Source organism: Propionibacterium cyclohexanicum, assembly GCF_900111365.1.
In the GTDB taxonomy this organism is placed as follows: domain Bacteria; phylum Actinomycetota; class Actinomycetes; order Propionibacteriales; family Propionibacteriaceae; genus Propionibacterium; species Propionibacterium cyclohexanicum.
This window is the reverse complement of record NZ_FOGZ01000017.1, coordinates 1-57,671: the sequence shown is the minus strand read 5'-3', so window position 1 is coordinate 57,671 and position 57,671 is coordinate 1. Positions and strand designations below refer to the sequence as shown.

At 67.7% G+C, this 57,671-nt stretch carries 50 protein-coding genes and 4 tRNA genes (1 of these 54 running past the window's edge); 31 read left to right on the top strand and 23 right to left on the bottom strand.

Features of this window, described 5'->3' with window-relative positions; all coding sequences use genetic code 11:
- Window positions 1–1,070 carry the 3' portion of a glycoside hydrolase family 13 protein gene (locus BMX93_RS08860; RefSeq protein WP_091970194.1) on the top strand. It extends 616 nt beyond the left edge of the window, so 1,070 of the gene's 1,686 nt are visible here — the last part of the coding sequence; its start codon lies beyond the left edge, outside the window; it ends in the stop codon at window positions 1,068–1,070.
- Between the two features lie 47 nt (window positions 1,071–1,117).
- Entirely contained in the window at window positions 1,118–2,047 is a 930-nt protein-coding gene (gene mmuM / locus BMX93_RS08855) for a homocysteine S-methyltransferase (protein ID WP_091970213.1), read from the top strand.
- An 11-nt stretch (window positions 2,048–2,058) separates the two neighbouring features.
- Here mmuM and BMX93_RS08850 read toward each other — a convergent pair whose 3' ends face one another.
- On the bottom strand, window positions 2,059–2,922 hold the full coding sequence (locus BMX93_RS08850) for an EamA family transporter (RefSeq protein ID WP_091970192.1): 864 nt from the start codon (window positions 2,920–2,922) through the stop codon (window positions 2,059–2,061).
- A 46-nt stretch (window positions 2,923–2,968) separates the two neighbouring features.
- On the bottom strand, window positions 2,969–3,616 hold the full coding sequence (locus BMX93_RS08845; protein ID WP_177170151.1) for a LysE family translocator: 648 nt from the start codon (window positions 3,614–3,616) through the stop codon (window positions 2,969–2,971).
- Between the two features lie 141 nt (window positions 3,617–3,757).
- Between BMX93_RS08845 and BMX93_RS08840 the strand changes: the two genes are divergently transcribed.
- Together BMX93_RS08840 and BMX93_RS08835 are read left to right on the top strand one after the other, a co-directional pair.
- Window positions 3,758–4,528, top strand: coding sequence for a glycoside hydrolase family 2 protein (locus BMX93_RS08840; RefSeq protein ID WP_091970188.1), 771 nt, complete (start codon window positions 3,758–3,760; stop codon window positions 4,526–4,528).
- Entirely contained in the window at window positions 4,434–5,666 is a 1,233-nt protein-coding gene (locus BMX93_RS08835) for a glycoside hydrolase family 2 TIM barrel-domain containing protein (protein WP_091970186.1), read from the top strand. The genes BMX93_RS08840 and BMX93_RS08835 overlap by 95 nt, the downstream gene beginning before the upstream one ends.
- Here BMX93_RS08835 and BMX93_RS08830 read toward each other — a convergent pair.
- Window positions 5,628–7,475, bottom strand: coding sequence for a potassium transporter Kup (locus BMX93_RS08830; protein WP_342735891.1), 1,848 nt, complete (start codon window positions 7,473–7,475; stop codon window positions 5,628–5,630). The two genes, BMX93_RS08835 and BMX93_RS08830, sit on opposite strands and share 39 nt — an antisense overlap.
- Window positions 7,476–7,770: 295 nt before the next feature.
- Here BMX93_RS08830 and BMX93_RS08825 point away from each other — a divergent pair, with 295 nt between their 5' ends.
- From BMX93_RS08825 to BMX93_RS08785, 9 genes are all read left to right on the top strand, one after another.
- The gene (locus BMX93_RS08825) at window positions 7,771–8,094 is read left to right on the top strand and encodes a thioredoxin family protein (protein WP_091970184.1); all 324 of its coding nucleotides are present in this window, start codon (window positions 7,771–7,773) and stop codon (window positions 8,092–8,094) included.
- A 117-nt stretch (window positions 8,095–8,211) separates the two neighbouring features.
- Complete coding sequence (locus BMX93_RS08820; RefSeq protein ID WP_091970183.1) at window positions 8,212–8,928, top strand: FHA domain-containing protein; 717 nt, start codon at window positions 8,212–8,214, stop codon at window positions 8,926–8,928.
- A 1-nt stretch (window position 8,929) separates the two neighbouring features.
- Entirely contained in the window at window positions 8,930–9,403 is a 474-nt protein-coding gene (locus tag BMX93_RS08815) for an FHA domain-containing protein FhaB/FipA (protein ID WP_177170150.1), read from the top strand.
- A 2-nt stretch (window positions 9,404–9,405) separates the two neighbouring features.
- Window positions 9,406–10,932, top strand: a complete 1,527-nt coding sequence (locus BMX93_RS08810; RefSeq protein WP_091970179.1) for a PP2C family protein-serine/threonine phosphatase — start codon at window positions 9,406–9,408, stop codon at window positions 10,930–10,932.
- The gene (locus BMX93_RS08805) at window positions 10,929–12,320 is read left to right on the top strand and encodes an FtsW/RodA/SpoVE family cell cycle protein (protein ID WP_218139283.1); all 1,392 of its coding nucleotides are present in this window, start codon (window positions 10,929–10,931) and stop codon (window positions 12,318–12,320) included. Before BMX93_RS08810 ends, BMX93_RS08805 begins: the two co-directional genes overlap by 4 nt.
- A complete protein-coding gene (locus BMX93_RS08800; RefSeq protein ID WP_091970175.1) occupies window positions 12,317–13,744 on the top strand; it encodes a peptidoglycan D,D-transpeptidase FtsI family protein in 1,428 nt (475 codons plus the stop codon). The genes BMX93_RS08805 and BMX93_RS08800 overlap by 4 nt, the downstream gene beginning before the upstream one ends.
- 28 nt (window positions 13,745–13,772) lie before the next feature.
- Window positions 13,773–15,581, top strand: a complete 1,809-nt coding sequence (gene pknB / locus BMX93_RS08795; RefSeq protein ID WP_091970173.1) for a Stk1 family PASTA domain-containing Ser/Thr kinase — start codon at window positions 13,773–13,775, stop codon at window positions 15,579–15,581.
- A gap of 119 nt (window positions 15,582–15,700) precedes the next feature.
- The gene (locus tag BMX93_RS08790) at window positions 15,701–17,386 is read left to right on the top strand and encodes a serine/threonine-protein kinase (protein ID WP_177170149.1); all 1,686 of its coding nucleotides are present in this window, start codon (window positions 15,701–15,703) and stop codon (window positions 17,384–17,386) included.
- 126 nt (window positions 17,387–17,512) lie between these two features.
- Window positions 17,513–18,922 carry a DUF2079 domain-containing protein gene (locus BMX93_RS08785; protein ID WP_177170148.1) on the top strand — a complete coding sequence of 470 codons (1,410 nt, stop codon included), beginning with the start codon at window positions 17,513–17,515 and terminating at the stop codon, window positions 18,920–18,922.
- 19 nt (window positions 18,923–18,941) lie between these two features.
- On the opposite strand, the gene galK is transcribed toward BMX93_RS08785, so the two are convergent.
- The 5 genes from galK to BMX93_RS08760 form a co-directional block, all read right to left on the bottom strand.
- Window positions 18,942–20,105 (bottom strand): galactokinase, encoded by a 1,164-nt coding sequence (galK, locus tag BMX93_RS08780; protein WP_091970166.1) that lies wholly within the window; start codon window positions 20,103–20,105, stop codon window positions 18,942–18,944.
- A 184-nt stretch (window positions 20,106–20,289) separates the two neighbouring features.
- Window positions 20,290–20,835 (bottom strand): NifU family protein, encoded by a 546-nt coding sequence (locus BMX93_RS08775; RefSeq protein WP_091970164.1) that lies wholly within the window; start codon window positions 20,833–20,835, stop codon window positions 20,290–20,292.
- A complete protein-coding gene (gene feoB / locus BMX93_RS08770; protein WP_177170152.1) occupies window positions 20,832–22,718 on the bottom strand; it encodes a ferrous iron transporter B in 1,887 nt (628 codons plus the stop codon). Before feoB ends, BMX93_RS08775 begins: the two co-directional genes overlap by 4 nt.
- A gap of 101 nt (window positions 22,719–22,819) precedes the next feature.
- Window positions 22,820–23,107, bottom strand: a complete 288-nt coding sequence (locus BMX93_RS08765; protein ID WP_091970160.1) for a FeoA family protein — start codon at window positions 23,105–23,107, stop codon at window positions 22,820–22,822.
- Between the two features lie 198 nt (window positions 23,108–23,305).
- Complete coding sequence (locus BMX93_RS08760; protein WP_091970158.1) at window positions 23,306–24,235, bottom strand: cation diffusion facilitator family transporter; 930 nt, start codon at window positions 24,233–24,235, stop codon at window positions 23,306–23,308.
- 215 nt (window positions 24,236–24,450) lie between these two features.
- Between BMX93_RS08760 and BMX93_RS08755 the strand changes: the two genes are divergently transcribed.
- Window positions 24,451–24,945: a LytR C-terminal domain-containing protein gene (locus tag BMX93_RS08755; protein WP_177170147.1), complete on the top strand. Its 495-nt coding sequence runs from the start codon at window positions 24,451–24,453 to the stop codon at window positions 24,943–24,945.
- 10 nt (window positions 24,946–24,955) lie between these two features.
- On the opposite strand, the gene BMX93_RS08750 is transcribed toward BMX93_RS08755, so the two are convergent.
- Together BMX93_RS08750 and BMX93_RS08745 are read right to left on the bottom strand one after the other, a co-directional pair.
- Entirely contained in the window at window positions 24,956–26,497 is a 1,542-nt protein-coding gene (locus tag BMX93_RS08750) for a potassium/proton antiporter (protein ID WP_091970154.1), read from the bottom strand.
- A 207-nt stretch (window positions 26,498–26,704) separates the two neighbouring features.
- A complete protein-coding gene (locus BMX93_RS08745; RefSeq protein ID WP_091970152.1) occupies window positions 26,705–27,517 on the bottom strand; it encodes a hypothetical protein in 813 nt (270 codons plus the stop codon).
- Window positions 27,518–28,156: 639 nt separating this feature from the next.
- Here BMX93_RS08745 and hcp point away from each other — a divergent pair.
- From hcp to BMX93_RS08720, 5 genes are all read left to right on the top strand, one after another.
- A complete protein-coding gene (gene hcp, locus BMX93_RS08740; RefSeq protein WP_091970150.1) occupies window positions 28,157–29,731 on the top strand; it encodes a hydroxylamine reductase in 1,575 nt (524 codons plus the stop codon).
- A 204-nt stretch (window positions 29,732–29,935) separates the two neighbouring features.
- Window positions 29,936–31,579 (top strand): peptide ABC transporter substrate-binding protein, encoded by a 1,644-nt coding sequence (locus tag BMX93_RS08735; RefSeq protein ID WP_245725805.1) that lies wholly within the window; start codon window positions 29,936–29,938, stop codon window positions 31,577–31,579.
- Between the two features lie 132 nt (window positions 31,580–31,711).
- Window positions 31,712–32,638: an ABC transporter permease gene (locus tag BMX93_RS08730; RefSeq protein ID WP_091970143.1), complete on the top strand. Its 927-nt coding sequence runs from the start codon at window positions 31,712–31,714 to the stop codon at window positions 32,636–32,638.
- Window positions 32,631–33,590: an ABC transporter permease gene (locus BMX93_RS08725; protein ID WP_091970141.1), complete on the top strand. Its 960-nt coding sequence runs from the start codon at window positions 32,631–32,633 to the stop codon at window positions 33,588–33,590. The genes BMX93_RS08730 and BMX93_RS08725 overlap by 8 nt, the downstream gene beginning before the upstream one ends.
- Window positions 33,587–35,656, top strand: coding sequence for a dipeptide ABC transporter ATP-binding protein (locus BMX93_RS08720; protein WP_091970139.1), 2,070 nt, complete (start codon window positions 33,587–33,589; stop codon window positions 35,654–35,656). The genes BMX93_RS08725 and BMX93_RS08720 overlap by 4 nt, the downstream gene beginning before the upstream one ends.
- A 50-nt stretch (window positions 35,657–35,706) precedes the next feature.
- Here the strand turns inward: BMX93_RS08720 and BMX93_RS08715 are convergent, their stop codons facing one another.
- Entirely contained in the window at window positions 35,707–36,117 is a 411-nt protein-coding gene (locus tag BMX93_RS08715; RefSeq protein ID WP_091970138.1) for a cupin domain-containing protein, read from the bottom strand.
- A 373-nt stretch (window positions 36,118–36,490) separates the two neighbouring features.
- Between BMX93_RS08715 and BMX93_RS08710 the strand changes: the two genes are divergently transcribed.
- Both BMX93_RS08710 and BMX93_RS08705 read left to right on the top strand, forming a co-directional pair.
- Entirely contained in the window at window positions 36,491–36,868 is a 378-nt protein-coding gene (locus BMX93_RS08710; RefSeq protein ID WP_245725804.1) for a hypothetical protein, read from the top strand.
- A 208-nt stretch (window positions 36,869–37,076) separates the two neighbouring features.
- A complete protein-coding gene (locus BMX93_RS08705; protein WP_177170144.1) occupies window positions 37,077–37,259 on the top strand; it encodes a hypothetical protein in 183 nt (60 codons plus the stop codon).
- Window positions 37,260–37,358: 99 nt separating this feature from the next.
- Here BMX93_RS08705 and BMX93_RS08700 read toward each other — a convergent pair.
- From BMX93_RS08700 to BMX93_RS08690, 3 genes are all read right to left on the bottom strand, one after another.
- Window positions 37,359–37,446: transfer RNA gene (locus BMX93_RS08700), tRNA-Ser, on the bottom strand.
- A gap of 87 nt (window positions 37,447–37,533) precedes the next feature.
- Window positions 37,534–37,965 carry a nucleoside deaminase gene (locus tag BMX93_RS08695; protein ID WP_091970132.1) on the bottom strand — a complete coding sequence of 144 codons (432 nt, stop codon included), beginning with the start codon at window positions 37,963–37,965 and terminating at the stop codon, window positions 37,534–37,536.
- Between the two features lie 17 nt (window positions 37,966–37,982).
- Window positions 37,983–38,645 (bottom strand): tRNA adenosine deaminase-associated protein, encoded by a 663-nt coding sequence (locus BMX93_RS08690; protein WP_091970130.1) that lies wholly within the window; start codon window positions 38,643–38,645, stop codon window positions 37,983–37,985.
- Window positions 38,646–38,752: 107 nt separating this feature from the next.
- Between BMX93_RS08690 and upp the strand changes: the two genes are divergently transcribed.
- The 5 genes from upp (at window position 38,753) to BMX93_RS08665 (ending at window position 44,744) form a co-directional block, all read left to right on the top strand.
- Window positions 38,753–39,394, top strand: coding sequence for a uracil phosphoribosyltransferase (gene upp, locus BMX93_RS08685; RefSeq protein WP_091970128.1), 642 nt, complete (start codon window positions 38,753–38,755; stop codon window positions 39,392–39,394).
- A gap of 106 nt (window positions 39,395–39,500) precedes the next feature.
- Entirely contained in the window at window positions 39,501–40,751 is a 1,251-nt protein-coding gene (locus BMX93_RS08680) for a sensor histidine kinase (RefSeq protein WP_091970126.1), read from the top strand.
- On the top strand, window positions 40,748–41,431 hold the full coding sequence (locus BMX93_RS08675) for a response regulator (protein ID WP_091970124.1): 684 nt from the start codon (window positions 40,748–40,750) through the stop codon (window positions 41,429–41,431). The genes BMX93_RS08680 and BMX93_RS08675 overlap by 4 nt, the downstream gene beginning before the upstream one ends.
- 125 nt (window positions 41,432–41,556) lie before the next feature.
- Complete coding sequence (locus tag BMX93_RS08670; RefSeq protein ID WP_425438777.1) at window positions 41,557–42,309, top strand: ABC transporter ATP-binding protein; 753 nt, start codon at window positions 41,557–41,559, stop codon at window positions 42,307–42,309.
- Window positions 42,309–44,744, top strand: a complete 2,436-nt coding sequence (locus BMX93_RS08665) for an ABC transporter permease (RefSeq protein ID WP_091970120.1) — start codon at window positions 42,309–42,311, stop codon at window positions 44,742–44,744. The genes BMX93_RS08670 and BMX93_RS08665 overlap by 1 nt, the downstream gene beginning before the upstream one ends.
- 127 nt (window positions 44,745–44,871) lie before the next feature.
- Here the strand turns inward: BMX93_RS08665 and BMX93_RS08660 are convergent, their stop codons facing one another.
- Complete coding sequence (locus tag BMX93_RS08660; RefSeq protein WP_091970118.1) at window positions 44,872–45,921, bottom strand: lactonase family protein; 1,050 nt, start codon at window positions 45,919–45,921, stop codon at window positions 44,872–44,874.
- An 86-nt stretch (window positions 45,922–46,007) separates the two neighbouring features.
- Here BMX93_RS08660 and BMX93_RS08655 point away from each other — a divergent pair, with 86 nt between their 5' ends.
- Complete coding sequence (locus tag BMX93_RS08655; RefSeq protein ID WP_091970115.1) at window positions 46,008–46,829, top strand: shikimate dehydrogenase; 822 nt, start codon at window positions 46,008–46,010, stop codon at window positions 46,827–46,829.
- A 95-nt stretch (window positions 46,830–46,924) separates the two neighbouring features.
- Here the strand turns inward: BMX93_RS08655 and BMX93_RS08650 are convergent, their stop codons facing one another.
- The 4 genes from BMX93_RS08650 to BMX93_RS08635 form a co-directional block, all read right to left on the bottom strand.
- Window positions 46,925–47,641: a glycerophosphodiester phosphodiesterase gene (locus BMX93_RS08650; RefSeq protein ID WP_091970114.1), complete on the bottom strand. Its 717-nt coding sequence runs from the start codon at window positions 47,639–47,641 to the stop codon at window positions 46,925–46,927.
- On the bottom strand, window positions 47,638–48,321 hold the full coding sequence (locus BMX93_RS08645) for an SDR family oxidoreductase (RefSeq protein WP_091970112.1): 684 nt from the start codon (window positions 48,319–48,321) through the stop codon (window positions 47,638–47,640). The genes BMX93_RS08650 and BMX93_RS08645 overlap by 4 nt, the downstream gene beginning before the upstream one ends.
- Before the next feature lie 179 nt (window positions 48,322–48,500).
- Window positions 48,501–48,576: transfer RNA gene (locus BMX93_RS08640), tRNA-Arg, on the bottom strand.
- 230 nt (window positions 48,577–48,806) lie between these two features.
- A tRNA-Ser gene (locus BMX93_RS08635) sits at window positions 48,807–48,900 on the bottom strand.
- A gap of 242 nt (window positions 48,901–49,142) precedes the next feature.
- Between BMX93_RS08635 and BMX93_RS08630 the strand changes: the two genes are divergently transcribed.
- Window positions 49,143–51,041 (top strand): LCP family protein, encoded by a 1,899-nt coding sequence (locus BMX93_RS08630; RefSeq protein WP_177170145.1) that lies wholly within the window; start codon window positions 49,143–49,145, stop codon window positions 51,039–51,041.
- A gap of 85 nt (window positions 51,042–51,126) precedes the next feature.
- Here the strand turns inward: BMX93_RS08630 and BMX93_RS08625 are convergent, their stop codons facing one another.
- Together BMX93_RS08625 and BMX93_RS08620 are read right to left on the bottom strand one after the other, a co-directional pair.
- Window positions 51,127–51,561 (bottom strand): hypothetical protein, encoded by a 435-nt coding sequence (locus tag BMX93_RS08625; protein WP_091970108.1) that lies wholly within the window; start codon window positions 51,559–51,561, stop codon window positions 51,127–51,129.
- A gap of 22 nt (window positions 51,562–51,583) precedes the next feature.
- Window positions 51,584–51,666, bottom strand: a tRNA-Ser gene (locus BMX93_RS08620).
- A gap of 152 nt (window positions 51,667–51,818) precedes the next feature.
- Between BMX93_RS08620 and BMX93_RS08615 the strand changes: the two genes are divergently transcribed.
- The gene (locus tag BMX93_RS08615) at window positions 51,819–52,793 is read left to right on the top strand and encodes an NAD(P)H-quinone oxidoreductase (protein WP_091970105.1); all 975 of its coding nucleotides are present in this window, start codon (window positions 51,819–51,821) and stop codon (window positions 52,791–52,793) included.
- A gap of 134 nt (window positions 52,794–52,927) precedes the next feature.
- Entirely contained in the window at window positions 52,928–54,361 is a 1,434-nt protein-coding gene (gene argG / locus BMX93_RS08610; RefSeq protein ID WP_218139284.1) for an argininosuccinate synthase, read from the top strand.
- Window positions 54,362–54,505: 144 nt separating this feature from the next.
- On the opposite strand, the gene BMX93_RS08605 is transcribed toward argG, so the two are convergent.
- Window positions 54,506–56,146 (bottom strand): LCP family protein, encoded by a 1,641-nt coding sequence (locus BMX93_RS08605; protein ID WP_091970103.1) that lies wholly within the window; start codon window positions 56,144–56,146, stop codon window positions 54,506–54,508.
- A gap of 112 nt (window positions 56,147–56,258) precedes the next feature.
- Between BMX93_RS08605 and BMX93_RS08600 the strand changes: the two genes are divergently transcribed.
- Window positions 56,259–57,005 carry an NAD-dependent protein deacylase gene (locus tag BMX93_RS08600; RefSeq protein WP_091970100.1) on the top strand — a complete coding sequence of 249 codons (747 nt, stop codon included), beginning with the start codon at window positions 56,259–56,261 and terminating at the stop codon, window positions 57,003–57,005.
- Window positions 57,006–57,095: 90 nt separating this feature from the next.
- Here the strand turns inward: BMX93_RS08600 and tpx are convergent, their stop codons facing one another.
- Window positions 57,096–57,590: a thiol peroxidase gene (gene tpx / locus BMX93_RS08595; RefSeq protein WP_091970208.1), complete on the bottom strand. Its 495-nt coding sequence runs from the start codon at window positions 57,588–57,590 to the stop codon at window positions 57,096–57,098.
- Between the last annotated feature and the right edge of the window lie 81 nt (window positions 57,591–57,671).

Here is a 57,671-nt window from a genome sequence, read left to right as displayed (position 1 = left end):
TCGAGGCATTCCGGGAGGTCTTGCGCTTCTGGCTCGGCCGCGGCGTCGACGGCTTCCGCGTCGACGTGGCCCACGGCCTCATGAAGCAGGACGGGCTGCCCGACAATCCTCCCGAATATGTCGAGGACAGCACCCGTCCCCGCGGCCCGATGTGGGACCAGCCGAGTGTGCACGGCATCTACCGGGACTGGCACAAGGTGCTCCAGGAGTTCGGCGACGAGCGCATTCTCGTGGCCGAGGCATGGGTCTCCGATGCCGAACGCCGCGCCCACTATGTGCGCCGCGACGAGATGCAGCAGGCCTTCAACTTCGGCTTCCTCGTGGCCGGCTGGGACGCGGACGCGATGCGAGCCCAGATCGATGAGGCCCGCGCCGCGAACGGCGCAGTGGGTGCCACCACCACATGGGTGCTGTCCAACCACGACGTGGTCCGTCATGCCACGCGGCTTGCGGCGCCCAGCCCAAGGGCGTGGGCCCACGGCCTGGGACCCGAGGATGTCGCGCCCGACCCGGTGCTCGGGCTGTCCAGGGCCCGGGCTGCCACGCTGTTCATGCTGGCGCTGCCCGGCGGCGCGTACCTCTATCAGGGCGAGGAGCTGGGGCTGCCTGAATACATCGAGCTGCCGGCCGCCGCCCGTCAGGACCCCACCTTCTTCCGCACCGGGGGCGCGCGGCTGGGACGCGACGGCTGCCGCGTTCCGCTGCCCTGGGACTCCACCCTGCCAGGCCTGGGCTTCGGGCCGGGGCCGCACACCTGGCTTCCCCAGCCCGAGTCCTTCGCCGAGCTGGCCGTGAATCGTCAGACCGGGGTTCCCGATTCCACCCTGGAGTTCTACCGGCAGGCTCTGCACCTGAGGCGAGAACGCCATCTGGGGGCCGGCGAGCTGGCGTGGAACACGTCGGCGCCGGGAGTGCTGGACTTCACGAACGGCGTGACGCGAGCAGTCATCAATGCATCGACGCGGCCTGTCGCGTTGCCCGGCGCCCGGTTGCTCATCGCCAGCGACCCGGACGCCCTCACCGAGGGTGCACTGTTGCCGGACAAGGCGGTATGGCTCGGCGTGGGGTGAGTGCCCGGGCGAGCGGACAGTCTCCCCTTCAGGCGATCGTGAAGAAGATGGCGAGCACCAATGATCCGCTCCCCGGCGGGGCGACCGTGCTGGACGGTTCGATGGCTGGCGAACTGGAGCGGCGCGGCGTCGACATGTCGACGCCGCTGTGGTCGGCGATCGCCTTGCGCTGCGCGCCGGATGCCATTGAAGCGGTGCACACCAGCTATCTGCGAGCCGGCGCGGCGATCCTCACGACGAACAGCTACCAGGCCACTGCCCCCGGCTTCGCCTCCCTCGGCCTGTCCGAGCAGGAGGCGAGCGAGCTCATCGCGACGAGCGCCACCCTCGCCCGGCGGGCCATCTGCCTGTGGCGCGCGGCCCACCCGGGACCGCGGCTGTGGGTGGCTGGCAGTATCGGCCCCTACGGCGCCTACCTCGCCGACGGCTCGGAGTACCGCGGCGACTACGCTCTAAGCCCCGCCGACTATCGGGACTTCCATCGTCCCCGGATTGCCGCACTCGCCGGCGGCGGGGTCGACCTGTTCGCCGTGGAAACGCAGCCGAAGCTCGACGAGGCCGGCGCCATCGTCGAGCTCATGGCACGAGAGTTCCCGGGCATCTGGGCGTGGGTCAGCTTCTCGCTGCGCGACGGACGCACGCTCGCCGACGGCACGCCGCTGGCCGCCGCCGCCCAGTGGGCCCGCCAGCAGCCGAACCTCCTGGCGGTGGGGATCAACTGTGTGCCACCCCGGATCGTCGAGCAGGCGCTCGGCGTGCTGGCGGCCGGCACGGACCTCCCGCTCATCTGCTATCCCAATTCCGGGGAAAGCTATGACCCTTCGACCAAGTCCTGGCACACCGGGGGTGAGCATCCCGGCATTGCCGAATTCGTGCCGTCCTGGCGCCGTGCCGGTGCCCGAATCATCGGGGGTTGCTGCCGCACCACGCCGCACGACATCGCCGAGATCGCCCACCGGCTGCGCGCCGAGGGCTGACCACGGGCCCATCAGACTGCCCGATTCGTGCGCAGCGCCCCGGCACTCGCGACGACCACGAGCCCGATGGCGACGCCGGTCCACAGATTGATGGGCTGGCCAAGGATGAGCGCACCCGACAATGCCGCCATGACGGGCTCCAGGCTCATGAGCACCGCGAAGGCGCTGCCCGGCATCCAGTGCAGCACGATCGCCTCGAATGCGTAGGGCAGCGTCGAGCTGAGCAGCGCGACGATCAGCCCGATGAGCAGCACGTGCGCCTCCATCAGCCGCGAGCCACCCGAGATGATCGCATAGGGCGCGGCGGCTAGCGCCCCGACAGCCATTGCAGTGCTCAGCCCGTCGAGGCCGCGCATCGTCGTGGACGCACGCCTGGCCGCAAGGATGTAGCAGGCCCACAGCGCCCCGGCGAGCAGCGCGAAGAACACGCCCTCGGGATTCATCCGCCCGAAGCCGCCACGGTCGAGGATCACGACCCCGGACCCGGCAAGCAGCGCCCACAGCCAGGCCGAAGCGCGCCGCGACAAGGCGACCGACAGGACGAGGGGCCCGAGGAGCTCCAGACAGACCACAGCGCCCAGCGGGATGCGCGCCACCGCCTCGTAGTAGCTGGTGTTCATGGCGGCCAGTGACAGCCCGTACCCGACGACGAGCAGCCACTGCCGGGTGGTGAAGGCGCGCAGCGGGGGCCGGACGGCGATCATGAGGATCAGTGCCGCGAAGAACAACCTCAGCCCCACGGCCCCGGCAGGACCGATGTGGTCAAACAATCCCGCAGCGATCGCCGCGCCGATCTGGGTGGTGGCTTCGCCCAGCACGATGAGCCCGACCCCGGCCCTGCGCAATGCCGAGTGACCGAGGGGCAGGGGATTCACCCGATTCACCCTAGACACCACGGGCCCGGGACCCGCAGCTGCGAGCTCACAGCCACACCAGCGCCAGCCCCAGCAGGACGAAGACCACACCGAGCACGGTGTCGATCCAGCGCCGGGCACGCCGGTAGCCGGTCACCACCGACGATGAGCCCGCCGCCGTGGCGCACAGCGTGAACCAGCAGACCGTGATCGCGACCAGCACACCGGCCGCCAGCAGCTTCGTCCAGGCGCTCGCCCCGGCGGGAAAGACCGTGACGAACAGCGCGCCGAAGAAGACCAGTGCCTTGGGGTTCGAGAGGTTCGTGAGAAGGCCGAGCCGGTAGGCGGACCAGACGGATCGGGAGGCTCCCGCTCTCGGTGCAGGTCCCCAGGCTCCGGTGCCTGGCGTCGCCGATTCGCCCTGGTCGCGGTGCATCGACCACAACACGCTCACGCCGTAGACCACCAGGAAGCCGGCCCCCAGATATCTCATCACCGCATAGATCCCCGGGTGCACGCGCAACATGGCGTCCAGCCCAGCGAGCGTCAGGACGAGCCAGCAGGTCACGCCCGAGCTGACGCCCAACGCCACCCACCGGGCGTCCCGGCGCCCGAAGATGGCTCCCGAGCGCAGCACCGCCAGAAAGTCCGGGCCGGGCGAGATCATCGACAAGGTCCATGTGACGAGCAGGCCCGTCCATGCAGTGAGATCCATCGGGCCTCCCGGAATGCCCCACCGGTCAGCCCGGCGCGAATGCCCCAAGCTTCCCATCCTTGCCGTGCCCGGCGAAGTCACCACCGAGCACGGCAGGGTTCTGGCTAGAGTCGGGAGCACGCGAGCGCAGGGACGGTGGTCATGACGTCGATGGGAACCCCGCAGGGGCGGCTCGCACACGCCTCGCTGCACGACGACGGCTATCCGCGCCCGATACTGCGCCGGGCAGACTGGATGTCTCTCGACGGTCTGGCCGGCTTCGCCTACGATGACGCGAATCTGGGGATCGCCCAGCAGTGGTGGCTCGACCAGGAGCCCTTCGAACGCACCATCGTGCTGCCCTTTCCCCCCGAGTCGCCGGCCTCGGGCATCGGCGAGGACTCGGTGCATCCGCTTGTCTGGTACCGCATCGAGGTGAGCGACTGCCAGCTCGCCGCCTGCGGGCACCGTCCGGGCCGGCGGCTGCTGCTCCACTTCGGGGCCGTGGACCATCGGGCCACGGTGTGGGTCGACGGTGTGCGGGTGGGCGACCACGAGGGAGGCCAGAGCGCCTTCAGCTTCGACATCACCGATGCGCTGGCTCCCCCCAGCCGAGAGTCATCCTCCGGTCCGGCAGCCTCGCAGGGCGGCTCGCACCCCCCGGCGGCGAGCCATGTCATCGTGGTGCGGGCCTTCGACGACCCCTACGACCGCTCACAGCCCCGCGGCAAGCAGACCTGGCGCGACCAGCCGGAGTCCATCTGGTACGAGCGCTGCACCGGGATCTGGCGGCCGGTGTGGCTGGAGTCGGTCCCCCCCGCTGTATGTGACCCGGCTCGTGTGGACAGCGAGCGCCCGCGAGGCCACCGCGAGAGCCGGTATCGAGCTGTCCGGGGCCCCCGGACGGCCGGTGCCCGTCCATGTGAGGATTGACCTCGACGGGCAGACGCTCGCCGAGGTGCACACGAGCACCACCTCGCAGAGCCTGGACCTCGAGGTCCGCCTCCCCGCCGGGCGCGAGATCACCTGGGCGCCCGGCAAGCCCACCCTCCTCGACGCCCGGATCGATGTCGGGCAGGACGCGCTGGGCAGCTATCTGGGGGTGCGCGACATCGACGTGGGCCCCTCGGGGCTGTTCCTCAACGGCGCGCCGCTGCGGCTCCGCCAGGTGCTCGAGCAGTGCTACTGGCCCGACAGTCTCTACGCCGCCCCCAGCGACTCCGCCCTGCATGCCGAGGCGGAACTGGTGAGGGCGCTCGGCTTCAATGGCATGCGCATCCACCAGCTGACCCCTGATCCGCGGCTGCTGTACTGGGCCGACCGGCTGGGCCTGCTGGTCTTCGCGGAGATCGGCGCCACCCACGAGTTCACGCCGCAGGCGTGCAGCTGGCTGCGCCAGGAGTGGGGTGCGTCGGTGCGCGCGAACGCCTCGCATCCGAGCATCATCTGCTGGGTGCCGATCAACGAGTCATGGGGCCTGCCCGAGCTGGCGCGCAGCGGCGAGCAGGTGGACTTCGCAGCCGAGCTGGCCGCGTGGACCCGCCGTATCGACCCGACCCGCCCGGTGCTGTCCAACGACGGGTGGGAGCACGCCGACTCCGACCTCATCACCATCCACGACTACACAGAACGCGCTGAGCAGCTGTCCCGACGCTATCGTCCGGGCCCGCTGAGAGATCTGCTGGGCGCACGCCGGCTCACCGCGGCCCACCGCCCGCTCGTGGTCGGCCCCGGGCAGCGCACCACCGTGCCGGTGCTGCTCGACGAATTCGGCGGGATCCGCCTCGACCTCGGCACCGACCGGCCGGGCAGCTGGGGCTACTCCCGCGCACGCACCGCTTCGGACTTCCGGCGCTCGGTGACGGCGCTGGTGCGTGCGGCAGACCAGTCGGTGACACTGAGCGGGTGGTGCTGGACCCAGCTCACCGATGTGCGCCAGGAGACCAACGGGCTGTGCGACGAGCGGCGCCATCCCAAGCTGCCCCTCGCTGTGCTGCGCGCGATCTTCGCCGGGCAGGCTGCCGGTGCCGGTTCAGATGCTCACGGAGCCGCCCATGACGACGGTGCGTGAGGGCGGGAGCCTCATGAAGCTCACGCGTCCGGTGGCATTGCGCACCAGCCAGCAGTAGAGCCTCTTGTAGGTCCCGCGCACAGTGTGGTCATCGGTGTTGACCGTGAGTATCGAGACGAAGTACATCGCCTTGTCGGGTGCGATCTCGAAGTCGTGACAGGCATCGCGGGCGTAGGCCAGATTGCGCGGCACGTCGGACGAGTCGGCGAAACCCACCCGGATCTGCACGTGCTCGATTCCGTAGCCGCTGTGCCCGAGGTCGAGCACCGAGATCCGCTGCGCATGGGGCACGTGGGCGGTGTTCTCGTGCTTGAGGCTCACGATCGCGATGTGCTCGTGCAGAACGTGGTTGAACCGCAGGTTCTCCTTGAGCGCGAGTGGCACGGTGGCCTGGTTGGCGTGCACATAGATCGCCACGCCCGGCACCCGCGTCACGCCCTTGGCGCGCACCGAGTTCACCCAGCTGTCCATAGGTCCTTCGATCACGGTACGCCGGGCAGTGAGAAGCGCGGTGCCACGGCGCCAGGCGACCATCAACTGGATGACCACCAGGGCGATTCCGCTCGGAAGCCAGCCGCCGGTCGGCAGTTTCGTGAGATTGGCCACGAAGAACAGCAATTCCAGGCTTCCGATCACCACCCCGATGCACACCACGAGCCAGGTGGGCCAGTGCCAGACCCGGACGGCGAGCAGGAGGAACAGCGAGGTGGTCAGCACGAGAGTGCCGGTCACCGCCAGCCCGTAGGCGTCGGCCAAGGCCGACGAGCTGCGGAAGGCGGCCACCAGGACGAGCACGCCGATGAACAAGGTCCAGTTCACGGTGGGCAGGTAGATCTGTCCGCCTTCCACCCGCGAGGTGTGGCGCGCCGTGAGCCGCGGCAGCATTCCGAGCCGGATGGCCTGGTAGGTCACCGAATAGGCGCCCGAGATCACCGCCTGCGAGGCGATCACTGTGGCCGCCGCAGCGAGCACGACGAGAGGGAAGCGGGCCCACAGGGGTGCGAGATGGAAGAACGGATTGCCGATCGTCCCCGGCTCGTGGAGGATCATCGCCGCCTGTCCGAGGTAATTCAATGCCAGGCAGGGGAAGACGATACCGAACCATGACAGCCGGATCGGCGTCGGGCCGAAGTGGCCCAGATCGGCGTAGAGGGCTTCCGCCCCGGTGATGGTGAGCACCACGGCACCCATCGCAAGAATGGCGATGCCAGGCTGGGACCAGAAGAAGTGCAGCGCGTAGCCGGGCCACAGGGCGACCAGGATCTCGGGATGGGCAATGATCTGCGGCAGGCCGAGAACGCCCAGGACGCCGAACCAGACGATCATGACCGGGCCGAAGGCGCGCCCCATCATGCCGGTGCCGAAGCGCTGGAAGGCGAACAGCAGGCACAGCACGACGAGGGAGAGCGGCACGACAAGCTCCCGGGCGGATGGATCGACCGTTGTCAGTCCCTCGAAGGCCGACATCACCGAGATCGCTGGGGTGATCACGGAGTCGCCGTAGAACAGACCCGCACCAATCATGCCGAGCATGGTGACCACGGCAATGAGCCGGGGAACGGTCAGTTTGTGGCGCAGCAGTGCGGTGAGGGCCAGGATGCCGCCCTCTCCCTCATTGTCGGCGCGCATGACGAGCGCCACGTACTTGACGGAGACGATGAGCGTGATGGACCAGAAGACCATGGAGACGACCCCCAGCACGTTCTCGCGGGTGGGTGTCACCACCCCATGGCCGACGGCGAAGACAGTTTGCATGGCGTACAGGGGGCTCGTGCCGATGTCGCCGAAGACCACGCCCAATGCCCCCAGCGAGAGCGCGAGGAGCCGTGTGCGGGATGGGGCCGGATCGGAACTGGGGCCGGGATGTGAGGCAGTGCGACGAGGTCGCGGAATAGTCACCCATAGATGGTGGCACGCTCTGCTTGACGGCCAAGCCCCGCCAGCCACCCTGCGCCCGCCGTCCGAGCCGACGCCAGGCCCCGATGTGCGGGCACACAGGGCCGGATGGGGATGGGGACATCGTGAACCCGCAGTCCCCGATTAGTCTTGGCCGCGGCACCGATCCGTGGCCCGGCGGGCGGTGGGGGAAGGCGAAGGAGAACTGATGGCGACCGTGCAGCTCACCCAGGGCAACTTCACCCAGATCGTCGATGCCGCCCCGACCGTGCTTCTCCACTTCTGGGCCCCGTGGTGCTCCTCGTGCACGGCATTCAGCCAGATCCTGGCGGCCAGCAGCGAGCGGCACGCCGACATCGTCTTCGCTACCATCAACACCGACGAGCAGCAGGGCCTGGCCGCAGCGGCCAATATCACCTCCGTGCCCACGCTCATCGTCATCAAGAACGGCAGGGCCGTCCACACCCAGCACGGGGCAGTCTCGGCGGCCGTTCTCGAGAGCATGCTGGACGAGCTGTCCAGGCTGGGCTGAGGGCCTGTCCGCCGCCGGATCGAGGGCCCTTCGAGCCCGGGCTCACGGGCCCGTGATGGGCCAGTGACGAGTTGCGGCACTAGGATCGGGGCATGCCACAGCGGATTGGGGGCACACGTGGGTCTGTTCGACCGAGTGGAGAAGAAGCTTGAAGGCGCCGTCAACGGCGTCTTCGCGCGTGCCTTCAAGGGCGACGTGCAACCCGTCGAGATTGCTGCGCGCCTGCAACGTGAACTCGACTCGGAGGCCAAGCTGCTGACGCGCGACAAGCGCCTGGTGCCCAATGACTTCCAGGTACGGCTGTCCCGCCACGACTACGACCATCTGGCGCCCTATTCGCGGCGTCTCAATGCCGAGATCGTGCCCGATCTGCGCGACCACGCGGGCGAGCGCAGCTATGTCTTCGACGGCCCGATCCACATCGTCTACGTACTCGACGAGTCGCTCACCACCGGCCATTTCGAGGTCGACTCCTCCTCGGTGGCCACCGTCGCCGAGAGCGGCGGAGCCGCCTCGTCGACGATGATCCGGCGAGCCCCCCTGGTCCTGGAGGTCAACGGGGTGCGCCACCCGCTCATGCCACCGGGTTTCATCATCGGGCGGGGAACCGAGGCAGACCTGCGGATCAACGATCCGGGTGTCTCGCGCAAGCATGCCCGCGTCAATGTGAGCGAGGACGACTACGGCGAGCTCATCATCAGCATCGACGACCTCGGCTCGACCAACGGAATCATCGTGAACGGCCAGCGGGTTTCCCATGCCGCGATCGAGGATGGCAGCCGGATCGAAATGGGCTCCACCCGAATGCTCGTCCACTCCCCCGTCGGGACCTGAGATGAGTGCGATCGTCCTCGCCACTTTGAAGGTGGCCTATCTGCTGCTCATGTGGTTGTTCGTGCTCTTCGTCGCCAGCACCATCCGCACCGATTTGTTCGGCCGTCCAGTGACTGCCGAGGACCTGGCGCTGCCGGGCGCTCGCAGGGGCCGGCGGATACGCCGCGCCGAACCGCAGCCCCCTCAGCTCACCAGGCTCGTCGTCACGGCGGGCCAGCGCCTGGGTGCCGAGGTGCCGCTCGAGGACGAGGTGACGATCGGCCGCTCGGCCGACTCGACTCTCGACATCGACGACGACTACGCCTCCAGCCGCCATGCCCGGCTGTGGCGCGATGCCGCCGGACGCTGGGTGCTGGCCGATCTGCAGTCCACCAACGGCACCTATGTCAATGGGGTGAAGATCGAAGAGCCGACCGTCGTCGGCGGCGAGGACGTTATCCGAATCGGCCGCTCCCAGCTGAAGCTGGAGCGCTGACCGTGCCGAAGTACGCGATGATCGAGCCGGAGCCGCCCGATCCGGCCCGCCCGGACCCGGCGGACGCCCAGCAGCGCCTGAGCCTGTCCAGCTGCGCGCACTCCGAGATCGGCCCGGTGCGCAAGAACAACCAGGATTCGGCCTATGTCTCCCCGACGATGGTCGTCGTTGCGGACGGTATGGGCGGTGCGGCAGCCGGCGATGTGGCCAGCACCGTGGCCATCCTCGAGTTGCGCCGCTCCGATGGCCACTTCGAGGGCGAGCACATGCTGGAGGCGATCGCCGGGGCGATGGTGCGGGCCAACGATCGGATCGCCGACCTGATCGCCCACCACCATGACCTCGACGGCATGGGCACAACGGTGTCCGGGGCGCTGTTCAGCGGGAACCAGCTGGGACTCGTGCACATCGGCGACTCACGCGGCTATCTGCTGCGCGACGGCAATCTGACCAGGCTGACCCACGACCATTCCTGGGTGCAGTCGCTCGTCGACGACGGCAAGATCACCGAGGCCGAGGCCGCCGTCCATCCGCACCGTTCGCTGCTGCTCAAGGTGCTCAACGGGCAACCCACCCATGAGCCGGACTACTCGATCGTCGATCTCGCCAAGGGCGATCGGCTGCTGTTCTGCTCCGACGGGCTGTGCGGGCTCGTCGACGACCGCCAGATCCGCCGCACGCTGCGCGGCTCTGACGCCGAGTCGGCGATGCAGTCCCTCGTGGACGCCGCCTATGCGGCCGGCGGGTACGACAACATCACGGTCATCATCTCCGACGTGGTCGAGGCCGATGCCACATTGGACGCCAAGGAGCCGATGACGCTCGGTGCCGCGGCCACTGTCACGGTGCCCAAGACCTCGTCCTCGCCGGTGGGCGCACCCGATCCCAGCCAGCCGGCCCCGGCAACGGCATCGCTCACCGCAGGCGCACCCGCCGCCGATCGGGCCGACACGAACCCACCCGAAGGACTCATCGATCCCGACGCGCACGAGGACGTGCGCTACACCCCGACGATGATCCGGTCCCGACGCCGCTGGCCTGTCGTCGTGAGCGTGGCCGGCGCCCTGGTGCTGCTCGTCGCGGGAGTGCTCGGGGCCTGGCGCTACGCCACCAGCCAGTACTACCTGGCGCCCAGCGCCGAGCGGATCGGTATCTGGCAGGGGCTGCCCGACACGATCGCCGGCAAGTCGCTGGGGCGTCTGGTCGAGCAGCGCGACACCAAGGTGAGCGATCTACCGGCGTACTACGCGCAGGAGGTCCGTTCGGCCAGTTTCAGCGCCGGCTCGCTCGACCAGGCGCGCTCGCAGGCCGACTACCTCGACCGGCTCGCGAGGGCCTGCATCCAGGCCCGCGCCGAACACCCGGCCCCAGCACCGGGTTCCCCCAGCCCCGCTGCGAGCCCAACAGCCACCGGCCCTGCCCCGCCGCTCACCTCCCCGGCGCCAGCCGCCACGACGAGCGCGTCCCTCGCTACCGGGCCCAGGAGCATCCCGATCACGGGATCGGTCAGCCCCCAGGACTGCTCATGAGTACTCACGAGACACCGATGATCGTCTACCGGCGCCGGCGCAACACAGAGCTGGCCCTCATCGCAGTGGCCGCGCTGCTCGGGGTGGGCGGATTCGTCATCACGACCATCAACCTGCACGGCGGGCTGCCGTCGAACCTCATGGTCGTGGCAGGCGGCTGGCTGGTGCTGTGCCTGGTGGCCCATATCGCAGTGCGGATCTGCACTCCATGGGCCGACCCGGTGATCCTGCCGTGCGTCCTCGCCCTCAACGGGCTCGGCCTGGCGATGATCTACCGTCTCGATCAGGACCCGCCCGTCTCGCACCTGGCGGTCGGCCAGCTCATCTGGACCACCCTTGGTGTGGCACTGTTCGTGGCCGCGCTGATCTTCGTGCGCGACTACCGCGCCCTGCAGCGCTATCCTTATGTGCTGTTCCTGGCCGGCCTCATCCTCCTGCTCCTTCCTCTCGTGCCGGGACTCGGTTCGAGCGCAAACGCGGCCAACGGCTCCCAGATCTGGCTGAACATCTTCGGGTTCAGCTTCCAGCCCTCCGAGATCGCGAAGATTGCCCTCACACTGGCCTTCGCGTCCTATCTGGCAGAGCATCGCGACGTGCTGCAGCTGGCCGGGCGCACCTTCCTTGGCGTCCGCATGCCGCGGATGCGCGATCTGCTGCCGATCCTGGTGATGTGGTTCGCTGGCGTGGCGGTCATCGTCTTCGAGAACGACCTGGGCACTGCCCTCCTGTTCTTCGGACTGTTCGTCATGATGCTCTACGTGGCCACCGGCCAGGTGCGCTGGGTGGTGATCGGCGCACTGCTGTTCGCCGTCGCGGGGGTGCTGGCCTACCAGACCGTCGGGCATGTCCAGGTGCGATTCGACGCCTGGCTGCACCCCTTCGACGACCCCGCGCAGAACGGCCAGGTCATCTCGGCACAGTACGGGATGGCCTGGGGCGGCCTGTTCGGGCGCGGCTGGGGGCTTGGCAGGCCCTCTCTGGTGCCGCTGGCCCAGAGCGATTTCATCGCCTCGTCGATCGCCGAGGAGCTGGGCCTCACCGGCCTGGTCGCGATGATCGTCGTCTACGGGGTGGTGGTGGCCCGCGGCATGCGAGCGGCCCTCACCGCCCGCGACACCTTCGGCAAGCTGCTGGCCTGCGGGCTGAGCTTCACCTTCGCGCTTCAGGTCTTCGCGATCCTCGGTGGGGTGACCCGGCTGCTGCCGCTCACCGGGCTCACGACACCGTTCGTCTCCCAGGGTGGCAGCTCACTGGTGGCGAACTGGGTGATCATCGCGATCCTCATGCAGATCTCGCACTCGGGGCGCCGACCTGTCGCCCCGGCCTCGGACCAGGATGTCTTCCTCGATCAGGCCCCGACGAGCATTGTCAGGAGGGTGGACGGATGAACAACGCGATCCGGCGCGTCTCGATCCTGGCAGCGGTGATGTTCTTCGCGCTGTTGGCCAATGTCACCTTCAACTACGCCGTGCGGAGCCCGGGACTGCTCAACGATCCTGCCAACCGGCGCGTCACCGACTCCCAGTTCAACTCCCCCCGCGGCCCGATCCTGGTGGGCAATACCGCCGTCGCCCAGAGCGTTCCGGTGCAGGGCACCCGTTTCTCCCTGGAACGGCGCTATCCCGAGGGCCAGCTCTATGCGCCTGTGACCGGCTACTTCTCCTACATCTACGGGCGCTCCGGCCTGGAGCGCACCTTCAACCAGGAGCTGTCGGGCAGCGACGATTCGCAGTTCCTCAGCCGATTGCTCAACGGCCTCAGCGGCAAGCAGACCGAGGGCGCCACCGTGCAGACCACGATCAACGCCAAGGCCCAGCAGGCCGCCTGGGCGGCCCTGGGCGGGCGCACCGGAGCAGCCATCGCCATTGACTACACCACCGGTGCGGTGCTGGCCTGGGTGAGCACTCCCAGCTATGACCCCTCCCAGCTGTCGAGCACCGACCTCAACGCCACCCAGCAGGCCTGGAAGGCGCTCACCACCGATCCGGCTCAGCCGATGCTCGACCGCGCAACCCAGGAGATCTACCCGCCCGGCTCCACCTTCAAGCTCATCACGGCCGCGGCGGCCCTGGAGAACGGCATGACGCCCGACACCATGGTCGACTCCCCGGTCACCCTGCCCTTGCCGGACTCGGACAAGAGCCTGCCCAACGCCGTGAACTGCGGCGGCACCCGTATCACGATGGACCACGCCCTGACGGTCTCCTGCAATACGGCCTTCGCCAATATCGGGATGGGATTGGGAGCCGACAAGCTGCGGGCGATGGCCGAGAAGTTCGGCTTCGACAGCTCCTTGGGAGGCGAGCTGAATCCGGCGCGCAGCACCTTCCCGTCGAATCTGACGCAGGCCTCGCTGGCCATGAGCTCGATCGGCCAGTACGACGTGGCGGCCAGCCCTCTGCAGATGGCCAGCGTGGCAGGAGCCATTGCCAACAACGGCGCACTGATGGAGCCCTTCGTGGTCAGTCAGATCCGCGACCAGAATCTGAGTGTGCTGGAGAGCCACAGCCCCACGGTGCACGCCACCCCGATCGACCAGAAGACCGCGAGCAGCCTGCAGGAGATGATGGTGCACGTCGTGCAGTCGGGCACCGGAACCGCAACCCAGATCGCCGGTGACACCATTGGCGGCAAGACGGGCACCGCCGAGAACCTGCCCGGCGCCACGGCATACTCGTGGTTCACCGGCTTCGACAAGCAGAGCCACGTGGCGGTGAGCGTTTTCCTGGCGGATCCCAACCAGCGAGGTGATGGCACCGTCAGCGGAAACGCCACCCCGGCAGCACGCACCATCTTCGAGGCCCTGCGATGAGCGAAGCAAAGACCGAAGGAGCCCACCCATGAGCCCCTCCCCAGCAGTGCTCGGTGGCCGCTACGAGCTGCAGGAGACCATCGGGCGCGGCGGCATGGCCGAGGTCTGGCGGGCTCGAGACCTGCGCCTCGATCGCGATGTGGCGGTCAAGCGGCTGCGCGCAGATCTCGCAACCGACCCCACGTTCATCTCCCGCTTCGAGCGGGAGGCCCAGTCCGCGGCAGGCTTGAACCACCCCAACATCGTCTCCGTCTACGACACGGGCAGTCAGGTCGATCCCACGACCGGCATCCTGCTGCCCTACATCGTCATGGAACTGGTCGGCGGGCGCACCCTGCGCGAGATGCTGCGGGAGGGGCGCACCATCGTCCCGGACCGGGCGCTGGTGTACACCCAGGGCGTGCTCGATGCCCTCACCTATTCCCACAAGCACGGCATCATCCACCGTGACATCAAGCCCGCGAATGTCATGATCACGCCGACCGGCCAGGTCAAGGTGATGGACTTCGGCATCGCCCGGGCCGTGGCCGACACCTCCGCCACGATGACCCAGACGGCGGCGGTGATCGGCACGGCGCAGTATCTCTCCCCGGAGCAGGCCCGCGGGGAGACCGTGGACGCACGCTCCGATATCTATTCGGCAGGGTGCCTGCTCTACGAGTTGCTCACCGGACGCCCGCCCTTCGTCGGGGACTCCCCAGTGGCGGTGGCCTACCAGCACGTGCGCGAGCAAGCGGTGCCACCGAGCCAGATCGATCCCGAGCTGACCCCCGAGATGGACGCGGTGACGATGAAGGCTCTCGCGAAGAGCCCGGCAGACCGCTACCAGGATGCCCGCGCAATGCGCGACGACATCTCGCGTCTGCTCACCGGCGGCCAGGTCACCGCGCAGATTCCGGTCGTCGTGGCGAACCGCCCCGCCGAGCTGCAATCCGAGGCCGCCACCCCACAGCGCAGCACAGGCCAACAGGTGCAGCGCAAGCCCAAGCGCCGCGTCTCAGTGCCCACCATCATCCTGCTGGCGCTCCTTGCGATCCTGCTGACCGTGATGGGAATCGCGGCATACCGGCTCAACGAGTCGAGCAAGGAGCCGAAGACGACCAGCGTGCCCGCGGTGATCGGATTCACCCAGGACCAGGCGGTGTCCACGCTGAAGAACGCCAATCTTGATTCGCAGGTGCAACAGACCACGGGCCCGGTCGACACCAAGGGCCGGGTGCTGTCCTCGAATCCCGTGGCAGATGCCACGGTCCCCGTCGGTTCCACCGTGACGATCGTCGTCAACCAGGGCCCGGCAAACGGCACCATCCCCGATGTGCGCGGAAAGACCGAGGACGAGGCGCGCGCGGCTCTCAAGGCGGCCGGCTTCTCGATCGTCACGACCCGCGATGCCAGCGAAGACCAGGAGAAGATCACCGATGTGGCCGGCACCATCGTGGCCACCGACCCGGCGGTCGGCTCGATGGTCGACCCGTCGACCCAGGTGACGCTGTACCGGGCCACGGGGCGTTCGCGAGTACCCGATGTCTCGACGAAGGGCCTGACGCAGGACCAGGCAGTGGCCGCGCTCGCCGCCGCCGGGTTCACCCAGGTGACGGTGGTCTCGGTGCCCACCAGCGAGGCGGTGGTCGGCACCGTGATCAACCAGGTCCCCAAGGCCGGGCAGCTCTACCTGCGCAGCGAGGCGGTGACCATCAGCGCCGCCGTGGAGCCCTCGGTGGTTCCCACCACGATCACGCCCACTCCTGCGTCATCACCCCCGGCGAGCCCCACCAGCCCCTCGGCGCACAGCTCGAGTCCGCGCACGCCCACCGCCACCGGCAGCCAGACACCCTGAACGATGTCAGTCACCGGGCGTAAACTCACCATCCACATGCAGGCGGGAGAATGGTCGCAGGACCGCACCGGCCCAGTGCCCTGGAGTCACCATCCACATGCAGGCGGGAGAATGAGCACGTGAGCAGCGACGACCAGACGGCCGCACCCGGAGCGAGCGATCCCCGGAGCGCGGCAGGCACGCCTGCGGATCGAACTGCTCCACTCGTGGAGAGCACCGTCCCCCTCCCCTCCCAGGTCGAGGCCGAACCCACCGTCGCCGAATTGGAGCACGGCCGCTATCAGCTGGTCGAGCGGGTCGGTGCCGGCTCGGTCGGACAGGTCTGGAGGGCACGCGACCTGACGCTGCAGCGCGAAGTGGCCATCAAGACGGTCAACCTGGCCACCAGCGCCGACCCGAGCACCGAGGCGCGCTTCCGCCGCGAGGCCGTTGCGACAGCCGGCCTCGATCACCCCAACATCGTGCAGATCTATGATTCGGGGGTCGATGGGCACACGGCCTTCCTCGTGATGGAGTTTCTCCGCGGCCCGAACCTGCAGAGCCTGGTGAACCGCGAGGGGCCGATCCCCTTCAGGGCGGCCGTCCCCCTCTTGGCGCAGGTGGCCGCCGGGCTGCGGGCCGCACACGCGATCGGCGTGACGCACCGCGATGTGAAGCCCGCCAATGTGGTGCTCGACTCCGACAGCCTGCAGGCCATCCCCAAGCTCGTCGACTTCGGGATCGCCCGGCTCAATGACCAGGGCGCCACCGCGCTGACGAGCACCATGACAGCCATCGGTTCAGCCGCCTACATGTCACCGGAGCAGGCCTCGGGCGAGCGGGTGAACTCGGCCTCGGACATGTATTCCTTCGGCTGCCTCATGACGACGGTGGTCACCGGGCACCCGCCCTTCCCCGGCGAATCGCCCATCGCAGTGGCGCGCGCCCAGGTGTACGACCGGCCCACACCGCTGCGCGAGCTGCGCGCCGACTGCCCCCTTGCGCTCGACGCCCTGGTCACCGCCCTGCTGGCGAAGAACCCCGGGGATCGTCCCGATGCGCGCACCACCGAGCAGGCGCTGCAGGCGATCGCCGCCGACCCGCAGGCCGCGCCGATGGTCCAGCTGGCGCCGGCCCCGGGCGCCGATCAGCCGACTCGCGCCCTGCCGGCCACCGACGCGACCGGCGCCCAGCCGCCCGAGGAAGCCACCGCTGCCCTGCCGGCCGGTCAGGCTCCCGGTTCCCTGGTACCGACCCCCCTGTCCGCCGAGCACGAGAGCGCCAGCTCGGGGCGCCCGCCAGGCGGGCAGCCGCCCAGAGCGGCCGGCAAGCAGGCCAGCCAGTCTGCTGCCCGGGTCCGCCGCATCGCGCTCGCCGTCGCCATCCTGCTCGTCCTGGCGCTCGCGGTGTGGATGGCGTGGGCCCAGGGGCGTCGCGAGGTGCCCCCGGCACCGTCGACGACGGTGACAGCGACCGAAACCCAGTCGTCCACCACGACGGCAACATCCACGGTCGAGAACACCACATCCACCGGCGAGCAGACCACGGCGGCATCAGACCAGCCGGTGTCCACCTCGTCCGGCTATCTGCCGCCCGCCACCACCGCCGCACCCGACACCGGCGGGGCATCGACGACGAATCCGGACGACACCCCGACTCCCCCACCGGCGGCGCCGACCACCGCCCAGGCCGCCGAGCCGACGCCTTCCGGCCCACCGGCCCGCCAGCAGGTGCCCACGCCGGCCACGCCGACGCACTCCCCCGGCACAGTGTCGGACAATTCCGGGAGCTCACCCACCAAGGACGCCGAACAGGGACCTGCCTAGGGCACCGGCCGGCCTCGCCGGTGAGTTCCCCGACGTGGGAAGGAGTAGGAAATCCCCAGTACCGCTGCGCGGCGCAGGTGGGGGCGTCGCGCCATTCGCCGGGTGGTGCGAGACGAGACGCTCGCCGTGCGCCTCCTGACGCTCGGGGCCTTCCTGCTCTACGCGGTCTATTCCCTGAGCCGTTTCCCCCAGTTCCTGCCGGCCGGCTACGACCTGGGGATCTTCGATCAGGCCGTGCGCCAGTACTCCCACTTCCAGCCGCCCTATGTGGCCCTCAAGGGCATCCGCTACAACCTGCTCGGGGATCATTTCCACCCGATCATCGCAGTGCTTGCCCCGCTGTACTGGCTGTGGGACGACCCCCGGGTTCTGCCCATCGCCCAGGCGGGGCTCGTCGCGGCGAGCATCCCCATCGTCCACGCGGTGCTCGGCGACCGATTCGAGCGCTCCACCCGCCTCCTGCTGCTGGCCGGCTACAGCTTCGCCTGGCCTGTCCAGACGATGATCGACTTCGATTTTCACGAGATCGCCTTTGCCGTCCCGCTGCTGGCTGGTGTGATCCTTGCCCTCGAGAGGCGCCGGGATGTACCCCTCGTGGTGTGCTGCCTGGTGCTGCTCGGGGTGCGCGAGGACATGGGAGCAGTGGTGGCGCTCGTCGGCCTCATCCGCCTCCTCCGGGCGCCCCGGCGATGGCTCGGTGCTGCGTTGGGCGCCGCCGGCGCCGTCGCTTTCGTGGTGGTCACCACAGTGATCGTGCCGCACTTCAACGCCCATGGCAGCTTCGCCTACTGGACCTTCCGCGAGCTGGGCCCCGATGCACCGTCGGCGGCCGCCTTCATCGTCACCCACCCCTTGCGCACCGTGGAGCTGCTGTTCGTCCCGGTGGTCAAGCTCAGCACCTGGGCATGGCTCTTCCTCCCGCTGCTCCTGCTGCCCTTCGCTTCGCGCTATACGCTCCTGGCCCTTCCGCTCCTTGCAGAGCGCTTCCTCTCCTCGCGGCCCCACCTGTGGACACCCCAATTTCACTACTCCGCACCGATCTGGGTGATCCTGTTCTGCGCGGCGATCGACGCCCTGCGGCATCTCCCGCCACAACGCCGCAGGCTCGGCGCGAAGATCCTGGCGATCACGCTCGCCGGCACGGTGCTCCTCGGGCTGGTGCTGAGCCCCACAAATCATCCGCTGGGCCGTCTGATCTACCCCGCGTGGCGGCGGACCCCCCACATCGAGGCGCAACAGCAGGCCGTCGAGGCGATTCCTCCCGACACCTGCGTGGCGGTCGATGACCGGCTCGCTCCCCGGCTCACCAAGAGCAACCGGACGACGCTGCCAGGCGTGGCCCAGCCACCCCCCGACTACGTGATCCTCGATCTCACCCACGCCGAGGTGAGTTACCAGATGGGCACACCGCAGTCCCACGAGGCGGTCTATCTGCGAGCGGGCTATCTGCCCATCGGCGGCGAGGACGGCCTGGTGATCCTGCGCCGGCCCGGAACCATCTCGGCTCGCCCGGCCTGCGCACCGACGGCTCCCTGAGCCCCGGCTCGCCGAGCCCTCACAGATCCCGGTGGGCCGGGTCGCCTGCGCGCGCCGCGAAACCACGCGGTGACGCATAGCCGGCCCGCGCATAGGCATCGGCCACGGCCTGCGCTGCGGCCTGCGTACGGTCGATCGGCACGACGGCCAGCACACAGCCGCCGAAACCTCCGCCCACCAGCCGGGCGCCCCATGCCCCGGCCGCCAGCGCGGTGTCCACGGCAAGATCGATCTGCGGCAGACTCACCTGCAGATCGTCGCGCATGGATGCGTGCGCGGCCGTCATCCCGGCTCCGACGGACCTCCAGTCACCCCGGTCGAGGGCATCGGCCATTGCCACCGCTCGCGCGTTCTCGGTCACGACATGGCGCAAGCGCCGTGCCAGCGTGGCATCGGACAACTGCTTCATCGCCGCCGGCAGGTGGTCCACGTCGATGCGCCGCAGGCAGTCCACCCCGAGGATCGCCGCGATCCGGTCGCACTCGGCGTGACGGTTGCCGAAGTGTCCCGAGGACAGTGCATGGCGGGTTGCGGTGTCGATGATGAGCACCTCGACGCCGTCGTCGTGGGGACGATACGGCGCGGGACGCAATTCCCCGCTGAGGAAGTCGATGAGCAGCGCATGGCCGCTTCGCCCTCGCAGCGCAGAGGTCTGGTCGACCCCGCCGGTGGGTGCCTGGGCGATGACGTTCTCGGCGGTCTGGCAGATCTCGGCCAGCCTGGCCCGCCCGGCATCGTCGGCGAGCAGCCCCAGACCGAACAGATCGCTCATCGCCGCCGCAACCGAGCATTCGAGGGCCGCCGAGCTCGACAGTCCGGCGCCGATGAGCAGGTCGGAGCCGACGAGGATGTCCACGCCGCGCACGTGGTGGCCGGCCTGGCGCAGCGCCCACAGCGTTCCGGCCGCGTAGCTGCCCCAGCCCCCAGGACGCAGGGCGCTCACCTCACCGAGGTGCAGGTCGACGTCTCCCTCCACTTCCAGCGAGGTGAGGCGGACGCGGTCATCGCGCCGAGGCCGGGCTGCCACATAGGTGCGCCGGTCCAGCGGCACGGGGAGACAGAAACCGCGATTGTAGTCAGTGTGCTCGCCCACGAGATTGAACCGGCCGGGGGCGGACCAGATTCCCTTCGGGGCCAGGCCGTAGTGCCGTTCGAAAGCTGCGCGGATCGTCTGGGGCCTCACCTCAGTGTCGCCGCCCGACGATCGGCCGATGGCCGATACCGACCGCTACGGCGCATCCGCTGTTCACCCCGAAAGACATGAGCACCACTCTCCCACATCGCCGCTTCCAGGGCCCACGCCGGCACTCGCACGCCTGCCACCCGGGGAGGCGGCGCGCGCCGCCTGCCACACCGGGAGGCGGCACTCAGGCAGCGGTGCTCACCACCTCCCGCAGGGAGGGAACCTTGCGCCGCAGCTGACTCTCGAGTCGCTGATGCATGGTGATCGCGGCAGCGGGGCATCCACGGCAGGCGCCGTGCATCCGCACGGTCACCACGCCGTCGCTGACGTCGACGAGCTCGATACTGCCGCCGTGCACAGTGGCGATCGCGCCCACCGGCCCATCGATGAGCTCGCAGGCACACAGCCGCAGGACATCGTCGGGGCCCAGACGGCTGGCATCGGCGCCCCCGACCCACTCATCGGTGCGCGCCAGGGCCACTACGAGGCCATGACGCACTGCGGCACCGTCGGCGCGCCAGTCGTGCCCGGGTGCCAGGGTGATGTCGATCGAGTCGGCATTCACCCTGGCTCGGCTGACCACTGTGCCGATGAGCTCACCGAGCCCCGGAGCGGTCTGCAGCGGGCCGGCGAAGGGCATCGGTATATGGCACACCACCCAGCGCAGCGTGTCCGGGTTGGCGGTGCGCTCGGGGTGCACGGAGATGACGGCGCTGTGCGGTGCACTCATGAGAACAGGCTCATGATCGTGTGCCCGATGAAACCGGCCACCCAGGCGAGCACGAACATGTACCCGAAGGCGATGGCCGGCCATTTCCAGGTGTTCGTCTCACGTCGCATCACGGCCAGCGTCGACATGCACTGCAAGGCGAAGGCGAAGAACAGCATGAGCGCCACGATGGTAGGCGCGGTGAACACCTTCTCGCCTTGGTGAGGGCCCTCGGTATAGGTCCACTGCGAGATGCTCTGGGCCACCTGCGAGTTGTCCTCCGGATCGGATGCGGCGGCCAGCTGGCCAAGCGTCGAGACCGAGACCTCGCGCGCCACCAGGGAGCCGACCAGCGCGATGTTGACACGCCAGTCGAAGCCGAGCGGTTCGAAGACCGGCTCGATGGCCTTGCCGATGTGGCCCGCGATGGAGTTCTCCATCGTGTACGAGGTGACCGCGACGCTGTCGGTGGGATCGACGCCGGCTGCCTCCAGCTCCTGAGGAGAGCGACCGGGGATGGCGGTCAGTGCCCAGATGATCACCGAGGCCGCGAGGATGATCGTGCCGGCCTTGCGCAGATAGGCCTTGGTGGGCTCCCACATGGCCAGCAGCACCGACTTCGGGCGGGGCAGCCGGTAGGGTGGCATCTCCATGTAGAAGGGCATGAGATTGCCCGAGCGATCGGTGATCTTCTTGACCACCCAGGCTGCCATCATGGCCGAGACGCCCCCGAGCAGATAGAGCAGGAACATCACGATGCCCTGTACGCTCACCGGCCCGAGCGTCGCATCGGAGGGCACGAGCATGCCGACGAGCAGCAGGTAGACCGGAAGCCGGGCCGAGCAGGTTCCCAGTGGGACTCCCAGCATCGTGGCGATCCGGTCCTTGGAGGAGGGGATCGTGCGCGTCGCCATGACGCCGGGGATAGCACAGGCGAAGCTGGAGAGCACGGCCACGAAGGCCCGCCCCTCGAGTCCGGCCTTGCTCATCACCTTGTCCATGAGGAAGGCGGCCCGCGACATGTAGCCGACCGAGTCGAGCAGCGCGAGCAGCAGGAACATCAAGACGATCTGGGGGATGAAGGTGAGCACCGTGCCCACACCGCCGAGCACGCCGTTGACGATCAGCCCGGACAGTATCGAGTTCGTGACGACCGAGCTCACCCAGTCGCCCAGCATCGCCAGCAGATTGGTGATGGCGTCCTGCAAGGGTGCGGCCCAGGTGAACAGGGCCTGGAAGAAGACGAACATCACGGCGAAGAAGATGATCGAGCCATAGACCGGGTGGAGCAGTACCTTGTCGATGCGCAGGGTGCGCTCGTCGGGCACCGGCACCTGGTATCCGGCGCTGTCGAGCACTGAATCGACCCAGCCCGCCAGCTCGTTGGGGTCCTGCGGCGGATCGATGGGGGGCACCGACCAGTTGCGCCAGTCGGCGATGAGATGACGCAGCTCCCCGATGCCGATACCGCGGTTCGCCACCACGGTGACCACCGGAATCCCGAGAGCCCGGCTGAGCGCCTGCTGGTCGATGCTGCCGCCACGACGGCGCAGCTCGTCGGCCATCGTGAGGACAACGGCAGTGGGTATCTGCTTCTGGAGAACCTCGGCGAGCAGCAGCAGGCCGCGGCGCAGGGCCGTCGAATCGGCCACCACGAGCAGCCCGTCGGGTGACTCGATACCGCGGACATTGCCTCCCAGCAGGTCGGCGACCACCTGCTCGTCCGGTGAGATCGGGGTGAGCGAGTAGCAGCCCGGAAGGTCCTCGATGTTGTAGTTGGCACCCTTGATCTGGCACATGCCATAGGTGCGTGAGACGGTGACGCCCGGATAGTTCCCGGTCTTGGCGTGCAGGCCGGTGAGACCGTTGAAGATGGACGTCTTGCCGCCGTTGGGCGAACCGATCAGGGCAATGCGCGGCTGGCGCTCGGCGAGAGCCGCGCCACCGGAACCAGACGCAATGGGCTGTGCTGTCATATCGTCTCCCGAACTCGTGATCTGCTGGCTCAGGCCGCTGACTGGTCGGCCGCGAGGTCGAGACGGCGCACGCTCACGAGACGCGCCTGCGCCTCCCGAAGGCACATCTCCGCATCACAGACCCGGAAGACCATCGGGCCGTTGAAGGGTGCCCGGCGCACGAGGCTCACCTCGCGTCCACGGGTGAAGCCCAGCAGGTGCATTCGATGACGGATGGAGGGATCACCGCCCACCTCGGTGATCACCGCGCGCTCCCCAGACCGCAGGCCGCTCAGCGCGACTACAGGCTGGCTGGTCAACTCAGCATTCGACGCCATGTCCGTTCCCTTCACCCCTCGACGGTGTCCCGGGTCAACCCGGCAAGAACACGATAACTAAGGCAAGCCTCATCTGAATCGGCGGGGTACCCCTTGGCCGGGTGGTGATCGCCGTTTTATTCCCGATCTGTGGCAATTCTCACCGCCCAGCGCGAACAACTCGGACGGGCATCCGGTGGTCGGGACGCCCCCGCGTCCTCACATCCGTAGTTCGGGTTCGTGGTTGCCGTGCGCCGCCGGCTCGAGCTGAATCGTCGAATGGGTGACTGACACGGCGAAATGGGTTGCCAGGCAGGTCTGCAAGGAGTCGAGCACCTCCAAGGCATGGCCGTCGTGGAAGCACTCGTCGCGCAGCACGACGTGCGCCGTCACCGTGGGCAGCCCGGTGGCGATGAGGGAGGCATGCAGATCCTGCACGTCCAGAACGTGCTCAGTGGCGACGAAGTGGCGCCGAACGTCGTCGAGGTCGAGCCCGGCAGGAGTGCTCTCCAACAGGATCGAGGCAGCCTCGCGGGCGAGAAGGATGGCGCGCGGCACGATGAGCGCCGCAATGAGCAGACCGGCCACGGTGTCGGCCCGCGCCCATCCGGTCAGGGCGATGACCACGGCCCCGAGGACCACCGCGAGGGAGCCCAGGGCGTCGCTCATCACCTCGAGGAAGGCCGCTGCGGTGTTGAGATTGGCCCTCCGCCCGCCGCTGAGCACGAGCGCGGAGGCAATATTGGCCAGCATCCCCAGCACGCCGAAGAACAGCAGCTGGCCGCCGCTGACCTGCGGTGGGCGCAGGAGGCGCTGGATGCCCTCGACGAGCGCCATGGCGCCGACGGCCACGAGAATGAGGCCCTGGAGCGCGGCGGCGAGCACCTCGGCCCGCGCCCAACTCCAGGTACGTCGCGCCGAGGGTGGACGGCGCGCGAGCACGGCGGCGAGCAGGGCTATGGCCAGGCCGGCGCAGTCGGTGAGCATGTGCCCGGCGTCCACCAGCAGAGCCAGGCTGCCGGTGAGCACGGATCCGAAGACCTCGGCCACCAGGACAAGCCCGGTGATGCCCAGCGCGGCCCCCAGCCTGCGCGTGCTGCCTGCAGGCGCTGGCGCACCCTCCCGGCCGTGCTCGTGCCGATGGCCCATCCCACTGTCTCCCGTCCTCACTCGCCACCTCGGGCGATCTCCTTCTCTATGATCGACCCTGTGATCTCGACGCGCGCCGGCGATGGCCGCCCCCGTCCCGAACAGGGTCGCGCGCCGCGCCGGTGGGCTGTGCGCGCACCGCAGTGTCCATGCCAGGGCTTCGCGGCAGCTGGGATCACGCACCTCGGGAAGACTGGGCGCGAAGGGGGGCAAGAGTGCGCAGATGGGTGACTCCGGTGATCTTGATCTTGCTCGTGGCCGTCTTGGCCTTCGGGCTGTGGTGGGGCTGGCGCATGCTCACCCACCCGATCGACCGCGCCCCGAACGGCTGCGTCACGACATCGGCGAGCACCCTGACCACCTCCCAGGTGCAGGTACGCGTCCTCAACTCCGGCACTGTGCGCGGACGGGCCGCCAGCCTCGCCCAGGATCTGGGCGCCAAGGGCTTCCCCGTCGTGAGCACGACCAACACGAGCACCACGGTGGACGTCACGACGATCGTGGGGGCCAGCGCCGATGACCCCGAGGTGAGACTGGTGGCCGGCTTCCTGCCCGGCGCCAAGGCGCTCGGCGATGGACGCACCAGCCACCTGGTGGACATCGTCATCAACGACTCCTTCGGCGGCATGCGCCAGGACGCTCCGACGAGCATCGCCGTGCCGGCAGGCACCATCTGCGTGCCGACCGCCGGTTCCTCCACCACCCCCTGAGCCCGCCGGCTCAGTAGCTCTCGGATTCGCCGGCCATCCCTCGCTCAGCGCGCCATCTGCGTCCACCTCGATGCCAGCTGGCCAGCCGCCCACCCCGGCCCAGCTCGGTGAGGCGCCTCTCCACGGTGTCCCGGAGTTCGGCCGGGGTCACCACGAGGAACTGATCGCCGGTCTGCAAGGTGGTGCTCCCGTCTGCCGAGAAGGAGTCCTCCCCCCGGATGATGAGCGAGACCACCGCATTGGGCGGCAGGCGCATCTCGAGAACGGTCATTCCGGCAAGCCGGGATCCTTCGGGAATGTTGACCTCGAGCAGATCGGCGCGGCGTTCCTCGAAGGGCGCCACCTCGATGTCGACATCGGTCGCGGCATGCGGGTCGACAAGGCCCAGGCGCCTGGCAAGCCAGGGCAGGCTTGGCGCCTGTACGCAGGTGAAGACCACGACGAAGACGACGATGATGTCGAACAGCACGGGCGATTCGGGCATACCGGCTGCCAGTGGCACGGTGGCCAGGATGATGGGCACTGCCCCGCGCAGACCCGCCCAGCTCATGAACAGCTGGTGACGCCAGGGCACCTTGAACCAGGCTGCGCAGATGAACACTGCCACCGGACGAGCCACGAACAGCAGCACGAGACCCAGCATCACTGCTACGAGGGTGTCGCCCCAGCCGATGCTCGATGGTGTGACGAGCACGCCGAGCATCACGAACAGCCCCATCTGGGCCACCCAGCCGATCCCTTCGGCGAACGAGCGAGTGGCGTGACGGTGGGGCAGCTGTGAATTGCCCAGGATGACCGCGCAGACGTAGACGGCGGCGAAGGCCGAGCCGTGGACGAGTTCGTCGAAACCGTAGGTGAACACGATCCAGGCCATGGTGGCCAGCGGGTACAGGCCTGATGCGGGCAGCGAGAGCCGTGCCATGACCTTGCTTCCGAGCCAGCCGGCCAACAGGCCGAGCAGGACACCCAGGACGAGCTCGTAGACAACCGACCCGGCGATCGCCAGCGCCCCGCCATGCTGGCTCTGCCCCACCGACAGGGCCGTCCCCGCCGTGACGAGCAGCACTGTGGGCGCATCGTTGAGGCCCGACTCGATCTCGAGGGCGGCGCGCAGCCGCGCCGGGATCTTCACTCCGCGCAGCACCGAGAAGACCGCGGCGGCATCGGTGGGGGCGACGATTGCCCCGAGCAGGAAGGAGACCGGGAAGGACAGCCGCAGGACGAAGTAGCCGAACAGACCCACGATGGCGATCGTCACGAGCACCCCGACGGTTGCCAGCAGCAGCCCCAGGCCCAGCACCGGACGCACCGACTGCCACTTCGTGGTGAGCCCGCCCTCGGCCAGGATGAGCACCAGTGCAGCGAATCCGAGGTCGTGGGCCAGCTGGACGTCGCCGAACTGCAGGCCGAAACCGCCCGGGCCGAGCACGATGCCGACGAGCAGGAAGAGCAGCAGGGCCGGCAGACCGGCGCGCGAGCCCAGCCGGACCGCCGCAATGGCCACCAGCACGACGAGGGAGCCGAGCAACAGACTCATGTCGAACGAGGACATGGCTTCTCCTCCCTGCTCAGATGCTTGTTCCCGGGCGCCCCAGGGCTCTCGCCACCGGCGGGCATTCATGTGCTGTGTCCAGCTCGATCGTCTTCCTCCCGTACCTTTTCCTGTGCTGGTCCTCTGTGCGTTTTCCTGCGTTGGTCCTCTGTGGGCCGGTCCTCTGTGCACTGGTCCCCAGTGGACTGGTCTCCAGCGCGGCTGTCATCACTGGGTACTGCCGCGGCGGGCACGGGCCCCGTTCGTGGCGGCGGGTCTGTCGCTCCCCAATGCCTCCGATGTCTCTCTTTCTGCTCTTTCAGCGGGGGACCCGGTTGGTGGCGAGGTTGCGTCCTCGCTACCGCGCATGGCCCGTGACGCATGCCGGGGCTCCTCCCAGCTCGGTGCCGGCCCGGCGTCATCGGGCGCCGCTCGTCGCGCATGGCCCGACACTGCCCGGTGGCGGGGATGATCATGGCGGCCAGCAACAATGTCCTGGGCCCTCCCGCCCAGCAGGGGTGCGCGGACGCGGGCCACGCGTCCCGTCACCGTCTGGTAGCGGGGATGGTTGAGCCGGGCACTGCCGTCGGCAAAGCCGAGTTCTGCCAGGGCCCGTTGGATGGTGGCCGCCGAAGCGGGATCGACAAGGACGAGATGTGCACCGGCGGGGGCCGAGGCCGAGTGGGTGAATCCCCGCTCCTGACGAGCGAGCTGTTCCGTGGGCTTGACCCACAGCGTGGGGTGTCGTCCGCCGAGCACACCGGCGGCAAGGATCTCGTGCGCACCGAGCGACCACGCAGCGTGCCCCTCGACGCGAATTCCTGCCGGGTCGACAACCAGCCGGAAGCGCAGCGGGCGGAGCATGATGACACCGATCCCCACCTCGACCAGTGTGAGTGCCACCGGGAGGAGCCAGCTGGGGAAATTGCCGTAGCGGATCCACACACCACTGACCACGGAGAGGATGGCGGCGACGACGAGTGAGAAGACACCGACAGGCACCGAACGGCGCGTCGTGACGTGAGACTCCGTCTGGTTCATCCCTGGGCCACTCCCTGCGCTCCTCGACATACTCGATCGCGCGGCGGCAACCGCGCCGAACTGCGGGAGTTCTCACCGCGAACTGGTGCGCGCCCATGATAGCCACAGGCCAGGCGTTGCCCAGGAACCGCAGTTCGGGCATGCCCCTCTCTTTCTGGCCCGTCCGGGCTGGCCGGCGCGGCGCCACAAACCCTGCGTCCCCACACCGACGCGGCGCCACAAACCCTGCGTCCCCACACCGACGCGGCGCCACAACAAGGACGCGGCGCAATATCACGCCGCCCCTTCACCATCACGCCGCGGGAAGCAGAGGGACGCCAAGAGGAGAGGCGGCGCCATGCGTCCCGGACCGACCACAGATCCCACATGTGGCACTCCCCTCAACGCCGCACCCGCGTCCCCCACACCAGACGCGGCGCCATAACAAGGACGCGGCGCAATACCACGCCGCGGGACATGACCAGGACCCACCATCACGGTGTCTTCCACCCACAGCGCCTCATGCCTAACGCCTAATATCCAGGCGCGCCGGTTGGTACGCGTTCCGGAATGCAAAACTGGTGCACTGGCAACAGACACCGTCTCTATCGTGAGGGCTCGGGTCCGGCACCGGGCCCATGTTCCTGGAGGTGCCTGATCATGTCCATGTTCTGTTTCCAGTGCGAACAGACCGCGCACGGCGTGGGGTGCGTCGATCTCGGGGTGTGTGGCAAGACACCGGACACGTCCGCTGCCCAGGATCTCATCACCTTCGAGTTGATGAAACTCGCCGTTGCTGCCGAGGGCCGGCCCCCGACGGCGGAGCTGGCGCTGACCTTCATGGAGGCCCTGTTCACGACGGTCACCAATGTGAGCTTCGACGCGGATGCCTGCGCCGGGCTGGCCCAGACCATTGCCGAGCGAAGACTCGCCTGGACCCATGGCCAGGACGTTGTGCTCGAGGCCGTGGCCGAACCAGGGGCGCTCTTCGAATCCGCCACCACCGAAGGATCCTGCCGGGCACTGCTCGTGCTCGGTCTGCGGGGCATGGCTGCCTACGCCTATCACGCCCATGTGCTCGGTCACCACGATCCCCGGGTCGACGCCTGGCTCGTGGGCGGCATGGCGCAGGCCTCACGTTCACACAGCGTGCCCGAATGGCTGGAGTTGCTGCACGACTTCGGCATGGTGAATTTCGCATGCCTGGAACTGCTCGACCACGCCAACACCTCATGCTTCGGGGATCCGGAACCGACAGAGGTCTCGATGCGGGTTCAGCCCGGGCCGTTCATCGTGGTGAGCGGACACGATCTGCATGATCTCTCGATGCTGCTCGAGCAGTGCGAGAACAGTGGGGTTGACGTGTACACGCACGGCGAAATGCTGCCGGCCCACGGATACCCGGCGTTGCGCCGTTACAGCTGCCTCAAAGGTCACTTCGGAACCGCCTGGCAGAACCAGCGCAAGGAATTTTCCGAACTGCCGGGCGCGGTGCTGTTCACCACGAACTGCCTCATGCCACCGCTCAGCGGCTACCAGGACCACGTCTTCACCACAGCGATGGTCGCCCACCCGGGCGTCTCCCACATCGACGCCGATCCCGACGGTCACAAGGACTTCTCCCGTGTCATCACGCGGGCAAAAGAACTCGGCGGCTGGGCCGAGCCCCATAATTTCACGGGAATCAACGGCGGCAGCACACTCACCACCGGCTTCGCCCATCATGCGGTGCTGTCCGTGGCGGACACCGTGGTCGGGGCGATCGAATCAGGTCAGGTCAACCACATCTACTTGGTCGGTGGCTGCGACGGGGCACTGCACGGACGCAACTACTTCACGCAGCTGGTGGAATCGACGCCTGCCGACAGCCTCGTGCTGACGCTCGCCTGTGGAAAGTTCCGCTTCAACGATCTGGACCTGGGCACGGTGGGTGGGCTCCCGCGGCTGCTGGACATGGGACAGTGCAACGATGCCTATTCGGCCGTGACGGTGGCCCAGGCTCTCGCAAAGGCGCTCGGCGTGGGGATCAACGACCTGCCCCTCACCATCGTCCTGTCCTGGTACGAGCAGAAGGCCGTCTGCGTGCTCCTCAGTCTTCTGGCACTCGGCGTGAAGAACATCCGGCTCGGGCCCACGCTCCCTGCCTTCGTCTCACCGGGGGTTCTCGAGGTGCTCGCCAGTGACTTCGGGCTGGCTCCGACGAGCACAGTCCAGAACGATCTGGTTTCCCAGTGAGTTGAAGGCGGAGAACTGGAGCTTTAGCACAAGAGCGAGACGGATGTGGACGAAATGAGATTTTGATACGTCGCAGACAGACGGACCTAGGATTCCACACAGGGTTAACCATCTTGAAACCAATATGACGCTTGGTGTCCATGGGTGAACGTTGTTGCTCGTGATCTGTCCGTGCCGGGCGCCACACCCTGAGGGGGAATGATTGTGAAGAAGAAGACACGACTCTCGGTCGCACTCGCGGCCGCTGCCCTGTCCGTGGCGATGGCGCTCACGGGCTGCAGCAGCAGTAGCAATTCGAGTGGTGGCAGCAGTACTGCCGGCTCGACCACCGCGGTGATCTCCGCGAATACGACCGAACCCCAGAACCCGCTCATTCCCGGCAACACGAATGAGGTCGGCGGCGGCAAGGTCGTCGACCTCCTGTGGGCCGGCCTCATCTCCTACGAGCCCGACGGCACGACGAAGAACGAGGTTGCCCAGTCGATCGACACGACGGACAACAAGACCTTCACCGTCAAGCTCAAGGACTGGAAGTTCTCCAATGGCGAACCGGTGACCGCCCACTCCTTCGTGGACGCCTGGAACTACACCGCGCTGAGCACGAATGCGCAGCTCAACGCCGCGTTCCCCACCCTGACCCAGATCGAGGGATACGACGCGGTCTCGGCCGACAAGCCGACCGCCCAGACCCTTTCGGGCCTCAAGGTGATCGACGACAAGACCTTCACGATCACGCTGACGGCGCCGTCGTCCACCTTCCCGCTGTCCCTGGGCTACTCGGCGTTCTACCCGCTGCCCAAGGAAGCGTTCAGCGACATGAAGGCATTCGGCGAGAAGCCGATCGGTGACGGCCCGTACACGCTGTCGAGCTGGCAGCACAACAAGGAGATCGATCTGGCCCCGAATCCCGACTACAACGGCAACCGCAAGGCTGCCAATGGCGGGGTGAAGCTGGTCATCTACACCGACCTGAACGCCGCGTACTCCGATGTGCAGGCCGGCAATCTTGACGTGCTCGACCAGGTGCCGGCGTCCGCGCTGTCCACCTACACCACCGACGACACGGTCCAGGCCATCAGCAAGCCTGGCTCGGTCTTCCAGTCGTTCACCATCCCGCAGAGCCTGGATCACTTCGGGAACAACGAGGAGGGCCGGCTGCGCCGCCAGGCGATCTCGGAGGCGATCGATCGTCCGACGATCACCAAGACGATCTTCTCCGGTTCTCGCACTCCGGCCGTCGATTTCACTGCTCCTGTCATCCCCGGCTACAACGGGAAGCTGAGCGGCAACGGCACGTTGTCCTACAACCCCTCAGATGCCAAGGCCAAGTGGGCCCAGGCCGATGCCATCTCGAAGTTCGACGGCACCTTCAACATTGCCTACAACGCCGACGGCGACCACAAGGCATGGGTCGATGCGGTGGCCAATTCGATCAAGAACACCCTCGGCATCCAGGCGCAGGGCCAGCCGATCGCCACCTTCAGCGATTTCCGCAGCCAGATCACCAAGCGTCAGCTCAAGTCTGCCTTCCGCAGTGGCTGGCAGGCCGACTACCCCTCCGCCGACGACTATCTCGCCCCGCTGTACGCGACGGCGAAGCCCGGTACGAGCTCGAATGACGGCGACTACTCCAACCCCGATTTCGACAAGGCCATCGCCGATGCGGAGGCGGCGACGAGCGCATCGGATCGTCAGAAGTTCTACGACCAGGCCCAGGAAATCCTGCTCAAGGATCTCCCGGCCATCCCGCTGTGGTACCAGAATGTCTCCGCGGTGTCGGCCAAGGGCACCAAGAACGTCGCGTTCAACTACCAGAACGTGCCGGTCTACAACGCCATCACCAAGTGACGTTGACGCTGTTGCCGTGAGCTCCCGTGGGCCGGCGGTGACCGGGTGCCCAGTGCACTCGGGCACCGCCGGCCCACGGGTTGCCCCTCTTGCGGCGCAGCGTGCTCACCGCATTGCGCGAAGGAGTAATTCATGGGTCGTTACATAGGCCGACGCGTGCTTCAGGCCATCCCTGTGCTGCTGGGCTCGACATTGCTGATCTACGCCCTCGTCTTCGCTCTTCCCGGTGATCCGGTGACGGCGATGTTCGGCGACCGGCCGGTCAACCCGGTGGTGGCGAACCAGATCCGCGCCGAGTACAACCTCGACAAGCCGTTCATCGTTCAGTACCTGCTGTTCCTCAAGGGCGTCTTCACCCTGAACTTCGGCAACACCTTCTCGGGACAACCGGTGGTGAACATCATCGCCACGGCATTCCCGGTGACCATCCGGCTGGCCATCATGGCATTCATCATCGAGGCCGTCTTCGGGATCCTCATCGGCACCATCTCGGGGCTGCGCCGCGGCAGCTGGTTCGATTCGGTGAGCCTCGTACTCTCGCTGGCCCTCATCGCGGTGCCCACATTCGTCTTCGGTTTCGTGCTGCAGTTCCTGCTCGGCGTCAAGCTCCACTGGCTGCCACCCACGGCTGGCGCCTCCCCCACCTTCCAAAGCCTGCTGCTGCCGGCACTGGTGCTTGCCAGCGTCTCGCTGGCCTACGTCATCCGGTTGACGCGTACCTCGGTGAGCAGCAATCTCAGCGCCGACCACGTCCGCACGGCGCGTGCCAAGGGGCTCACCGAGCGCCGCGTGATCGGCGTGCACGTACTGCGCAACTCGCTCATTCCGGTCGTCACCTTCCTCGGTGGGGACCTCGGTGCTCTCATGGGCGGCGCGGTCGTCACCGAACGGATCTTCAACGTGAACGGGATCGGGAACGCCCTCTACCAGGCGATCCTGCGCGGCGAAGGCACAACGGTGGTCTCCATCGTGACGCTGCTCGTGCTCATCTTCATCATCTCCAACCTGGTCGTCGACCTGCTGTACGCGGTCCTCGACCCGAGGATCCGCTATGTCTGAGCCCTCCATGTCCCCGACAGTCCTGCCCGGCCAGGAACGCTATGTCGACACAGCTCACGAGGAGATCGCGGCCATCGACTCGGTCGACGATTCGGCCCCGCCGACGAGCATGTGGCGCGATGCCTGGCAGTCGCTGCGCAAGAACCCGCTGTTCATCGTCTCTGCGGTGCTCATCGTGCTCATCCTCGTCGTGGCCCTCTTCCCTGATCTGTTCACCCACGAGGACCCCAAGTACTGCGTGCTGACCAATGCCCAGACGGGACCGGGCCCAGGGCACTGGTTCGGCTTCGACCAGCAGGGTTGCGATGTCTTCGCGAGGGTCATCCATGGCGCGCGCGCCTCGGTGACAGTGGGCGTCGTCACCACCCTCATCGTCATGCTGCTGGGTGGGGTGATCGGCGCCTTTGCCGGTTTCTACGGAGGCTGGCTCGACGCCGTCCTCGCCCGCATCACCGACATCTTCTTCGCCGTGCCCCTGGTGCTCGGCGCCATCGTCCTGCTCAACACCTTCAAGACGAGCGAGACGGTCTGGAAGGTGATCTTGGCGCTGGCTCTCTTCGGGTGGACGCAGCAGGCCCGCATCACCCGCGGCGCGGTGCTCGAGGCCCGCAACTCGGAGTTCATCACGGCGTCGACGGCGCTGGGAGCCTCGGGCCGCTACAACCTCTTGCGCCATGCCCTGCCGAACGCGCTGGCGCCGATCATCGTCAACGCCACCGTCTCGCTGGGCACGTTCATCGTGGCAGAGGCCACCTTGTCCTATCTGGGCATCGGCCTGCCTCCGAGTATCGTCTCATGGGGCGGCGACATCTCCAGTGCCCAGGTGCTGCTGAGGGTGCGCCCGCAGGTGCTGTTCTTCCCGGCAGGTGCGCTGGCAGTGACCGTGCTCAGTTTCATCCTGCTCGGCGATGCCGTCCGGGAAGCACTCGACCCGACCAGTAGGAAGCGATGAGTGAAGATCTGCGTCGCTCGACGCCAACCCAGGACCAGCAGCCCGGCGGCCGGCGTGCCGTCCCCGAACCGCTCGTGGAGGTACGCAATCTCGACGTCGACTTCCGTACGGGTGGCGGCAGCGTCCATGCGGTGCGGGGCGCCAATCTGACCATCTATCCGGGACAGTCCGTGGCCATCGTCGGCGAGTCGGGCTCGGGAAAATCGACGACGGCGCACGCCATCATCGGTCTGCTGCCCGGCAGCGGTCGGGTCACCGGAGGGTCGATCACCTTCGGGGGCCGCGAGCTCGTCGGCCTGCGGCGCCGCGAACTTGAGCGGTTGCGCGGCAGCGAGATCGGCCTGGTTCCCCAGGACCCGATGTCGAACCTCAACCCGGTGTGGCGGATCGGCTTCCAGGTGAAGGAGGCCCTGACGGCCAATCACCTCGATGTCACTCGCGAACAGCGCCAGCGTCTGGAGGACGGCCTGGTGGCCGAGAGCTCACCGCGCGACGACGACGAGCTCTTCCTCGGGAGCGCTTCGAAGCCGGCTCTGCTCACCGATATCCGGGGCGCGCTGGAGGACTCCGGAGTCTCGGGCACCTCGCTGGACGAGCAGATGAAGCGCTGGGACGAGACCCTGGACGTGGGCTCGGTGACCCGGAGCGAGGTGCGCCGGCGCCTGCTGGCCGCCAAGATCTCGGGAGCCGAGCAGATCGCCCTTGGCCATGTCACCGGTTCGACGGTCAATGACCGGGTGGCGGGGCTGCTCACCGAGGCGGGACTGCCCGACAGCGCGCGCCGGGCCCGGCAGTATCCTCACGAGTTCTCCGGAGGGATGCGCCAGCGCGCGCTCATCGCGATCGGCCTTGCGGGGCGGCCGAAGCTGCTCATTGCCGACGAGATCACCTCAGCACTCGACGTCACCGTCCAGCGGCGCATCCTCGACCATCTCGAGGGACTCACCCGCCAGCTCGGCACCACGGTGTTGCTCATCACCCATGACCTCGGACTCGCCGCCGAGCGGGCCGAGCACCTGGTCGTCATGTACAAGGGTCGCGTCGTCGAGTCGGGTCCGGCACTGGACATCCTGCAACACCCCGAGCATCCCTATACGAAGCGCCTCGTCGCCTCAGCACCCTCGCTGGTCTCCCAGCGCATCCAGAGCACCAAGCATGCAGCCGTCCGCACCGGCACCCCCGCATCGGGGGTTGGCGCACCGGGGGTTGGCGCAGCACAGGGCACAGCGGAGCTGGCGGACCATCGCCCGCTCATCGAGGTCTCGCATCTGACGCGCCGCTTCGACATCAGGGGCTCGAAGGAGCCGCTGCTGGCGGTCGATGACGTGAGCTTCGAGGTGCGCCGCGGTACCACGCTGGCGTTGGTGGGCGAATCGGGTTCAGGCAAGTCGACCGTGGCGAACATGGTGCTGCGGCTGCTGGAGCCTACGAAGGGTTCGATCCTGTTCGACGGCCGCGATGCACTGGCTCTGCGAAAGGCCGAGCTCTTGCACTTCCGGCGCAGGGTGCAGCCGGTCTTCCAGAATCCGTACGGCTCGCTCGACCCCCAATACTCGATCTACCGGGCACTCGTGGAGCCGATGCGCATCCATCATGTCGGCAACCGGGCCAGCCGCGAGAAGCGGGCGCGGGAACTGCTCGACATGGTGCAGTTGCCCGCTTCCACCCTGCGCCGCTATCCCAATGAGCTGTCGGGCGGGCAGCGCCAGCGCATCGCGATCGCCCGGGCGCTCGCCCTCGATCCGGAGGTGATCGTCTGCGACGAGGCGGTGTCAGCCCTTGATGTGCTTGTCCAGTCACAGATCCTCACGCTTCTCAATGATCTGCAGGCCGAGTTCGGGCTGACCTATCTGTTCATCACCCACGATCTGGCGGTGGTTCGCCAGATCGCCGACGAGGTGGTGGTGATGCAGCATGGCCGCATCGTGGAGCACTCCAGCACCGACGAGGTCTTCGCGCATCCGCAGCAGGCTTATACGCGCGAGCTCATCGAGGCGATTCCTGGTGGGTCGCTGCACATCGGCGGGGCCGGGGCGCCAACCGAGCCCTCCGGGACAGCATCGTAGCCAGCGCAGCCACCAGGGCGCGATGGCGCTCGCGCAGCCGTCGGGGGCGCTCAGCCCTCGACCGCGCCGTACTCGGCGTCGCCGACGGGCTCGAGCCATTCGGTGACACCCTTCGTGATGGCGATGTGGACGAACCAGGAGTCGGCCGAAGCACCGTGCCAGTGCTTCACCCCCTCGCCGATCGTCACGACATCGCCGGGCGCGACTCGGCGCGCCGGGCCGCCTTCCTCCTGGATCCAGCCGTCCCCACCGGTGATGAGGAGGATCTGGTAGCCGTCGCGGTGGACATGCCAGTTGGTTCGGGCGCCGGGGGCGAAGGTGACATTGCTCACCGCCACGTCGAGCGTCGAGTCGTCGACGAGCTGACGCAGCAGGGTCTGCCCGGCGAAGTTCGCGGCGAGGGCGTTGTCCTCTCCGGGCGCGAACACCACTCCATTGCGGACTGCTTCGTTGCGGATCATTCCCCAAGCTCCTTCCGTGCACGGCCGATCTGGCCGTCCACCCGGCGGTTTACCCACCCGAGGGCCGGCCACGCCACCAGACCACAGGTACGGCTCATGAGATCTGAGGCCGCCGGACAGCCCGTCCCCGGGCTCGCATGCCCATGGATCTGCACCCACCCCATCGGGCAGGCCGTGAAGTGCCGGGGCACCGGGACCGTCCCCCCGGCGATCACGAGCGATCCGCTGCCTGCTCGATGTCGGGTGTCGGCTCGGTGCCTCGATCACCAGTCCCGAGTCCTACGACACGGCGGCCGAGGTGCTGGCGAGATTCGCCCCGCGAGGCAACAAGCTGCACTGGAGGGACCTCGGTGAGGCGGGCAAGAAACCGGTGATGGACGCGATTCCGGAGCTGTGTCTTCATCACGTCGTGGTGATCGGGGCCCCCATGATCGGCATCCGGCAAGAACGGGTGCGGGGCCGCTGCTTTGAGCGTCTCTTCTGGGAACTGGATCAGGCCGGTGTCACCAAAGTTGTCTTCGAGTCCCGGACGCCGCACCAGGATCAGACCGACCTCCGCCGTATTGACGGCCTGCGCAGTCGTGGTGTCATCACAGGTGACCTCCGAGCTGAGTGGCGTCGAGGTGCCGAAGAACCGCTGCTGTGGGCCGCCGATATCGTTCTAGGGGCGGTAGGAGATGCCCGCGCCGCCGGGACAGAGCTGGATGCGCGAGTAGCCGTATCGATCCAGGAGATCGTGATCAGTCTGTAGACAGCGCGAAGGCCAGGTCCTACGAAACCGCAGGTGTCCTGGCCTCTACTTCCCCGTTCCCATCGGGTGGGGCGATGATTCGATTGAAGCTCTCAGAGGCCGGCGCGTCAACCCTGCGACGTGCCTCACGTTTCTTGAGCGGGTGGGTGGTGTTGGTGCCTCATGTTCTTTGAGCGCGAAGCTTGCCTGTGTGGAAGGCACGATTCCTATGGCCGCTCGACGGCATGTCACGAACAAGCTCCGGACCGCGTACCGGAAGGCCTCGAAGGCAGACAAGGCCGAGATCGCTCGCCACGATGACGAGATCGGGCTGAACCGGTATGACGAGGACGGGTGCTACGTCGAGGAACCCCTGCTCGACGACGAGCCGGATCTGGGCGAGGACGGCTGAACACCTTTGGTTACTTTTTCGTTGCTTTCGCGTCCTCGTCATCAAGGGCTGCACCCCTCGCAGACCGCATCGTGGCGCGGTCTGCGAGGGTCCACACTGTGGCGGTGACGGAGGGATTTGAACCCTCGGTGGCTTGCACCACACTCGCTTTCGAGGCGAGCTCTTTCGGCCGCTCAGACACGTCACCGGGGGTCACTCTACCGGTGTGGCTCAATACCGCGCCAATCCGCTGGGGCGACACCGCGCCGGCATCGCCCCGAGCCCGACGCGGGCCTCAGCGATGCCCGCGGAAGAAGCTGGCGAGCAACTCCTCGCTGTGCTGTGCCAAGACTCCGCTCACCACCACCGGACGGTGATTGAGCCGCGGATCGCGCACCACATCCCACAGGGACGCCACCGCCCCCGCCTTGGGATCGAAGGCTCCGAAGACCAGGGTCGCGATACGTGCCGCGACGATCGCCCCGGCACACATCGTGCAGGGCTCAAGGGTGGCGACCAGCGTGCACGCCTCCAGACGCCATGATCCGAGTCCGGCACAGGCCTGTCGGATGGCAACGATCTCGGCATGCGCAGTCGGGTCGAGGTCGGCCTCACGCCTGTTCCCGGCGCAGCCGATGATCGTGCCATCGCAGCCCAGCACCACGGCGCCGACCGGCACATCGCCATGCGCCGCCGCGTCCGCCGCCGCATCGAGCGCCCGGCGCATCGCTGCGTCCCAACGGGTCACTGCCCTGCGATCGCCTTGTCGAAGACCGTGCCGAACCTCATGTCGTGGGCGACCCGGCGCACCAGCTCATCGGAGTCCTCCTCCAGGTCGCCGGCCAGCGATTCCATCTCGAACTCGCTGACGCCCTGGTCGACAAGGATGTCGAGATCACCGACCGGCTCCGGCTCGTCGTCGGGGTCAGGAACATCGACATTGAGGAAGTCCACGGCATCACGCGCGATCGGCCAGTCGTTCGAGGCCACCACATCGCTGAGCAGCACCTGTACCTGAGGACCGCGCACCCGGCATAGGACGAAGAATTCACCATTGATGCTCACCGCGCCGAGCGCCCCCACGTCGCCGGGTACCCGGCGAAGCTGCGCAATCAGTTCCTCGAGATCGTTGGCACAGGCCTCGGGCAGTTCGGTGACGGTGGGCATCCCGTCCTCGCGGTACATGGCAACGACGAAATCGATCTCCTCGGGCGAGGCGTCCTCATACTCCTCGTCGTCATCGTCGAGGTCGTCATCGGAGTCATCGTCGTCGGGCACGTCGTCGTCGAGATCGTCGTAGTCGTCGGCGACGACTCCCGAGTCGAAGTCGTTCTCGTGACCGAGGCTCTCCAAGCTCTCGACGTCCTCGGCACCATCGCTGTCGCGCGTCTTGTCAACGTCGCTCATCTCACAACCTCCAAGGCTCCCCGCCCAGCATTCCATGTCCGGGCTGTCCAGCGCACCCTGATGAGGGCTCAGATGTCCCGTCGCCAACCTTATGGGACAGTGGGGGCGTGGAACTCAAAGTCGTCGATCATCCGTTGGTTGCCCACAAGCTCACCCATCTGCGCGAGGCCAGCACCCGATCCCCCACCTTCCGGGCGCTCGTCGCCGAGCTGGTCACCCTGCTTGCCTACGAGGCGACGCGCGAGGTGCGGGTGGAACCGGTCGAGATCACCACCCCCGTGGCGACAACCACTGGCACCCGCCTCGCCGAGCCGAAGCCACTGGTCGTGCCGATCCTGCGCGCCGGCCTGGGCATGCTCGAGGGGATGACCCGGCTGGTGCCCACCGCCGAGGTCGGCTTCGTGGGAATGGTTCGCGACGAGGAGACGCTGCGTCCCACCACGTACGCCGAAAGGCTGCCCAAGGACCTGTCCGGACGCCAGTGCTTCGTGCTCGATCCCATGCTCGCCACCGGGGGATCCCTGTCGGGCTGCGTCGATTTCCTCGCCGAGCGCGGCGCCGACGACATCACCTGTATCTGCCTCATCGCCGCCCCCGAAGGGATCGCGTCCTTCCGCGAGCTCGTGGCGCATCTGCACGTGCGGTGCACCCTGGTGGTGGCCGCTGTCGACGAGCACCTCAACGAACACGGATACATCATCCCTGGCTTGGGCGATGCCGGGGATCGCCTCTACGGGCTGGTCGACTAGGGGCTGGCCCGACCCAGGGGCAGCAACCGCCATCCGCCGCAGACCTGAGGGGCGCTCCCCCCACTGGGGGAGGACCTCTCGCACCGGCACTGCCTAGGCTTGAGCGGTGCCGAGCGTCAAGCAGATCAGCGACTGGTTCGGCGCGCGCCCGATGGTGGGCGATGCCGTCCGGGCCGTTGTGCTCGCTCCCCTCACTCTTGCCAACTGCATCGAACTGGCAATCCAGCACAATCCCCACCCGATGATGGTTGCGCTGGGCATCGCCTGGTCGCTCGGCTTTCTCGTCCCGCTGCTGTGGCGGCGCGCCAATCCCTCGCTCGCCTGTGCGCTCATCGTGCCCGCCCATCTGGTGCAGCTCGTCGCCGTCCGGGGCCCGATGCTGCCCAATTTCTTCGTCCCGATCCTCCTCTACGCCGTGGCAGCGCACGGCAGGACCCGCCGCCAGGGACATCTGTGGCTGGGGATCGGCATCGTCTGCGCAGGACTGGCCACCGTACGGTGGAGTTCCTGGCTCAATCCCGGCGTGTCCGAGTTCATCGCGCTGGGCATCAGCTTCCTCGCCCTCACGGCCGTGGTCGTCTCGTCGTGGGCGATGGGCGCCTTCAATCGCGAACGTCACGCCACCGTCGCCACCCTGCGCCAGCGCGCCGAGGCCCTGGAACTGGAGCGCGACCGCTCGGCGCAACTGGCCGCCGAGCAGGAGCGCTCCCGGATCGCTCGCGAGATGCACGACATCGTGGCGCACTCGCTCAGTGTGATCGTCGTGCAGGCCGACGGTGCGCGCTATGCCCTCGATCAGCCCGGAACAGCCGAGAACAGACTGGACCTGGCCAGGTCCGCGCTGGCCACCGTCGGCGGGGCCGCCCGCGAGGCACTGCGCGAGACGCGCACGCTGGTCGGTGTGCTGCGTGACGGCGACGCCCTGGACACCGCGCCCCAGCCCCAGCTGGCCGATCTGGATACCTTGGTCGCCACCGCCCGAGCCTCGGGGCTGCCCGTCGAACTGCGGGTGAGCGGCGACCCCGCTGCTCACCCGCCCTTGAGCGCGACACGACAGACCGCCGCCTACCGGATCGTCCAAGAGTCGCTCACCAATGTCATGAAGCATGCCGGGCCTGCCGCCCATGCCTGGGTGCTGCTCGACCATCGGCCCGACCAGCTCGTCGTCTCGGTGCGCGACGACGGCCGGGGAAGCGGCACCGGCGACGGGCACGGGCACGGCCTCATCGGCATGCGGGAGCGAAGTGCCTCCTTCGGCGGCGAGCTGACCGCCCGGGATCGGCTGGATGGCGGTTTCGAGGTGATCGCTACGCTGCCGGTAGGGTCACACGATCCCCACGAGGAGGAACGGTCATGACCGATCCGGTGCGCCTGCTGCTGGCCGACGACCAGGAGATGGTGCGCGTCGGCTTCCGGATGGTGCTCGACTCCCAGAGCGATATGACCGTGGTGGCCGAGGCCGGTGACGGGCAGGCCGCGGTGGACGCCGTGCTGAGCGCCCCGACACCGTTTGCCCCCCAGGTGGTGCTCATGGACATCCGGATGCCCGTACTCGACGGCATCGCGGCGACCAAGCAGATCGCCACGCACAGCTCGGCCCGGGTGCTGGTGCTCACCACCTTCGACCTCGATGAATACGTCTACGCGGCACTCCAGGCCGGTGCCTCGGGTTTCCTGCTCAAGGACGCCGGGCCCGCCGAACTGCTCGCCGCGATCAGGGCAGTGGCCTCCGGGGACGCGGTCGTGGCTCCGAGCGCAACCCGGCGGCTCCTGGAGCGGTTCGTGCCGGCCCTCCCGCACGATGCAGACCCCAGCGACGCGACAACGCGTATCCAGGCACTGACCGAGCGCGAGAGGGAGGTGCTCACCCTGGTGGGGCGCGGCATGAACAATACCGAGATCGCCGCCGCGCTGTTCCTCGGTGAGGCCACCGTGAAAACCCACATCGGCCATATCCTCAGCAAGCTGCACCTGCGCGATCGGGTGCACATGGTGGTCTTCTCCTATGACGCCGGCCTGGTGCACCCCAGGGCCTGAACCCCGAAACCGGCCACCGGCATCCCCCTGTGGGTGGAGCCCGCGACCAACCCTCAGCCTGATGCCCGAGTAGACCCCTGACAAGCATTGTTGTGGGTGTTCCGGGCAACCGGCCCCGCCCATCGATGTCAGGAGTGTCCATGACAGCCATCACACAACCACAGCTCGCAGCCGTGCGCACCGTGCACCTGCGCAAGATCTACGGAAGCGGGGAGACCGCCGTCACCGCCCTCGACGACGTGTCGGTGGACTTCCGGCGCGGCGAGTTCACCGCCATCATGGGGCCGTCGGGTTCGGGAAAGTCCACCCTCATGCACTGCGCAGCCGGGCTCGACGAGGCCACCAGCGGTGAGGTGTTCATCGGCGAGGTGGAGCTGACAGCACTCAACGACACATCCCTCACCCTGCTGCGTCGCGAGCGGGTCGGTTTCGTCTTCCAGTCGTTCAATCTGCTGCCCACGATGACCGCGAGGCAGAACATCCTGCTGCCACTCAAGCTGGCCCGCAACCAGCCCGACCAGAAGTGGTTCGACACCGTGGTACGGGTGCTGGGCCTGGGGGACCGTCTGGCTCATCGCCCCAGCGAACTGTCCGGGGGCCAGCAGCAGCGCGTCGCCGTGGCGCGCGCCCTCATCACCCGGCCCGAGGTGATCTTCGCCGACGAGCCCACCGGCGCGCTCGACTCCACGGCCAGCCGTGAGCTCCTCGACTTCTTGTCCCGCAGTGTTTCCGAGCTCGGCCAGACGATTGTCATGGTCACCCATGATCCGCGCGCTGCCGGATACGCCGATCGGGTACTGCAGCTGGCCGACGGCCGGATCGTCTCCGACGAGCTCAATCATTCCTCCCGCGGACCTCTCGAAGCCGGTGAACGCTGATGCTGCGTCAGCCCCGTCAACTCATCAGCGCCGCCCTGGCCATCGTGCTGGGCGTCGCCTTCGTCGCTGCGACGCTCGTCTTCGGCGCCTCCCTGAACGCCGGCGTCAGCCAGATGGCGGCCGGGCAGGTCAACGGCGCAGCGGTGGTCATCACGGCTGGTCGCAGCACCATCACACCCGAGTTTGCCGACGCGGCCGCGTCGCTGCCCGGGGTGACCGGCTCGCGCAAGATCGTCTCCGGCTCCACCCAGGCACTGGTCGAGGGTGTCCCCGAATTCCTTCCCATCCAATCCCAGCCCGCCCCAACGGCCGACACCCAGATCGTGGACGGGCGCTGGGCGAATGCCCCCAACGAGATCACCGTGAACGAGGCCGCCCGCACCGACGGCCATCTTGGGCTCGGCACGACGATCAGTGTGACCGGTGAGGCGAACCACCTCGAGAAGTACACCGTGGTAGGCGTTGCCAAACTGGGATACGAAGCAAGCAGTTCACCGAACATGCCGCTCGTGATGGCCGACGCGCCGACCGCAATGGCGATCACCGGAGTCAAGGGCTACTCCGAGGTCTACCTGGACTCGAATACCGAACCCGCGCAGCTGCGTGACCAGGTCGAGAAGCTGCCCGGAGCATCGGCCGAGGGCATCACGGTGCGAACCGGCGCGGACCAGACACGCACCCTGGTCAAGCAGCTCACCGGCAACAGCAATGCATTGCAGAGCCTGCTGCTCGGCTTCGCAGCCATCGCCCTTCTCGTGGGGGCCATCGTCATCACGAACACCTTCGCCATCCTCATCACCCAGCGGATCCGTCAGCTCGCGCTGATGCGCTGCGTCGGCGCGACACGCAACCAGGTGTTCCGGATGGTGGTGGGCGAGGCGATGCTGCTCGGGCTGGGAAGCTCGGTGGTGGGCGTTGGTCTCGGCCTCGGCCTGGCAGCTCTGTTCATAGAATTCGCCAAGGGCTCGATCAGCACTCCACTGCCCTTCACCGTGTCCCTGTCATCGGTCATCGTCCCGGTGCTGGTGGGCCTCGTGGTCACCACCCTGGCGTCATTCGCCCCTGCGCGCAGCGCAACCCGAGTGGCTCCGCTGGCAGCCCTGAGGCCCGAGCTGGCCGTCAGCGCCTCAGGCGCCGTCCGGCTGCGCCGCATCGTCCCTGGCGCCATCTTCGTGGCCGCTGGCGCAGCGATGCTTGCCTGGGGAGCGACCCGCGGATCCTCCGAGGCCTCCGGTGGACTCGCCGTGGGGATGATAGGCGGACTGCTCAGCTTCGTCGGCGTGCTCATGCTCAGCAGGCTGCTCATCCCCGCTCTGGTCTCCCTGCTTGCCGGCCCCATGAGGGCATCCGGTGTGCCCGGTGAGTTGGCCGTCGGCAATGCCCGGCGCAATCCGCGGCGCACTGCCGCAACGGCCAATGCCCTGCTCGTCGGCGTCACCCTCATCAGCCTGCTCAGCGTCGGAGCTGCGGTCTCGCAGGCAAGCGCCGACCGCACGCTTGTCTCGCACTATCCCCAGGACGCCGTGGTGTCCACTCCGCAAGGGGCCGATGAGTCCTTGCTCACAACGGTGCGCGGCACTTCAGGCGTCAGTGACGCGGCGCTCGTGCCGAGCGTGCGGGCGCAGGTGACCCACGACGCCACGACGAGCGATGTCACCGTGACGGGCGTCAGCTCCCACGCCGCGCAGGTGACCCGCTTCCCCGAGCGCTATACCGGTGTGGACGATACGACCGCACGTACCAGCAATACCGAGTTCCATGACGGGCAGAAGATCACGCTGAGCTACCAGGGCCATGAGCTCCCGCTCACCGTCAGGGTGTCGAGCGACTATTCGTCCGGGCTCGCGGTGAGCACCGCCACCATGTCCCGGCTGGCCCCCCAGGCTCCCGAGGAGATCTGGGTGCGCTATGCGGACGGCACGAGTGTGAACACCGTGACCGCCGACCTGGGTCGCGCCATCGCCTCCCAGCCCGGCGCACAGGTGGACAGCGGTGCCCAGATGCGCCAGTTGTTCACCCAGGTGATCGACATTCTGCTGGCAGTCGCCGTCGGCCTCCTGGGCGTTGCCGTGCTCATTGCCGTGGTCGGGGTGGCGAACACCCTTGGCCTGTCGGTCTTGGAACGCACCCAGGAGATCGGCTTGCTGCGGGCAACCGGCATGACGCGCCGGCAGGTGCGCGCGATGATCAGTTGGGAGGCGGTGAGCATCTCGGCCGTCGCCCTGGTGCTTGGCCTGGTGCTGGGTGGCCTCTATGGGCTGGTCGGATCGAAGATCCTCATGACGATGAGCGGGATCCCGCTCATCGTCGCCCTGCCGTGGGGCAGGCTGGCTCTCATCGCAGTGGTCGCCCTGGCCGCCGGCTGGCTCGCCTCGCTCATCCCCGCGGCCCGGGCTGTACGGATCAGTCCCTCAGCGGCGTTGAGCACCGACTGAGCCGCACCACCGGCCGAGTCGACACCGCATCGACGAGGGCACCGCATCGACGAGGACACCGGGCGCAGGAGTGGTCCGCTTCTGCGCCTGGCTGTCCCTGCCTGCGCCCCGGTTTCGCCGCAGTGCCTCAGGCGGGCACGGTCTGAAACCAGGAGGGACCACCCAGCCCACTGAGCTGGGCCACGGGCTCAAGCGCCGTGCCCACCCGGTAGAAGCGTGCGCTGTCGCCCTTCTCGGCACCTGCCACGACGTGACGGGGCCCCACCAGCCCGATCGCCCGAGGCTGCTTCTCGGTGACCACATGGTCGAGCCGGGCGCCGAAGCCGCCGTCGGCTTCCAACGCCCAGAGCGTGAGGGTGGACGCCCGCCGCTCCGATGCCACTAGCCAGTGAGCGCCGGGACCCAGGACGATGTCGGCGCCCCAGAGGCGATTGCGCTGCTCGTCGTCGGTGGGCTTACGCTGCGGCGGCACGTAGACTCCGGGCCGCAGGTGCTCGGAATCCTCGTAGTAATTAACCTGGCCGACGATGCCGAGCCGCCCGTCGTGCACATCCCTGTTCAGCTGGACCACCTGGCCGCCCAGTTCCTCGATCACATAGACATGCTCGCCGCCCGGCTCGACGAGGATGTGCCGAGGACCTGCGGTCTGGGGGAACTGCACGCCCAGCGCCTCCTCGTCGACCAGCCCCCGGGAGTCGACGCGCATGCCCACCACACGGTCCTCCCCCAGTTCGCTGCGGTAGGCGAAGCGACCGTCCGGGGCGAAGACGATGCAGTGCGGCTGGCGTCCGCTGGGACGGACCTGCCAGGAATCGGCTTCGATCTCGCCACCGGCACCGAGCGGCACCCACGCAAGCTCGCTGGAGTGATAGCAGACCGCTGCAAGCATCCGTCGGTCGGGACTCAGCGCCATCGAGGTCGGCGCGAACGGCGCTGGCACCTCCGCCACGATGTCCAGCTTGCCGTGCTCATCGATCTCCACAGTGATGAGCTGGACCGGATCGGTGCCGGCAGCGACGATGAGCCGGCGGGGGCCCGCTCCGCGGATGAGGGGCATCGGCTTGGCACCCACCGCGAGCTGATGGACGATCTCGGCGCTCTCGGCCCGATCGTCGAAGCGGACCACGGAGACAACGCCAGCCTGGCGTCCGGCAATGCAGCAGAAGTGTTCGGCCATGGCGCCAAACTACCGCGCACCCACCGAGGAGTGCTCTGCCTGCGGCGGTAGAGTGCAGCGGGAAGCCCGCCGTCTGTGGAGGCCCCATGACCCATCGCTGCGCCGTCATCGGAAGCCCGATCGCGCATTCTCTGTCGCCGATCCTGCACCGCGCCGCCTACGAACAACTCGGCCTGCGCGACTGGAGCTACGAGTCCTTCGACGTGACCCCCCAGGCGCTGCCCGAGTTCCTGGCGAGCTGCACGACACAGTGGGTGGGCCTGTCGGTGACCGCTCCGCTGAAATCGGCGCTGCTCGAGCACGGGCTGGCCGAACAGCGGGCCAAGGACCTCAATGCGGCCAATACCTTGGTCTTCGGGCATCCCAACAGGCTCTACAACACCGATGTCACCGGGATGCGGGTGGCTCTGGCCAGCCACGGTGTGGAGAAGGCCGGCACGGCGATCGTGCTCGGGGCGGGCGCCACGGCCCGCAGCGCCCTTGCCGCGCTGGAGGCCCTGGGGGTCAGCACCATCACGGTGGCCGCCCGCAGTGTCCAGCGCGCCCACGACAGCCTCGACCCGATTGCCGCCATTCTGGGCGTCGACGTCGAGGTGGTCGACTGGACTAGTCTCGACAGCCTGGGCGAGCACCCCGCTGACATCCTGATATCCACCGTGCCAACGGTCTTCGAGCCGAGCCGGGCGGTGCAGCTCGCGGCACTGACGCCGGTGGTGTTCGACATCGTCTACCACGACTACCCGACGAACCTCAGCCGCGCCGCGCAGGCTGCCGGGGCGCTCGACGTGGATGGCGTCGACCTGCTCGTATACCAGGCCATCGATCAGGTGGTGCTCATGACGGGCCGGCGCCCGCAGGCCGAGCCCCTGCTGGAACTGTGCCGCCAGGCGGTAGCTGCCCGCGGCTGAAGAGGTTTCCGGCCGGCAGAGCGTGGATTCGCAGAGCCTGGATTCGCAGAGCGTGGACCGGCGATGGGCGCCCATCGCACATCAGCCCGGCTGCGCTAGCGCAGGGTGGCGACCGCCACATCGGGGACATTCGTAATGATCGCGTCCACCTCGAGATGGGCGAGCGCCTTGATCTGCTCGGGCTGGTCGATCGTCCACACGTTGACGCTCAGCCCGCGGCCATGGGCCTTGCGGACGCAGTGCGGGTTGAGCCGCACCGCTGTCCCGGCTGGGTGCAGCGCCGCAGCACCCAGCTTGACGCCGTATTCCTGCGGCTTCCACATCACGGTCTCGTAGAGCAGGCCCGCGCGGTAGCCGCGGTCGGCCATCGCGCGCATCGAGCGGTGGTTGAACGATGAATAGAGGACACGGTCATCCCAACCGCAGCGATGCACCAGCTCGGCCACCTGGGACTCCATCCCGGGATAGGCCACCACGGAGTTCTTCAGTTCGATGTTGACGGTGAGGGGGGTCTCCTTGAGCAGGTCGAGAACGTCCGCCAGTGTGGGGATCGGGAGCTTGCCGAAGCCCGACATGTGGTTGGCGAAGTCGAACCCGCGCAACTCGTCCAGGCAGTACTCGGCGATGAAGCCACGTCCGTCGCTGGTCCGGTCGATCTGCTCGTCGTGACAGACGACCAGCTCGCCGTCCGCGGTGCGCTGGACGTCCAGTTCGACGCCGTCCGCGCCGAGCTCGGCCGCCCTCTCGAATGCCGGAAGGGTGTTTTCCGGGGCGGCCTTGCTCGCCCCGCGGTGGGCCCATACCAGTGTCATCGTGCCGGCCTCACCGAGACGACGTCGAGGTTGGCACCCGGGTCCATCGACAGGGCGAGCGCAACTGTGCGCGCCACGTCCCGAGGCGCCAGATAGCGCTCCGGCTCGTACTCGTGCCCCAGTTGCGCCTGGATGGCGATCTGCATATCCGTATCCACTCTCCCAGGATGAATCGACGTGACCCGCACTCGTCCGCGTTCCTCCTCGCGCAGGGCATCGGTGAAGGCCACCAGTGCATGCTTCGAGGCGCAGTAGCTCCCGTTGCCCGGTGCGGACCGGAGCCCCGAGCCGGAATTGATGGTGATCACCTGGCCATTGGCCTCGCGCAGACGTGGCAGCAGCAGACGGGTGAGCTCGGCCACCGCCACCACATTGAGCTCGAACTGGGCGCGCCAGTCGCTGCGTGTCAGCTCGGCGATGTTGCCGAGCACCGTGATGCCGGCCGAGTGCACGAGCGCGTCGAGACGGCCGATTCCAGATGCGGCGCTGAGGGTGGCATCGTCATCGGTGAGTTCGGCGACGAAGGGCTCGGCGCTGGGTAGCTGCGCGACCACCTGATCCACTGCCTCGCGGCGCCGCCCGCCCACGAGGATGTGCCAGTGCGGAGCAAGTTCCTCGGCGATGGCGCGGCCGATGCCGCGCGTTGCTCCGGTGATCAGGACATGTCTGCGCTCGGTCACGGCATACAGCCTAGCCGTCCAGGGTCCCGCGGATCGTCCGCGATCCGTTGCGCCAGCCAGCCGTGAGGACGCAGGAGCACTCGGCCAGAACGGCGCCAGCCGAGGAGCTGGGCGGATGGTGCACGCGACAACTCGACACGCCGGAATTGCTGCACAGAATTGCTACTCGGGGGTTCGACTGGCGCGCCCGGGGGGACTTGAACCCTCAACCTTCTGATCCGTAGTCAGATGCTCTATCCATTAAGCTACGGGCGCTTTGCCGTACAGCGAGTAGAGACTCTACCCCGTCGGCTGCGACAACGCCAATCCGAGCCATGGCGGGAGCCGGGTACCGGTGCAGCGGGGGCGGACGACGGGCTACCTCGTGGCGCCCCGCTCACGGGCCAGCTCGTGGCGCCCGAGCGCACAAAGCACCAGCCCGAACCCACGAGGTGGATCCGGGCTGTCTCGATGGCCTGGAACATCACTGCCCCGGGACATCTCACTGGCGGAGGTGGCGGGATTTGAACCCGCGATGGGATTTAAGTCCCAAACCCGCTTAGCAGGCGGGCGCCATAGACCGGACTAGGCGACACCTCCAGCGCCAACTCACCCTATCCGGTCGGGGCCCGGGGAGCAAAGAGACCCCTAAGCGCCCACCTGACTTCATGGGCACGGGCTCATGAGGCATCATGGGAGAATCGGTGCCGCCGTATCCGCCCGGTCGCGCTGACCGAGCCGCTGGGATCGAGCACGTTGTGCTAGGTGCCCCGCCGGTTGCCCCACCAAGACCTGCAGCTACGGTCGATGCCGTCTGCAGTGCCAACTGCTACAGAGGTGTCATGGCCACACGACGAACCACACGCGGCTCCGGCGACGAGTCCGAAGGCTCCGAGCGCCCTGAGCACTACGTGCCGCGGTATGCGCGTCCTGCAGCCGAGACCCCCGACGCCGGCCACCACGGTTCCCCGCAGCGAGCCTTGTTCTCGCAGGCACCGTTCTCGCAGGCACCGTTCTCGCAGACACCGCCTGCTGGCCCGGATTCCGCAGCTGCCAATCCCGGCGCCGAGATGCCCTACGACGTGGAACGCGAGGGACTGCGCGAGCCACCGGCGCCCGCCTCGGTGGGCAGCGGCGCCCGGGCCCGAAGCCAGGCCGGCCAACGGGGCTCGGGTGTGCGATCCGGTCACGAGCATCCTGGCGGCTTCGGCAGCACTGCGTTACGCACCACGATCGGCACCCTCATCCCCGGCACCGGGCTGCTCGGCACCCGACGTACCCTGGCGGGCCTCACCATCTTCCTCATCTGCCTGCTCGGGGCGATGTCCGTGGGGCTGGCGGCGTGGCTTCGTCCCCAGATCCTCGTCGGCCTGGTCATGAGCTCGACCAAATTCACCGTGCTGGGCATCGCGCTGGCCATCGCCGCCGTGCTGTGGGTGGCGCTCGTGGTGGGGACCTATCTCACCGCGCGACCGGCGCGGATGACCAGGGCCCAGCGGATCATCGGCGCCACGCTCGTGTTCGTCATGTCGGTCCTGGTGGCCACCCCCACCGGTCTCGGGTCTGCCTACTCCTTCACCACGGGTTCGGTGATCGCCGATGTATTCGGCAACGACAACGCGCGTTCCAAGACCCGCCCGCACATCACCAACGAGGCCAATCCCTTCGCCGACAAGGAAAGGCTCAACATCCTGCTGCTGGGAGGCGACTCCGGTGCTGGCCGTGACACGGAGCTGGGCCTGCGCACCGACACCGTCATCCTCGCCTCGATCGACACCCACACCGGCAATACGGTTCTCATCCAGCTGCCCCGCAACCTCGAGAACGTGCCCTTCCCGCCCGGCTCGGACCTGGCCAAGGTCTATCCCCATGGACGCATCTGGGACGGGGTCACCGGCAGCGAGGACTCCTACATGCTCAACGCCGTGTGGAACGAGGTGCCACAGGAGCACCCTGAGCTGTTTCAGGACACCGACTACAAGGGCGCAGACGCCACCAAGCTGGCGGTGAGCGGGATCACCGGGCTGTCTGTCGACTACTTCGTGATGATCAACATCGACGGGATCCAGAAGCTCGTGGACGCCATGGGCGGCGTGACGGTCAACGTGAACTTCCCGATCGCCAAGGGCGGCCACGTCGACGGCTACGGTACCGAGGCCTGTGGCGTCGACGGGCATCTGAACGTCGGCGCGAATCAGCATCTGAACGGCGCGGACGCCATGTGGTACGCCCGCAGCCGCTGCAATGACCCCGACTACGACTATGGACGCATGCGGCGCCAGAGCTGCCTCATCAATGCGGTGGTCAAGCAGGCCAATCCCCAGACCATGCTCACCCGCTACGAGGCGATCGCCTCGGCAGGCCAGAACATGATGAGCACCGACATCCCCGAGAACCTGCTCGATGACATCGCCGACCTGGCGCTGAAGGTGAAGGACGCCCAGGTGACCCGCGTCGTCTTCGCGCAAAGCCTGGACGGCACCCCGGTGGCCAATGAGATCGTGCCCGGAAACCCCGACTACCCGGCGATGCGCGCCGCCATCACCTCAGCGATCGACTCGAGCGAGGGCATCACGCCGGCGCCTGCACCGAGCACTGCCGCGGCTGGCGCACAGCCCAGCGCCGATCCCCAGCCGAGCGTGGAGCAGGCCAGCGCCCTCGCCCCGCAGCCCGAGGCCTCGCCCTCGGTGGCACCCCAGGAGAACCTGGCCGATGTGTGCTCCTTCACCCCCGCGAAGTGAGACCGGATCGGTGCCCCCGGATCGGTGCCCCCGAGGGCCGGGGCAGCTCGGCTCTCGCCGGTGAACCGGCGCCCCAGACAGCGCCTCAAGCGCTGATCGCAGCGACACGCGATGCAATATCGGCGACGACCGCCTTCATCACAGGATCATCGCCGCCATTGGAGCAGATGATGTAGGTGCGCTTGATCGCACCGGAGGCAATCACCAGGCGAGAGCCGTCCGGGGTCAACGCGACGCGGGTGACGTGCGCCCAGCTGCCCCTCTTGTCCAGCCCCGGTCCATGGACCCGGAATCCCACCTCGTCCAGGTCGACGTGGAGACTGTGATGGGCCAGCGAGTAGGCGAGCAGCGCCAGCACAGCGATCCCCGCGGCCAGCACGACCAACCCCAGGATCACGACGACGAGGGCCCAGTCGAGAACGATGCCGAGGATCCCCGCGGCCAGGCCCAGCACGGTGGCCGCGACGCCGAGCACCAGTGCGCGGCGGGGCGGACGAGGACGCAGCACGTAGCGATTCATGTCTCCCCTTCATGGCAAGCAGCGGCGAGGGTGGGATTCGAACCCACGGAGCTTTCGCTCGGCCGCTTTCAAGGCGGCTGCACTCGTCCACTATGCGACCTCGCCAATGCGCCTTGCGGGCGCGCACTCATCGTAGCCGACACGCCGCTGCCCGGGCCGCCCGGCATCTCGGCGCCGCCGCGCCCAGATGCCACGATCGCACCGGCACGGTGCCTCGCCGGCAACCTGGCGCCCGAGGGCTCTGGCATCCTTGGATCATGCACGCAATCGCAGTGAGCGAGCCAGGCGGCTCGGAGAAACTGGAGTTGATCTCGGTTCCCACGCCGCAGCCGGGGCCGGGCGAGGTGCTCGTGCGCACCCAGGCGGCTGGAATCAACCGCGCCGATATCTTGCAACGCGAGGGGCACTATCCGCCGCCGCCGGGGGTGACGGATGTGATGGGGCTGGAAGCGCTGGGAGTGATCGAAGCCCTTGGCGAGGCAGTGAGTGGCCACGAGGTCGGCGAACAGACCCTCGCACTCCTGGCCGGTGGGGCCTATGCCGAGTACTTCGTCGTGCCGGCCGGCCAGCTGCTGAGCCTGCCGCAGGGTATCGACCCGCTCGTCGCGGCCGGCCTCGTGGAGGTCGCGGCAACAGTGGTCTCCAACTTCGACCATGTGAAGCTCGGCTCCGGTCAGACCGTCCTCATCCACGGTGGCGCCGGCGGAGTGGGGAGTTTCGCCATCCAGTACGCCAAGGCATTGGGGGCCCGGGTGTTCGTGACAGCCGGCACCCAGAGCAAGCTCGACTACTGCCGCAGCCTTGGCGCCGACGAGGGTTTCGACTATCACGAGGACTGGCACTCAGCAGTGATGGTGGCCACCCAGGACCGTGGCGTCGACGTGATCCTCGACATCATCGGCGCGAAGTACCTCGAGATGAACGTGAGCTCGCTCGCGCTGGACGGCAGGTTGGTCATCATCGGGATGCAGAAGGGCACGCGGGGCACTCTCAACATCGCCGAGCTGCTGAACCGGCGCGGCACGGTCACCGCGACGAACCTGCGTTTTCGCACGCCGGAGCAGAAGGCACAGATCTGCCGGAGAGTCGAGCAGGTCGTCTGGCCGATGATCAGCTCGGGCCAGATCGTCCCCGGCCACCAGACCCGGGTCCCCTTCGACCAGGCAGCTCGCGGGCACGCTCTCCTCGAGTCCGGCGAGCAGATGGGAAAGATCATCCTCGTGAACAGCTGAGCTGCAGTTGTGGCATCCACGAGGACCGACCGGCGCGACGCGGCAACTTACGCATAGTTATTCGCCGAAGGGCATAGTTGTTAGTCGGTTCACGCTTGGAGACTCGATGGACATCGCATAACTTTCAGGTTATGCTGGCGGGTGTGACTAAGGTTCTCACCTCCCTTCCCGTCGGCGAGCGCGTCGGCATCGCCTTCAGTGGCGGACTCGACACCTCCTGCGCCGTGGCCTGGATGCGCTCCAAAGGTGCCATCCCCTGCACCTACACCGCCGATATCGGCCAGTACGACGAGCCCGACATCGAATCGGTGCCCGGCCGGGCGGGCCAGTACGGCGCCGAGATCAGCCGCCTCGTCGACTGCAAGGAGTCACTCGTCGAGGAGGGCCTGTCGGCGCTGGCCTGCGGGGCATTCCACGTGAAGAGCGCCGGGCGCGCCTACTTCAACACCACGCCCATCGGGCGCGCGGTCACCGGCACCCTGCTGGTGCGCGCGATGGCCGAGGACGGCGTGTCCATCTGGGGTGACGGATCGACCTACAAGGGCAATGACATCGAGCGCTTCTACCGCTATGGGCTGATGGCCAATCCGGCTCTGCGGATCTACAAGCCATGGCTCGACGAGGACTTCGTGGGCGAACTGGGTGGGCGCGACGAGATGAGCGTGTGGCTGCACCAGCACAACCTGCCCTATCGCGATTCCAAGGAGAAGGCCTACTCCACCGATGCGAACATCTGGGGCGCCACTCATGAGGCCAAGACCCTCGAGCACCTCGACATCTCGCTCGAGAGCGTCGAGCCGATCATGGGCGTCCGCTTCTGGGACCCGGCCGTCACCATCGAGCCCGAGACCGTCCGGATCGCCTTCGAGCAGGGCCGCCCGGTGGCCATCAACGGCGAGCGTTTCGACACAGCCGTCGAGCTCGTGACCAAGGCGAACGAGATCGGCGGGCGCCACGGGTTGGGCATGAGCGACCAGATAGAGAACCGCATCATCGAGGCGAAGAGCCGCGGCATCTATGAGGCACCCGGCATGGCTCTGTTGTTCATCGCCTACGAGCGTCTGGTGAACGCCATCCACAACGAGGACACCATCATCAACTACCGCACCGAGGGCATGCGGCTGGGCCGGCTGCTCTACGAGGGACGCTGGCTCGATCCCCAGGCGCTCATGATTCGTGAGTCCATCCAGCGCTGGGTGGCCAGCGTCGTGACCGGAGAGGTCACCGTGAAGTTGCGCCGCGGCGAGGACTACTCCATCCTCGACACGACCGGCCCAGCCTTCAGCTACCACCCCGAGCGGCTGTCGATGGAGCGCGTCGAGGACGCGGCCTTCGGCCCGCTCGACAGGATCGGCCAGCTCACGATGCGCAATCTGGACATCTCCGATTCCCGCGAGCGCCTCGAGCAGTACGCCAGCCAGGGCCAACTCACCGGCGGGGAGGCAGCCAAGCTCGTGGGACAGCTCGAACCGGGCAAGTCCGCCTCGATCGCGGACAATCCGAACCATCCCGGAGCGCAGCCCAGTACACCGTTGGACAACGCCGCAATGGAATCCGGCACCGACTAGCTGACCTCGGCACAAATCCCGCCCGGTGTGTGGGCCTGTCACCCGACCCGCACACCGGGCGATCGCCTGTCCCTGGCGTCGCGGATTTCGTTCGCCCGGCGAGAGCCCGCAGGCTCTCCGGCCTCTTCGGGACGCAGGCCCGGCTCACTTCACACAGGGCACCCCGCCGCCGGCCATCTCGGTGAGATCGGTCGGCGCCGGACCGGTGGTTCCCCCACCGGTGGCCGATACCGGACTGGGCAGGGAGCTCTCCGGTGCGCTGGTGCCAGCGGTGCTGCTGGTCCCCGCCGAGGGCGAACTCCAGTCGAAGGACGTCCCGATGGTCACCTTGATCTCCCCGGCACCCAGATCGTCGTCCTCGCGCAGGTCATCGATGCCGATCAGGGTGGCGAGCCTCTGGGCCACCTGCTGCGAGCCACTGGCATAGACGAGGCTTGAGTCTGCCACCCGGCTGGACGCCGTGCTGGCGGTACCGGCCCCGAAACCGTAGTGACCCAGCTCTCGGATGAGCGAGGCCGCCGCACCGGAGGCTCCCGAGCCGTTGACCACCGACACCGTCGTGCCGGTGCCGAAGGTCTCCTCGGCCGCCGACGAGGGCGCTGCAGTGGCCGGCGACGAGGTGGGCGCTGCAGTGGCCGGCGACGAGGTGGGCGCTGCAGTGGCCGGTGCCGAGGAGGCTGCCGGTGGGGCGAGGAGCTTTGCCACGATGGCGCGCACAGCGGAAACGTCCACGATGTTCACCGACTGGCCCGCCGAATCGGTGCCGAACCTGGCGATGGGCAGCGTGTAGAAATGCATCTTCGAGCCGTCCATCGAGGACGCCAAGGAGGTGAGATCGGAGATGCCCAGCTGGGAGTCGATGACGGTGTTCTGCTGGGCCACCTTGACGAGCCGGTTCAGCGTGGCGGGATTCGTCAGGACATTGGTCTGCTTGAGCTTCGTGAACAGCGAGGCGATGAATGCCTGCTGACGCCTGGACCGGTCGAGATCGGTGAACTCCAGACCGGGATTGCTCGTGTCGCGGCGCTGCCGTACGAAAGCGACCGCCTGATCGGCGTCGATCTGCTGTGTGCCCGCCTTGAAGTCGGCTCCCGAGTAGGTGTCGACGGTGTTCTCCTTGACGCATACCGTGATGGGCTGGACCACCTGTGCTATCTGTAGGAAGGCGACCATCGTCACCTCGACGAAGTGGTCGATCTGGACACCGAGAAACTGCTCGACGGCTGCAACCTGTTCGGCACGCCCGGCGTCGCGCGACGCCTGGTAGGCCGCTGCATCCGTATGACCCTCGGCTGCCAGCTCCTTGGACTTCTGGTCGGCCGCCAGACCATAGGCCTCCTTGATCTTGGCCTTGCATTCCCCATCCGGGCAGCCGGGGAGGTCGACATAATCGTCGCGCGGAATCGCAATGACCGTGGCTGCGGCGCCGCCTGCCGGCACGTGCACATACATGAGGACATTCGAGTTCAGGCCACCATCGCTCTCGTCCCCCGAGTGCAGGGCCTCATATGCGGCGGCCGGCAATGGATTGCCGTTGACGTCGACGCGCGAATCGAGCCCCATGACCAGAAGATTGAGTTCGCCCGACACCGGCGCGCCCGACTTCACGATTGCCGAGGAACGTCTGATTCCGCTGTCGGCGCGCCATAGATAGATGCCGACGGCGGCGAGCGCGGCGACAAGGACAAGCGCCAGGCCGAGGGCGGCCAGCGCAAGGATCCGGCGCCGCCGGTGTAGCCGGCGACGCGGGCGATACGGGTGGTCAACGGGCAGTTCTTCGCTCATCTCATGATCCTCCGGAGTTTGCCCAAGTGTCGCCCCCCAAGCTGTGGAGGCGCTGCCCCGGGCGGAGGCACGACCCGCGCCGTGAGGAGCGAGACCCGCCTAAGGTGGTGCCATGAGCACCGCCCTTCTGCAGCGCATTCTGTCAGGAGCCCGCAATGCGGTCTTCTTCGGTGGCGCAGGGGTCTCCACGCCCAGTGGAATACCGGATTTCCGCTCTGCGACCGGACTCTATGCGTTGAGCTCGGGTAGCAGCCGACCACCGGAGTACATGCTGTCCCGCAGCTGCTGGCGCGATCATCCCGAGGATTTCTATGACTTTTACCGCACCTACCTGCTCCACCCCCAGGCGCGCCCCAATCGCGCCCATCGTGCCCTCGCGAGTCTCGAGAAGAGCGGCGTGCTGAGCGCCGTCGTGACGCAGAACATCGATGGCCTGCACCAGCTCGCGGGATCACGCACGGTATTCGAGCTGCATGGCAGCGTATTGCGCAATCACTGTGTCGACTGTGGCCACCGCTTCCCGCTCGCGGCCGTGGCCAACTCGACCGGGATACCGCGCTGCAGCCACTGCCAGGGCATCATCAAGCCGGACGTCGTGCTCTATGAGGAGCCCCTGGAAGCCCAGGTGATGGAGGCTGCACTGGAGGCGATCCGCGCGGCGGACGTGCTGCTTGTCGGGGGGACCTCGCTCAATGTCCACCCCGCCGCCGGCCTGGTCGACCACTTCACCGGCGAACATCTGGTGCTCATCAACAAGTCGGCCACCCCCGCCGACCGACGGGCGCAACTCGTGATCCATGACTCGATCGACACCGTGCTGGGCGATGCCGTCGACTCGGTGCAGGGTGTGACCAGCTGATCTACCCCCGGGCCGCTGAAGGCGGCCCCAGCCGATCTACTCCAGAGCGCTCGCGGCCGGTCTCACGCGAGGGACCGGCCGCAGCTCGACTCACTTGAGAGCAGCCAAGGCCTTGTCGTAGTCCGGCTCGTCCGCGATCTCGGACACGAGTTGGGTGTAGGCGACCTTCCCGGACTCGTCGACGACGACAACGCTGCGGGCGAACAGGCCCGCCAGCGGACCGTCGACGAGGCGCACGCCGTAGTCCTCCGAGAAACGGTGGGTGCGAAAAGCAGAAGCCGTCAGCACATTCTCGATGCCCTCGGCGGTGCAGAAACGACCGGCCGCGAAGGGCAGATCCTTCGAGATGCACAGCACAGTGGTGTTGTCGAGCCCGGCAGCCAGCTCGTTGAAGCGCCGCACGCTGCGCGCACAGGTGTCGGTGTCGAGGCTCGGGAAGATGTTGAGCACAACACGACGTCCCGAGAAGTCGCTCAGCTTGATATCGGACAGATCCGCGCCGACGAGGTCGAAATCGGGTGCGGTGGAGCCGACCGCGGGTAGCTCACCGATGGTGTGGACAGGATTTCCTGGCTCTTCCCAGATGAGGGTGTAGGCGACGCAGCAGCCGTGGTGGGAGGGCGCGGCGCGTCGGTGCCCGGATAGTGGCCGAGGCCTTCCGAGGAT

Excerpts from the sequence above, each read along its gene's own strand:
- BMX93_RS08815 (WP_177170150.1), top strand. The coding sequence starts at position 8,930 with ATGAGTGCGATCGTCCTCGCCACTTTGAAGGTGGCCTATCTGCTGCTC.
- BMX93_RS08775 (WP_091970164.1), bottom strand. The coding sequence starts at position 20,835 with ATGAGTGCACCGCACAGCGCCGTCATCTCCGTGCACCCCGAGCGCACC.
- BMX93_RS08665 (WP_091970120.1), top strand. The coding sequence starts at position 42,309 with ATGCTGCGTCAGCCCCGTCAACTCATCAGCGCCGCCCTGGCCATCGTG.
- BMX93_RS08625 (WP_091970108.1), bottom strand. The coding sequence starts at position 51,561 with ATGAATCGCTACGTGCTGCGTCCTCGTCCGCCCCGCCGCGCACTGGTG.
- BMX93_RS08800 (WP_091970175.1), top strand. The coding sequence starts at position 12,317 with ATGAACAACGCGATCCGGCGCGTCTCGATCCTGGCAGCGGTGATGTTC.
- BMX93_RS08845 (WP_177170151.1), bottom strand. The coding sequence starts at position 3,616 with ATGGATCTCACTGCATGGACGGGCCTGCTCGTCACATGGACCTTGTCG.
- BMX93_RS08760 (WP_091970158.1), bottom strand. The coding sequence starts at position 24,235 with ATGGGCCATCGGCACGAGCACGGCCGGGAGGGTGCGCCAGCGCCTGCA.
- BMX93_RS08705 (WP_177170144.1), top strand. The coding sequence starts at position 37,077 with ATGGCCGCTCGACGGCATGTCACGAACAAGCTCCGGACCGCGTACCGG.
- BMX93_RS08695 (WP_091970132.1), bottom strand. The coding sequence starts at position 37,965 with ATGCGCCGGGCGCTCGATGCGGCGGCGGACGCGGCGGCGCATGGCGAT.
- BMX93_RS08710 (WP_245725804.1), top strand. The coding sequence starts at position 36,491 with ATGGACGCGATTCCGGAGCTGTGTCTTCATCACGTCGTGGTGATCGGG.
- BMX93_RS08660 (WP_091970118.1), bottom strand. The coding sequence starts at position 45,921 with ATGGCCGAACACTTCTGCTGCATTGCCGGACGCCAGGCTGGCGTTGTC.
- mmuM (WP_091970213.1), top strand. The coding sequence starts at position 1,118 with ATGGCGAGCACCAATGATCCGCTCCCCGGCGGGGCGACCGTGCTGGAC.
- BMX93_RS08805 (WP_218139283.1), top strand. The coding sequence starts at position 10,929 with ATGAGTACTCACGAGACACCGATGATCGTCTACCGGCGCCGGCGCAAC.
- BMX93_RS08690 (WP_091970130.1), bottom strand. The coding sequence starts at position 38,645 with ATGAGCGACGTTGACAAGACGCGCGACAGCGATGGTGCCGAGGACGTC.
- BMX93_RS08825 (WP_091970184.1), top strand. The coding sequence starts at position 7,771 with ATGGCGACCGTGCAGCTCACCCAGGGCAACTTCACCCAGATCGTCGAT.
- BMX93_RS08615 (WP_091970105.1), top strand. The coding sequence starts at position 51,819 with ATGCACGCAATCGCAGTGAGCGAGCCAGGCGGCTCGGAGAAACTGGAG.
- hcp (WP_091970150.1), top strand. The coding sequence starts at position 28,157 with ATGTCCATGTTCTGTTTCCAGTGCGAACAGACCGCGCACGGCGTGGGG.
- pknB (WP_091970173.1), top strand. The coding sequence starts at position 13,773 with ATGAGCCCCTCCCCAGCAGTGCTCGGTGGCCGCTACGAGCTGCAGGAG.
- BMX93_RS08655 (WP_091970115.1), top strand. The coding sequence starts at position 46,008 with ATGACCCATCGCTGCGCCGTCATCGGAAGCCCGATCGCGCATTCTCTG.
- BMX93_RS08765 (WP_091970160.1), bottom strand. The coding sequence starts at position 23,107 with ATGGCGTCGAATGCTGAGTTGACCAGCCAGCCTGTAGTCGCGCTGAGC.
- BMX93_RS08840 (WP_091970188.1), top strand. The coding sequence starts at position 3,758 with ATGACGTCGATGGGAACCCCGCAGGGGCGGCTCGCACACGCCTCGCTG.
- BMX93_RS08720 (WP_091970139.1), top strand. The coding sequence starts at position 33,587 with ATGAGTGAAGATCTGCGTCGCTCGACGCCAACCCAGGACCAGCAGCCC.
- BMX93_RS08715 (WP_091970138.1), bottom strand. The coding sequence starts at position 36,117 with ATGATCCGCAACGAAGCAGTCCGCAATGGAGTGGTGTTCGCGCCCGGA.
- BMX93_RS08600 (WP_091970100.1), top strand. The coding sequence starts at position 56,259 with ATGAGCACCGCCCTTCTGCAGCGCATTCTGTCAGGAGCCCGCAATGCG.
- BMX93_RS08730 (WP_091970143.1), top strand. The coding sequence starts at position 31,712 with ATGGGTCGTTACATAGGCCGACGCGTGCTTCAGGCCATCCCTGTGCTG.
- BMX93_RS08605 (WP_091970103.1), bottom strand. The coding sequence starts at position 56,146 with ATGAGCGAAGAACTGCCCGTTGACCACCCGTATCGCCCGCGTCGCCGG.
- BMX93_RS08630 (WP_177170145.1), top strand. The coding sequence starts at position 49,143 with ATGGCCACACGACGAACCACACGCGGCTCCGGCGACGAGTCCGAAGGC.
- BMX93_RS08675 (WP_091970124.1), top strand. The coding sequence starts at position 40,748 with ATGACCGATCCGGTGCGCCTGCTGCTGGCCGACGACCAGGAGATGGTG.
- BMX93_RS08745 (WP_091970152.1), bottom strand. The coding sequence starts at position 27,517 with ATGAACCAGACGGAGTCTCACGTCACGACGCGCCGTTCGGTGCCTGTC.
- BMX93_RS08750 (WP_091970154.1), bottom strand. The coding sequence starts at position 26,497 with ATGTCCTCGTTCGACATGAGTCTGTTGCTCGGCTCCCTCGTCGTGCTG.
- BMX93_RS08670 (WP_425438777.1), top strand. The coding sequence starts at position 41,557 with ATGTCAGGAGTGTCCATGACAGCCATCACACAACCACAGCTCGCAGCC.
- BMX93_RS08650 (WP_091970114.1), bottom strand. The coding sequence starts at position 47,641 with ATGACACTGGTATGGGCCCACCGCGGGGCGAGCAAGGCCGCCCCGGAA.
- BMX93_RS08725 (WP_091970141.1), top strand. The coding sequence starts at position 32,631 with ATGTCTGAGCCCTCCATGTCCCCGACAGTCCTGCCCGGCCAGGAACGC.